Raw genomic sequence first — 53,313 nt, 5'->3', positions numbered from 1 at the left:
CTATGAAGAATTTTTGGCTTTACTGCTGGAAAGAGAAATGGACACGAGACAAGAAACCGCAAGGTATAATCGCATTCGACGAGCCGAATTTCCATACAAAAAATACATCGAAGACTTGTCTGTTAAAGAGTTGCCAGAGGATGCACAGAAGAACTACAAGCGCTTCAAATCGCTTGATTTCATCAAGGAAGGGAGAAATGTTATTTTAGCAGGCAATCCAGGGACTGGGAAGACGCACATGAGTATCGGTTTGGGAATCAAGGCGTGCTTGGAAGGATATAAGGTTTGGTTTACAACCGTCCCGTTACTCATTAATCGGATCAAAGAATGCCGTTCAGAGCAGACCCTGCGGACGTTTCAAAACCGTTTTGAAAAATATGACCTCGTCATTGCGGATGAAATGGGATATATCTCTTTTGATAAAGAAGGGGCTGAACTTTTATTTACCCACCTATCCTTAAGAGCAGGACAGAAATCCACCATTATTACAACGAATCTTTCTTTTGAACGTTGGGGGGAGATTTTTCAAGACCCTGTGATGACAGCAGCAATGATTGATCGTTTAACTCATCAGGCGTATATCGTAAATATGAATGGAAACTCGTATCGCATGAAAGAAACAAAACAGTGGCTCCAAGATCAGCAGTCTGTGTAAGAAGAACGGGAATCTCATCAGTATCCCCTCATCTTAAATAAATATTCCCTTAAATGGAAATTTTAGGTGGGGGAGTTTTAAATGACTATGTGGGGGAATTTTCAGTTGACAATTACAACCATTAAACGGATCATGGACTCACCCAAACGGTGGAATCCATTCCCGGTATCGGTCCGGTCTTCGCTGCCGGTATCATTGCCGAGATCGGTCAAATTGAACGATTTGACGATGAAACGAAAGTGGCGAAATACGCTGGCCTCTATTGGCGGACCCATCAATCCGGCCGGTTTACGGCAGAGGATACTTCTCTGACGCGTCAAGGTAACCAGTACTTACGGTATTACTTAGTTGAAGCCGCCAACACTGTACGTAGGAAAGCACCGGAATACCAGGCATATTACGTGAAAAAATTCGGAGAAGTACCAAAACATCAACACAAACGAGCTCTCGTTCTAACTGTAAGAAAACTAGTGCGTCTGGTGGATGCGCTACTACGCAATCACCAACTATTTTCGCTAGAGAGGGGCGTGAATATATGACGTGAAGCCGTCATAGCATAACCTCTCGCGACTTCCAGTAATTCACAAATTATTACTGGTCTAGTTTATTGCGCTCTTTTTTCGCAAAAATGACCTTTGAATTTAAAGATAGCGTTTACATTTATATTTTTTATTTCCTCCTTTCCAAGTTGTTATTTTTATCATATATTTCTTTCCAAAAAAACACAATACTTTTTTATCTTTCGTCAAAAAAACATTATTTAAATTATAGGAAAAATAAACTTTTCGCGGTATAATCACCATGTGTAGATTTTTATTAATTAATTATAATGTTTTTTATTATCTTTCGTGCATTAAAAATAATTTTAAAGGCGGAGTTTCTTATGGCTTCTGTTTATACTTCTCGTTTTACTTTTCATCCAATCACTGTATCAATAGGCGGTGATCTGCGAACGGTAAACTTTTATCTTATCTCTTTAAACGATCAATTAATCTTGTTTGATGCAGGCTGGAAAGGGCCTATGTAATGGAATGCACTGCAACAAACTCTTAAAGAAAATGGGTACACTACTTCTGATATTTCCTCTATTATCCTAAGTCATCATCATAAGGATCATTGCGGCCTTGTAAACCAGTTGACAGAAGAACAAAATATTCCTGTTTATGCCCATAAGAAATCTTTGCCTCGTTTAAAAGGAATTAAATCTTTGTTGGAGAAACGAGCTGATTTTTTTAAAAGGTTATATCAAGAGTTTGGTTGCGGTGAAAAAGGAGAAGCTTACTCTGAATATCTCACTCGCTCCATTGAACAAAACCATGAGTCTATCATAAATGTTAATGTAAAACCTATAGAAGAAGCTAACCTCCCTATGGTCGAAGTTCTTCATTTACAAGGTCATGCTCCAGATCAAATTGGATTATGGGAAGAGGATAACGGTGTTCTTTTTGGTGCTGATGCATTAATTGACCACATTTCTAGTAACGCATTTGTTGAGCCGGATGATAACGGAGAGCGTATTCCCTCTCTTTCACAAAATATCGAGACTCTTCATTAAATTAAATCTCTTCCTATTAATCTCGTTTATTCCGGGCATGGATCAGTAATAGAGGATCCACATGAATTAATCAAATTACGGCTACTCAGAATAGAAGTGAAAGGAGAAAAAATTATGACTCTCATTGATCAAGGGGCCAGAACAGGTGGAGAAATAGCAGAACAGTATTATGGTCGTATATACGATCAACAATTTTTTCTTGTAATGTCAGAAATTATTGGACAACTTGACTATTTAGAAGTATGGAAAAATAATGAAAATAAAGAAAAATGGGGTATGGCTATTTAGCCGTATACCACATTAAAAGTTTACTTGTATCATAATAAAATCTCCTGGTGGAGCTGAGTTAATATCTATGCATTTATCACTAAACCAATTAACCATCGATAAAGTTTCATCAATATCTCTGGGCTCTTACCATTATTTATTTGATCATTAGTTCATTAGGTGAAAGAAATTGTCGTTATGAATTTAAAAAAGGTACTGAATGGAAGTGTTTTTGTTTAGAATGGATAACTTTGGATTATTTTTTCAGGCAATAATGTCACATGCTAAAAAGTATAAAAATAATATACACTGGATTAATTGTAAAATGTGGGCACTAGATAGAAAAATATAGAAATATACTCTCTAAAATCGGTTTATTACAAAATATAATATTTTTAAAAAAGATTAACAGAATAATATAATCTCATCGTTTTCTTTTGAAGTTATTCATCAGTTTACTATGAAACTATTTTATGTTATATTACTAAACCAGGATTTCAAATCGTATTGATTACGATTATATATAAACCTAAAAATTTATGAAAGGAGGAGAAGGTATTGGCACGAAAAGCGAAAGTAGCAAAAGAACAAAAACGGCAGGAATTAGTGGAGAAATACGCTGATCTTCGCAAAGAATTGAAAGATTCAGGAGATTATGAAGCTCTTCGAAAGCTTCCCCGCGATTCATCTCCGACCCGCCGTAATAACCGCTGCGGAATGACAGGCAGACCGCGCGGATATATGCGGAAATTTAATCTTTCTCGTATAGCTTTTCGTGAACTTGCGCATAAAGGACAAGTACCAGGAGTTAAAAAATCCAGCTGGTAAACACTAAAAAGAGGCATGGTGAGCTATGATTGCCGCCATGTCTCTTTTTTAGAAACTGATTGGAGACGGGGTTACACTTATAAATCTGTGAATATCCTCAGTTTTCCTATATAGCGCAGTATTATTCGGGAGGAGCGTTTACTTCTGACGGTCATTTGTATTAAGTTTAGTAAAGAATAGTTAGAAGGGAGCATCGAGCTAATGACTATTTTTGTAAATGATGCTTTAAAGGGAAAGCATGCTTTAGTAACAGGTGCGACAGGCGGGATAGGATATGAAACAGCAATACTGCTTGCCTCCATGGGAGCTGCTGTTACAATAACCGGACGAAGAGAAGAAAAGCTAAAAGAGTTAGAAAATGATATATTAAAATCTTCTCCCCAGTCCAAGGTACTTTCGTTTGCAGCGGATATTGGCCAGGAAAGCGACAGAAAGGCACTTGTTCAGGTATCACAGGAGGCTAATGGTTTTATCTCTTTACTTGTCAACTCAGCCGGAGTGATTGGCGGCGCCACTGTGGAAAACCTTACTCAATCGGAAATGGAACGGATTATGCATGTGAATTATACGTCTACTGTTTTACTAAGTCAGTTGGTTTATGAAACCATGCGGGAAAAGAAAGAAGGAGCTATTGTTAACGTTTCTTCTTTATCCGGTTTGCGCGGAACACACGGAAATACAGCTTATGCTGCTTCAAAGTTTGCATTAATCGGCTTCACTCACTCCATGGCAGTAGAAGCTGTTTCTTATGGGGTTCGAGTGAATGCTGTATGCCCTGGCTATGTAGAGACAGAGATGGGACAAGCAGCTATTAAAAATAAAGCAAAACGTGAGGGACGCTCGTTTGAAGAACAGCTGGTAGCAGCAAAAAACAGTATTCCCTCCGGCCGCTTAACAGACCCTAAAGAAGTAGCCCACACGATTGCTTATTTATTAACAGATGCGGCGTCAAACATAATCGGAGAATCCGTAAAAATATCTGGTGGCAATGTATTAAGATAAAATAGGCTTTGATAAGCATGAGAGAATATCTTAAAATTTCAAGAAGCACGCTGCTATCTATCTTCTATAGTAGAAAGTTGGCTGCTTCCTGTTTTATAAAACAAGAATCAAATACAAGAGAAGCTTAATATTTAACGGTCTATTACATGCTGAATTCTAGTAACTATTTTTCTCGTTTCTTTTCTCTTGGACTCCAACAAGTACATGTAATCAGCTGATTTGAGTGACCTGCCTCATTCCTTTCTTCATTTTTTACATCTTCCCTACTATTAATATTTATGTAGAAAATTCTATTATTTTTAAATTCTTTTGTCCATAAAATTTATGACAAAAGTCCTCAAAAGTTTATAGAAAGTATTATTGAATTATTTTTGAATTATTTATGTCTTTTTTGTGAATGATTTGTTACAATAAATGTAACAACTATTGAAACCGTTTACTTTTAAAGAGGTGTTTAATATGGATATTTTGCTAATTTTCATGATATTCGCTACAGTCTGTCCATTATTTTTTGCCCGCCGCCGCATGTGGGGACTTGCTATTTTACAGGGTACTCTGGTGCTTGGTATGTGGGATTACTTTCTAAGTCACTTCACTTCGATCACTGTTCTTAACGCTCCTACTTCCATTATTGCTTTTTACGGAAGTTTAATGTTAGCAGATGTTGCTCTTATTATGCTCTTGATTAATTTCTTTAAAGAACTGGACACAAAAAAATTACCGTCCTTCCGATCTGAGCTCCGTTCTCAAATGAAATAAGAAAAATCCCCGTGAAGCATTATTGTTAGCCTTCACGGGGATTTTTTTAATGATCCATATGCTCGTGTTGTTCTGTTTCAGCATTATTGTCACTATTACCGCCGCCATCATGATCATGGGTATAACCAAATGACATCGTCCAAATAGACCCTGCCACAATAACTGCAGCAATAAAGAAACCATGAAGCATATTGCCTGTCTGTATACCACCACTGTCACTTTCTGTCATGTGCATGAACATAAAGAGCTGGATACCTGCCTGAATAACAGCTAAAACCATAATAAAAGTGATAATCCATGGGGTTGGAAGGTCAGAACTAACAGCTGCCCATGCAGCTGCCACCGTTAAAATTATTGAAGCTGCAAATCCAATAATATGCTGTTTAGGGAAGCGTTTGGTAAGTTCACTCATTTATACCACCCTCCCAATCAGATAAACGCTTGTAAAAATGAAGATCCAAATTACATCAAGAAAGTGCCAGTATAACCCGACAACAAAGACTTTTCTAGTAGTTACCGGCGTCAGGCCGCGCTGCCGCAGCTGAATTAAAATGAGAACGGCCCAGCCGATACCTAATAGTACGTGTAAACCGTGTGTTCCGGTTAGTACAAAAAAGGCAGACCAAAAGGCGCTTGATGGAAGCGATGCGCCTTCATGCGCATAATGGACAAATTCATATATTTCAAATCCAAGAAACCCAAGCCCAAGCGCCAGTGTAATACCAAGCCAAACAAACAACCCTTTTAATGACCCGCGCCTCATATGATGAATAGCTATGCCGCATGTGAAACTGCTTGTTAAAAGTAAAAAGGTCATAATAAGAACCATCGGCAGCTCGAAAAGGTCTGCCGGAACAGGAGCATCAGCTGTCCGTCCAAATAATACAGCATAGGTGGCAAAAAGAGTGGAGAACAAAACTACTTCTGCTCCAAGAAAGATCCAAAACCCTAAAATACTCATGCGCCCTTCCTGCGTCCGATATTCAAGAGGTCCGGTGTTTAAATCCGTGTGTGCGCTCATTGTTCTCCCTCCCTTGCCTTCTCTTCTGTTCTTTTAATGTCTTCCACCGAAACGTAAAAACCATCATCATAATCAAATGATCGGATAACCATACAAACAAGTACTCCAATTAAACCTGGAATAGCCATCCACATCCATTCCCAAATCAAACCAAAGCTTGCAACAAACATAAACGCCATCATGATAAACGGCATGCCCGAATCGCTTGGCATATGAATAGGCTCCACTTTTTCTTTTTCATAAGTGGTTCCGCCTTTTTCTTTTATTCTCCAAAAAGCTTCCGGCCCTTCTATTTTAGGTACGGTCGCAAAGTTATAAAACGGAACTGGTGTCGTAGTTGCCCACTCAAGCGCTCTGCCGTCCCACGTATCTCCGTGAGTTTCTCGTTTACTGTAGCGGAAGCTGTAATAAATATTATAAACGAATACGGCAAAACCAATGGCCATAAGAACTGCGCCAATAGAGGCTGTTACGTTTAATGGCATCCATTCTGGTTCAATGGTATACGTACGTCTTGGCATTCCCGCGAATCCGAGGAAGTACATTGGGAAGAAACATACATTAAACCCTATAACAAAGAACCAAAAGCTTATTTTACCGAGTTTTTCATTCATTTTGTGGCCGAACATTTTTGGGTACCAGAAAGTCAGCCCGGCAAAACATCCAAACACTGTTCCTGCAATTAATACGTAGTGGAAATGAGCAACTAAAAAGTACGTATTATGGTATTGATAGTCTGCTGCAGCCATAGCTAGCATCACACCTGTTACCCCGCCAATGACAAAGCAAGGGATAAACGCAAGCGACCAAAGCATCGGCGTATCAAATCGAATACGGCCTTTATACATCGTACCGAGCCAGTTAAATATCTTAACACCCGTCGGCACTGCGATAAGCATTGTAGTGATGGAGAAAAATGAGTTAACTCCACCTCCTGCACCCATCGTAAAGAAATGGTGGACCCAAACGAGAAAGCTGAGACCTGCGATAACGACCATGGAATATACCATCGCCTTGTAACCAAATAACTGTTTGCGGGCAAATGTAGAAATTACCTCAGAAAATATACCAAATGCCGGAAGAATCACGATATACACTTCCGGATGGCCCCATAGCCAAAAGAGGTTAGCCCACATCATCGGCATTCCTTCGCCTGTTAAAGTAAAGAAATGAGACCCAAATATACGGTCAATCGTCATTAGTGCCAGCGCTACAGTTAAGATAGGAAACGCAAACACGATAATAAAAGAAGTGATAAATGTAGACCAGGTAAAAATAGGGAGTCTCATCATGGTCATTCCTGGTGCTCGCATTTTTAAAATCGTCACCATAAAATTAATTCCTGTTGCTAACGTTCCTATCCCTGCAACCTGCAGCCCTATTAAATAATAGTTCTGAGCTGGTCCAGGGTTAAGGGCTGCTCCTGCCATAGGCGTATAGCTGGTCCAACCTGCATCGGGAGAACCTCCGATGACAAAAGAGATATTAAATATCATTGCCCCGAAAGCAAAAGACCAGAAACTAAGGGCGTTTAAAAATGGAAAAGCCACATCTCTTGCTCCAATTTGCAAAGGAACAATGTAGTTCATCAGCCCAATTAAAAACGGCATCGCCATAAAAATAATCATTATGGTACCGTGGGTCGTAAAAATTTCGTTATAGTGCTGAGAATCCAGAAACTCCATTCCCGGAAGTGTCAGCTGTGTTCTCATTAAAAGAGCGTCTACCCCGCCCCGGAAAAACATCGCTAAAGCAGCGATGATATACATAATCCCAATTTTTTTATGATCAACGGTTGTTATCCATTCACGCCAAAGCCATCCCCATTTTTTAAAATAGGTTAAAACAAATACGATCGCAATAGATACTAGAACAATAGAAACCATGGCACCGTATATTAATGGCTGGCCCGTTACAAAGAAATCCTCTAACAGAAAGTCTATAAATTCCACGTTATTTCACCCACTTTCTGAATGCCAAGTTATTCATCCTCGACACCTCTTCCGCCTTTTAGATGCAGCGGCTCTTCAAATGCATCTTTATGTCGTTCTATTAAATAGTCGCGTCCTTCGTTTGTTCCATGGTCCACGTAATCCAGATGAGTTGAAGAGAATTCCATTTCTTCTAATAGCCCAGGAGAAAGAAGAGAATCATATTCTTCCTGAGTTAATTCCGGTGCTTCATTCTGCACCTCTTCTACCCAGCTTTCAAAGTCTTCCTCACTTTCAGCGTGAACCTCAAACTTCTGCTCCGCAAAACCTGAACCATTATAATTAGAGTTTCTACCTTGATATGTTCCTTCTTCATCCGCTTGAAGGTATAAGGTATTTTCCATTCCTGCCATGTTATATTTCTGTCCCCCGAGAGCAGGTATCCAAATAGAAGCCATAGAATCAGCAGAAGACAGACGGAATTCTATCGCTCTGTCAGTAGGAATATGCAGATAGTTCACCGTTTCAATACCTTCTTCCGGATAACTGAAGAACCATTTCCAATCAGCTGCTGTTGCGTGTACAACAAGCGGGTCTTTATCACTTGAACTCTCAGGTGGTTCTTCCAATTCATAAATTGTAATTACAGTAGGAATTGATAATGCTGTCACAATAATTAAAGGAATCACTGTCCACACAATTTCAAGTTTTGTATTTCCATGATGATCAGGATCATAATCCTTTTCATCACGGTCAGGACGCTCTCTATACTTAATGATCATATAGGTGAATGCAATAAAAACTACCGCTACTATTACCAACATGAGAATGATGGAAAAAACAATTAGTTCTTTCTGGCTTTCCCCTACCGGTCCTTTTGGATCTAATACTGTTAATTCAGCGCAGCCGCTTACTAATAACAAGAGAGCAAAAGCAAGCAGCTTTGCCCAGCGCTTTACTCGTGAATATATGTTTTTCACCCTATGCCACACTCCTTCCCAGGTGATTTTTATCACACTTGAGTCTTTACGAATATCGTAGCAAATTCATTTGGTAAGCAGGCTTTATGCAGCCATTTTTCATATAACTCTCACGGAAATGTTTCAAAATGCACACAAATTAGTCATAAAACATTCAAAGATGACATTTTCATAATTTCTTGGCCATAAACGCACCCTCAACGATAATGCTTGGTGAATTTTTCCTGGTTCTATTTTTGACGGAACAAAAGCGCAAGCGCCCTTATCAGCTTCGACAGGTAAATGTTCTTCAGTCACTAAAGGCGCTCTTTGCCTTTAATGACTGGAGGTTATTTAACCCCGAGAGGCTGGGCGCTGAAGCTAGACGCGGATCAAACAATATGGAGATAGTTATCCACAATTCGAAAAATATAATTTCCTAAACACTAAGAAAAACCACAAAGCATCTTTTGCTTCATGGCTTCTCATATAACTATTATGGTCCGGGAGGAGGTGCGGCATTTTTATTTCGCTTTCTTTTAAGTATCATTCTAACTCCCATTACTGCCGCAATAAGTTCTTTATTACTTAATCGCTCTGATTTAATTTATAGGCGGGAGCTTCCATAAATCCGCTTATTTTTTCAAAATAAGCTATTTTATTACCGCCTCTTTCATCTGTGATGGTAAACTCTCCTCCTGAGAAAAAGCTTCCGATTCGACAAGATAACTGCCTCGTCCAATCGCTTCATACTTAAATCGTTTGGCAAACAAAGAAAAAAGGCTGCGCAATTCTCCTACCCTTTCGCCTTCCATGTCTTTTAACACCCATCTACGTGAAAAAAGGGAAATGCAGCATGTAAATGGATATTTCCTTTTGTACCCATCACATCCACACTTGAAGTATACGCACTTTTCAAATCAAGCTGGCCTATTTTGTTTTGCTCTCTGTTAAAAATGTCAGTGAGGCCAGCTGAGAAAAATTATCTGAGAAATATATTTCAGCAGCTGTTTCCATGTTTGAACCTCCTCTTTTTCACTCAATTAATAATACGAAGAAAGAAACAGGGAGGTTTTAATTTACTGGCAACTTTACCTACACTGCTTTTCGTTCAGAAAGTTTCTCTTTTCTGATTTTCATCGTTGTCTTTGAGCGTGAAACGGTAAAAATGGTAAGGCCAATCCACACAATAATAAAAGAGATCAGCTGTTGGAAGCTAAATGGTTCGTGAAAGCGAAACACCCCTAAAATGAGCATAATAGTCGGGGCAAAGTATTGAAGAAAGCCAATTAAAGAAAACGAAATACGTTTAGCACCTGCTGCAAACAATAATAACGGAATTGCCGTTGCTGCTCCTGCACCTATCAACAACAAAGCCGTTTCCACGCTGCCATAAAAAATAGGTGTCTTCGCATCTCTTATTAAAAAAAGAAACAGTAAAGCAAACGGCGTCATAAGCGCTGTCTCAATGGTTAAACCAGCCCATGCTCCAACCACTGCCGTTTTTTTAATCAAACCATATATTCCAAAGGATAAAGCAAGAGCAAGCGCTGCCCATGGAATGTAGCCATAATGAAATGTTAATAAAACAACACCTGCTGCAGCGAGTATAAATGCTAGTCCTTCTGCTCTTGATAATTTTTCTTTTAAAAAGAGAGTGGCAAGCAATATATTAATAAGAGGATTAATATAATAACCTAAACTAACTTCGATCACACGGTCACTGTTAACCGCAAAGATAAAAATAAACCAATTTAAACTGATAAATATAGCTGCTAATGTTATTGCTATACCTGACTTTTTTGAAGAAAAGGTTTCCCGTATTTCTTTCCATACTCCTTTTAAGCGGCCCATCAAAAATAAGACAATGACCATAAAACCGACCGACCATATAATTCTGTGGGCGAGCACCTCTTCTGACGGCACATGACCAACCAGCTTCCAATATAATGGAAGGAAGCCCCAGAATAAGTAGGCAAGACTAGCTGCAGTGACTCCCCACGCCTGTTCTTTCTCCTCCATCTCTCTCCCTCTATTCTTTCTATATTTTAATTTCGAGTGCCTATATTTTACTCCACGAAGAAAACAATTTCCAGGAAGTTGTCAGCAGAAAGGGCAAAAAAACCTCCCTAATAAAGGGAGGAAAAATGATTATGATTCTACTCTTGGTTTAGCCGGATCACAATCTGGTTTCTGCGTATGTGCAGATTCAGCAACTTTCATTAAATAGTAGCATTCTTCTCTTGCCATATGGTCGGCCATGAGAGGAGTCAGCGTGCCAAGCATTTCTTTTGTCAATCCCATTTCTTCTAACTCTTGTAAAAAGCAGCGGAAAATATGAAGCTCTAAACTGACTTCATGATTCATGCGCTGCAGGGCCGGAAAGTTGTCTACGTTTGAACGCAAATACCCCGCCATTTCCACTGCTTTTAAGTAAAAATGATCAAAATCTTTTTCAAACATCATCGACCGCTCTTTCAATGCTGTTTCTACTTTATCCAAAGAGTCTGCAATTGCCCCCGCATGACCAGCCGCATCTATAAGCCAGACAAGGTGATAATGAAGCGGATGGCAAATTGGTGGTACTTCTTTTTTCATTAAAAATTCGAGAATACGCAAATACTCTTCTACTTCATTTACCATATGATTAATAAATGTAGGGGTCAGCTCAATTTTAATTTTTCCTGTCAGCTGGGTACGAATAATTTGCAGCTTTAAAAAACGAATATCTTTGGCAGCCTGTTGTGCATAAGCGGTTAATTCTTCTAAAGAATAACTGTTCGAACTAGCCCTTGCTCGTTCAAGCAGCTGGTCAAATAAATCAGCATATCCTTGTGCTGCAGCAATGTAATCTCTCTCGGATGGTGCAAGTGTATCATGAATGAACCGGGCATGATCTCCAAGAATCTGAAGCCAAAATAAGTGCTCTTCGCGTGCAGCCCTTTCCCAATTATTTTTCAATGAAGGCCCTCCTTCATAATAATGATCCTTTTTAAAATATGAATTAAAGGCCTGTACAAAGAACAATAAAAAATTTTTGATAAGGGCCCTGCAACTTTTAAGGTGCTCCTCTTCAGACTGCCATGATGATATCAACCATAAAAAAAGATAACCTAGATCTGATGAAAGATTAGGCTATTCTTATAATACGAAGGGGCTGTCTAAAATCAATGAGACAGCCCCTCTTCTTTATCTTTCCTGCAAACGTTTAATACGTTCTTCTAGTGGCGGATGCGATGAAAACAGCATAGCCATGGAAGATTTATTATTTATCTTTAACGTTTGCATGGAGGTTTGACTATTATCAACTTTATTCACATGTGCTTGAAGGGCCCGCAAAGCATGCGTCATCTTATCTTTACCAGCTAAATCTGCTCCTCCGCGGTCAGCGTGATATTCTCTATATCTGGAGAATCCCATAACTGCTATGCTTCCAAGAATAGAAAATAAAATTTGAAATACAATAATAGCGCCAAAGTGTACAAACACTCGCATCGCATCATTTTGCACAAAGCGGGAAACGATAGCTGCAGCAATACGTGCAAAGAAAACGACAAATGTATTTACTACGCCTTGCAAAAGCGTCATGGTAACCATGTCACCATTCGAAACGTGAGCAACTTCATGAGCGAGCACCCCTTCCACGGCATCATCATCCATCGAATTCAACAAGCCGGTGGAAACTGCTACTAATGAACGCTTTTTAGAAGGTCCGGTCGCAAAAGCATTTACTTCTCGTGAATTGTAAATGCCTACTTCCGGCATGTGCATAAGCCCTGCACTTCTTGAGAGACGATGAACTTTTTCAACCAGCTCACGCTCTGCCCCTGTGCTGTTACCAGGATCAATAACACGAACGCCCATCATCTTTTTAGCCATGAATCTTGATAATGCTAGCGAAATAAAGGAACCTGAGAAACCAATCACTGCACTAATTATAAAGAGAGCAAGATAATTTATGCCGCCGCCAGCTGTGTACGTAGAAATATCTACTCCAGCCATACGCAAGACCGTAAACACAATCGTAATTGTAGTAATAACGAGAATGTTGGTTAAGATAAATAGTAAAATTCTTCTGCCCAATCAGATTTCCTCCATTCTTGTTTGTATTTTATCACTACGTTTATACGAATAATTAAAGACAACGTTTCATTAATTTATTATAACATTTCTTGTTTGTTTTTACATTTAGTAAAACTCCGCTTAATGGAAACCACCCAAAGAAGCATCTATAAGAATTCCCGCCAGGGCAAAAACTATTTTATCGTTTATACCGTCCTTGCAAAAGGAATAGGTAAATAACACCAAATATGCTGTTTTAATTTCTTAGAAGGAGGAACACTTTCATGGCTTTAAATGTCTCCCAAAAGCTGATAAATGAACACTTGGTTTCAGGTAAATTAACCCCTGGAGAAGAAATCGGTCTTTCTATCGATCAAACGTTAACACAAGATGCCACAGGTACAATGGTGATGCTTGAGCTAGAAGCAATGGAAATTGAACGAGCTAAAACAGAGGCTTCTGCTCAGTATGTAGATCACAACGTTATACAAGAAGACAGCAAAAACCCTGACGATCACCTATTTTTAGAAAGTGCCGCTAAACGGTTCGGTCTTCATTTCAGCAGACCAGGCAACGGTGTCAGTCACCCCGTCCATATGCAGAGACTTGCCAAACCAGGACGAACACTACTCGGTTCTGACAGTCATACCTGTGCAAACGGATGTATGGGAATGCTTGCTATGGGTGCTGGCGGTATTGATGTAGCAATGGCAATTGCTGGTGAACCTTTTTACGTAAAAATGCCGCAAATCTGGGGAATAAAGCTCACTGGAAAACTACCAGACTGGGTAAGTGCAAAAGATATCATCTTAGAGCTTCTTCGACGTCATGACGTTAAAGGCGGAGTAGGGAAAATCATGGAATATTACGGCCCAGGTCTTAAAGAACTAGGCGCAATGGATCGTCACGTTATTGCTAATATGGGTGCGGAACTTGGGGCAACTGCAAGTATATTTCCTTCAGATAAAGAAATCAAACGCTTCCTTAAAAGCCAGGGGCGTGAAGAAGACTGGTTCGAATTAACAGCCGACAAAGGAGCATCTTATGATATCGATGAAGAGGTTAATCTGTCTGAACTAATTCCGTTAATTGCAAAACCCTCCAGTCCAGGAAATGTAGTTCCGATTGACGAAGTAGCCGGGGAAGAAATTTACCAGTCCTATGTTGGATCTTCTGCTAATCCAGGTTATCGGGATTTCGCTGTGGCAGCTGAGATTGTAAAAGGACAGCAAATTGCAAGCGGTGTATCTTTTGATATCAACCCTACATCGAGACAAATGCTAACGGACTTAGTGGAAAACGGACATATTGCCAGCTTGTTATCTTCTGGTGCCAGACTTCACCAGGCAGGCTGTAACGGCTGCATAGGAATGGGGCAGGCACCGGCCACCGGCAGAAACAGTTTGCGTACGACGCCTCGTAACTTTCCTGGGCGTTCCGGGACTAGAGAAGACAGTGTATTTCTTTGCAGTCCCGAGGTAGCTGCAGCTTCTGCTTTAAAAGGAAAAATTACTGATCCCCGCACCCTTGATATGAAATATCCAAATGTAAAAGACCCAGATAAACCAACAGTTGATTTTCGTCTTTTAGAAGAGCCTCTGCCCCTGGGAGAAGAAAAAAAAACCGAATTGCATAAGGGGCCTAATATTGCCTCTCTACCTGATATGGAACCACTTCCTGATGAAATAGAAGTGCCAGTTCTTTTGAAAGTAGGAGACAACTTCTCTACAGACGAAATATTAGCTGGAGGAGCCCGGGTTCTTCCGTACCGAAGTAATTTACCTGAGATCAGTAAATTCGCTTTCGAGATCTTAGATGAAGATTATTACAACCGCTCCCTTAGTTTGAAAGAAAAATCCGGTCACGCTATTATAGGCGGATCCAACTACGGGCAAGGGTCGAGTCGCGAACACGCCGCACTTGCGCCTCGTTATTTAGGTCTTCGCGTTGTCTTTGTAAAAGATTTTGCACGGATCCATTGGCAAAACCTTGTAAACTTCGGTATTCTTCCGCTGACGTTTGCTAACGAAGACGATTACAACCAGATTGAGCCAGGCGACATGATTGTAATGAAAAACTTAAGAGAAAGTATCAAAAAAGGAAACGAACTTACTGCTTCTCTTAAAGATAAAAATAAAGAAATCAAGGTGCTTCATGCATTATCTGACCGTCAAGTGGACATCATGTTAACAGGCGGCCTTATTAACTGGGTCAAAGACAAACAGGTAAAAAATGCATAGATTAGTACTCCCTTAAAGGAGAGAACAGCAATGGACTTACACCAAAATGTATGTAAAGCATGTGATGGCACAGGTCTTTTGATGGATGATGAGCAATGGAAGTATTCTTGCAGTGTTTGCGGAGGCGATGGCGTGCTGCAAGTAGGGGAGAATCCTGAACCGGATACGACTTTTGAAGTAGATGAAAACAACAGGACGTTAGAATAAGCACACCGCAGCTGGTTATATATCGCAGCCAGCTGCGGTGTTTTCAATGAAGGATTCATCATTTTTTACATGATATGAACAGGTTTTCCAATAGCTTTTTCTCCTGCTTCCATGATAGTCTCTCCAAAAGTAGGATGAGCGTGTACAGTCAGGGATACATCTTCTGCTGTCAATCCAGCTTGAATACTAACGGTAAGTTCATTAATCAATTCAGATGCACTTGGACCGGCTGTTTCTGCTCCGAGAATCGTCCCGTCTTCGTTATTAATAATTAATCGAACCAGCCCGTCTTCTTCTCTAGTTGTCATGGCTCTTCCGTTTGCTGTAAACGGAAATGAAATGGCTTCAACATCAAACCCTTTTTCTTCTGCTTGGCATTCTGTAAGGCCAACAGAAGCTAATTGCGGCTCTGAAAATACAATGGCCGGAATATGATAATCCGTAAAGTCATTTCTTTCTCCGTTAATGGCTTCTGCTGCAATTTTTCCTTGTAAAGAGGCTTTATGTGCTAAAGCTAGCCCTTCGGTTAAATCCCCAATAGCATAAATATGTTTTTTATTTGTTTGACATTGCTCGTTTACAGGAATAAATCCTTTATCATCACATGTTATTCCTGCATTCTGCAATTCCAGCATATCGCTGTTTGGTTTCCTTCCTACCGTTACCAGTAAGTAGTCACCATCTAATAAATGCTTTGTTTCATTGGCAGAAACTGTGACCTGTACTCCTTCATGGTTTTCTACTGCTTCTTCGACTGCAGTATTTGTCATTACCGTTACATCCGGGCGCTCGTTCAAGTTATTATATACAATATCAGCTATATCTTCAGAGAAACCGGGCAGGATCCTTTTTGCAGCTTCAATAATTGTTACTTCTACTCCAAAGTTAGAAAGCATCGTACCAAGTTCAATCCCAATATACCCTCCCCCAACAATATTGATCTTTTGCGGCATTTCCTCCAAATTGAGAACTTCATCCGAACATATAATTTTGTCCCCTTTTTCTATACCAGGAATTTCGACCGGACGTGACCCTGCTGCAATAATACATGACTGAAAATTCACCTTGAATTCATTTTGTTCGTTTTTAATAAGAACGGTATTTTCATTTATAAAAGACACTTTTCCTTTAGCTATGGTTACATTATTTGCTTTTAAGAGGCCGCTCACTCCGTCTGTAAGTTTTTTAACAATACTGTTTTTCCAGGACTGTAATTCTCTAACATTCAATGCTGGTTTGGTAAAATGAATTCCCATTTTGTTAGATGTTTTCGGTATTTTGTATTTATGACCAGCTTCTATTAAAGCTTTTGATGGTATACACCCTGCATTTAAACAAACACCACCTAATTCACTTTTATCTGCAATCATCACTTTTTTGCCAAGCTGGGCAGCTCTAATAGCTGCCACATATCCGCCTGGTCCCGCCCCTATAACTAATGTTTCCACGTTTGATACATTCTCTGTTCCCACGGTTTCCCTCCTATTCTCTACGCCCTGACTATAGTAAAAGCTGATATGGCTTTTCTAATAATGAAGCGATATCATTTAAGAAACGGCTCGCCGGTTCTCCATCCACAGCCCGGTGATCAAATGTTAGACTAAGCGGTAAATACTGCCGAGGTACGGCTGTTCCGTTTTCGAACACTGCCGTTTCCTGCGACGAGCCAATCCCAAGAATACCTGTTTCAGGAGGGTTTAAAATAGGAGTGAAAAATTCAACCCCGGCAGCTCCCAGATTGGTTATAGTAAAGGTGGAACCTTTCATTTCATCTGTTGTTAACTCACCTTGTCTAGCTTTACTGCTTAACGATTGGATTTTATTATTTAATTCCAAGACCGTTTTATTATTGACTCCTTTAAGAACTGGAACAACCAGTCCATCATCTAATGAGGCGGCTATTCCTATATGAATAGAGTGATATGAAGTGATGGTATTGTCTTCAAACGTGGAATTCATATAAGAATGCGTTTTTAAAGCCTCTGTCACTGCCTTTGTAATAAAAGCAGTTAACGTTAGCTTTATTTCATGGCCGGTTTCTTCTAACTCATTGCGTATTTGTTTGTGCAAACGAAGAAGTTCAGTTATATCCGCTTTCTTCATTATAGTAAGTTGAGCACTTTGTTGAAGGCTGTTATGCATACGTTCCGCAATCACTTTCCGCATACCTTTTACCGTCTGTGCCAACGATTCTTCTTTTATAGAAGGGACATCGTTATTCGTCGATTTTTTTTCCTTTATAAAAGCTTGTTCCGCCTGTTTTTCAACATCTTGTTTTGTGATTCTTCCATTTGGACCCGTGCCAGTCAGATTTTCTAACGGAATTCCTTTCGCTTTTGCTAGTTTTTTGGCTGCCGGTGATATTTTAATGGACTTTTTCACGGCTTGAGCAGCAGGTGGCTCTGGAACAGCTGTGGATGCTGCGACCTGTGAAGCTGTGTTATTTCCAGTATCTTGAACATTTGCATCTGATGTCGGTCTTTCACTTTCTACTGATTCTCCTTTTTCCCCGATATAACCTACTGGACTTCCTACTTTTACTACATCATCTTCTTTTGCGGTAACTTCGATTAAATAGCCTTCTGCTGGAGCTTCAACCTCATTCGTTATTTTGTCAGAGCTGATCGTTACAATCGGTTCTCCTTTTTTTACTGGGTCGTCTTTACTTTTTAACCATTCCACTACGGTTCCTTCTTCCATACTCATTCCGAACTTAGGCATCACTATTTGTTCTGCCATACAGTCTCACCCCTTTTTTATATATGTAGAGGACTTGTCTTTTTCTAAGAAAAGCGAAAGCGCCCTGGTCAGCCTCGACAAGTAAATGTTCTCCAGGCAATAAAGGCGCTCTTTGCCTTTAATGACTGGAGGTTATTTAACCCCGAGAGGCTGGGCGCTGAAGCTAGACATCAAAGCACAAAATTTATATACATTATAAAATAAGACAGGTCCTCTCTCTGTTTTTACATAGCTACGATGGAGTCATCATCTATTAACTCAGAAACCACTTCTATTACTCTTTCCGGTGTTGGTAAATATTCATCTTCTAGAACCGGAGAAAACGGAACAGGACAGTGAGGAGCAGTGATCATCTTAATGGGGGCATCAAGATAATCAAACCCTTTGTCAGCTACCATGGCAGATATGTCAGTGGCAGCATTGCACCTAGGATTTGCTTCATCTATAACAATAAGCCTGCTCGTCTTCATCACTGACTGCAAAATAGTTTCTTCGTCAAGCGGTGACAAACTGCGCGGATCTACAACCTCTGTCTCTATTCCTTTTTTGGCTAACTGATCAGCAGCTTGCAGTGCCGTATGAACCTGTTTTCCTATTGCTACTAGTGTGATATCCTCTCCCTGCCGTTTAATGTCAGCTTTTCCAATTGGAATAGAATAGTAATCTTCCTCTACTTCTCCTTTCGTGTTGTATAACGTTTTATCTTCAAAAAATACGACTAAATCATCGTCTTCAATAGCAGCGATCAGCATTCCTTTTGCATCAGCAGGAGTAGACGGTACTACTACTTTCACTCCTGGAATAGCAGTAAACATACCATACAAGCTTTGCGAATGCTGTGCTGCTGCTCTAAAGCCTGCTCCGTGCATCGTTCTTATTGTTAATGGAATTTTAGCTTTACCGCCAAACATGTAACGAAGTTTTGCGCCCTGATTCATGACTTCATCCAAGCAGCTTCCTATAAAATCGTTAAACATAAGTTCTGCTATTGGACGCATCCCCGTTGCAGCAGTACTTACAGCCGCTCCTACGTATCCTGCTTCTGCTATTGGGGTATCAAGCACCCGTTCTTTTCCAAACTCTTTAATCAGCCCCTTCGTAACACCCATTACACCGCCCCAGGCGTCTTCGTTCTGTAAATGATCAACTTCAGCTCCGCCAGCGACATCTTCACCTAATATAATGACATCCTCATTCTTTCGCATAGCCTGTTTCAACGCTTCATTTAACGCATCAGAAAATGTAATAACTCTCCCCATTTTTACCCCTCCTTATTCTTTATAAGAAACGTAAACATCTGTAGTCAGCTCTTTTACTTCTGGCATTGGGCTTTCCTCTGCAAAGGAAACCGCATCTTTTATTTCTTCTTGTACATTTTCATCAACCGTATGAAGATCATCTTCACTTGCCAAGCCATTCTTCAGCACATACTGACGAAAACGTATAATCGCATCCAATTCCGTTAAGTGCTCCTCTTTTTCTTTTTCCGTTTTATATGTTTGTGCATCGCCTTCAAAATGACCATAATTTCTGTAAGTTTTACATTCAATGAGAGATGGTCCTTTGCCAGCGCGTGCTCTTGAAATTGCTCTTTCTGCTGCTTCATATACTGCCACCGTATCTTTTCCGTCGACTGTTTCTCCTGGGATGCCGTAAGAAACTGCACGATCAGCAATATTTTCACAGCTCGAACCATATTCAAATGGAGTGGCTTCTGCATATCCATTGTTTTCAGCTACAAAAACAACCGGCAAATCCCAAATAGCAGCCATGTTAATTCCCTCGTGGAATGTACCATGATTATTTGCACCGTCCCCAAAAAAGCAGACGGCTACAGCTCCCGTTTTCTTTAATTTCGCTGTTAATGCTGCTCCAGTGGCAAGCGGGAATCCTCCTCCAACAATTCCATTTGCACCAAGCATTCCTTTTTCTACATCGGCAATGTGCATAGATCCGCCTTTTCCCCGGCACAAACCAGTAGCTTTTCCATACAATTCTGCCATCATTCCTTTTAAATCACAGCCTTTTGCAATACAATGGCCATGTCCTCGATGGGTGCTTGTTATGCTGTCTTTATCATCAAGATGTGCACATACGCCAACTGCCACCGCTTCTTCTCCAGCGTATAAATGTACAAAACCTGGAAGTACCCCTTTACTGAATGTTTCGTGCACCTGATCTTCAAATCTGCGAATTTCGGCCATCTTTTGATACATCCATTTTGCTTTTTCTGATGTTAGGTTCGTTTGCTGAACTTCAAAGACACCCATATATAAACCCTCCTTCAATTTTCTACACTTATATATTTGCAAAAACCATGCCAAAAAAAACGATTACATTAAAGCGTTTTAAAGGTCAATTTCTATTCTTTGTCTACATGGAACTGAGACAAAATAAGACTTTGTCTCAATTTTTCTCATTTTGTCTCAAATACACTAGAGTTTATATTTTTTAATTTTTCGATAGAAGGTACTTCTTGGAATATTTAATAATTTTGCAGCTTGGGCGGCTTTCCCGCCAGTTTGCTGCAACACTTTTTTTATTGTATTTTTTTCTATTTCTTCTCGATACGTGAAAGATTGGTCTACCTCTATGTTTTTCTCTAGGAGGGAAGCAGAAGTAAGGAGCGACTGAAGTTCAGCTACAGACGGTAAGCAGTCCGTATATATCGTTTGTATTCTTTCCAGCACATTGAATAATTCACGGATATTCCCAGGCCATGAGTAGCTCTTCATAATTTCCAACAGCTCATTTGGCCATTCTTTTGGACCGTTTGTTTTTTCGCAAAAATATTGAATGAAAAAAGGTATGTCACTGGACCTCTTTCGTAATGAAGGAAGTTCAATCGGGAATACAAATAAACGATAAAACAAATCTTCTCTCACGCTGCCTTCTTTAACTAACTTTCGGAGGTCTTTGTTGGTTGCAGTAATCAAACGAAAATTTACGGAGATACTCTTGTCTCCTCCTACCGGTACCACTTGTTTTTCTTGTAGAGTACGTAAAAGAGCTATTTGCATAGATGAGGGAATTTCCCCGATTTCATCTAAAAACAGGGTTCCGCCTTCCGCTTGTTTAATTTTTCCTTCTTTACCGTTTCTGCGTGCGCCGGTAAACGCCCCGTCTGTATATCCAAACAATTCACTTTCTAATAGATTTTCAGGTATTGCACCGCAGTTGACCTCTATAAAAGGACCTTCTTTGCGTGGACTATTTTGATGAATCGCATGAGCTAACATTTCTTTTCCTGTCCCTGTTTCTCCGTGTAGATGCACAGCCACATCGGTTGGCGAGGCTTTTCTCGCTTCTTCTAGTACATTTTGGAATACGAGGCTTTTACCTTTTACTCCTGGATATTCAAAAGGAGCACGAAAAGTTGTGATAGCAGGTTTTTTATTTGATTGGGTGGATTTTTCTTTTACATGAAGGAGATATCCAATAACGTCTTGTGTGTTTTTTGACAACACTGATTTTTTTGTAATACTGAAAATGTTTAGAGAGGCAAGATTTTCTAGAGTCATTCCGTGCTGCACAGAAAAATTTTTTAGAGCTGAGTGGATATAAATGATCTTATTTTTACGGTTGCATAGTATGAAAGGAACTGAGACGGCAGAGGTTTCCAGTGCGTAAGATAATAATTCTACTTCTTCGTCTTTTATCTGCTTTTGCCATTTGTGTTCGATCGCGTACGCCGCAGCGACTACTGTTCCCAGAATATGGTTATATGTTTCTTTTCTGAATGGACTGGAAATATCTATTACTCCAAGAAGCTCGCCTTCCTCATCATAGATTGGGGAAGCAGAACAGCTCCAATTTTGAGAAGCAACGGAGTAATGTTCCACTCCAGTAACCGTAATAGGTTCTGAGGTTCTAATGGCTGTGCCAATTGCGTTGGTTCCTACTTCTTCTTCTGTCCATTTTATTCCTTCGGTAAAGTTTATGTCCTTTGCGGTCCGATAGGCAGAAGAATTTCCCATCATACGAAGCACATAACCATCTCGATCGGCAAGTAATAAAACGACATTTAATTGTTCATACATTTTAGCAAGATTTTTTAGAAAGGGCATTGCTACTTGAATCAAGCGCGAATTCTTCTGTTTTCTATCTTCTAACTCTTTTCCATCTAATAGCAGCACTCCTTTTCCGTCATAAGGATCGACTCCGGATTGACGACAATGATACCAGGATTCTGCAATTCTTTTTTCCATCCTGGAAGTATCAAGCGTGCCTTCTAGAACAAAGCGCTTCCACGTCTCCCGTTTCAGCTGCTCCATTGCCACCTCGCTCACCTCTTTCTAAAAATTTAAAAATTAATCTGCTGGTTATTTGAAAATTATAAACTATTACTTTTCTTTAACATTTTTCACTTGATACTTCTGATACTTCGTTACAAACATTAAAAACACCTGCGGTTCGTTTAAATTTATCAATTTCCCTTTGTTCAAAAACATAGAAAGGCCAAGGAGGGAGCATAAAACCCGGAGAAGGAGAAAGAAATGCAAAACGGTAAAGGCAGGGATTTGACGACAGAAGCTGGAGAAAGCGAGTCGGAATGGTAATCAAAGATGGCGTTTGAAGACCGAAGTCGGAGGAAGATAGACAATGCCGTGATAAAGTAAGGATATTGAACTCCCAGTTCCTTGCACGACAAAGGTTTATATCTATTTCAGCTGCACCTTCCTTAAAAAAATTTAAATGGAAATTCCTATATAGAAAATACAAAATCATGCAAAACAGCCGGTCGTTATTCATTTTCACGACCGGCTTTTCGCTATCCACGGGCTTGAGACGGTTCCTCTTGCATTCTTTTACATTGTTTGATATAAAGGAAATCAAAGTATCCATAAAGGGATCATTCATTAGCGTGGGTTTTCTTGTCTTTATGGATGCTGTTAATTTAATTTATGATGGATGCGGTTTAGATATCTCACTTAGAGCGTTTCCAGCTGCTTGGTCTGCACCTTTCGAAACGGCCAGATCACCAATGGAAACAACACCTTTAACTTTTTGATCTTCGGTAATGACTAACCGCTGAATTTGATGGTCCTGCATGAGCCTGGAGGCTTCGTCCACAGACATGTCGGGGTAACCAGTTATTACTTTTTCCTGCATAATATTCTCGGCTTTAAGCTTATTTGGCTGGACTTCTTTTGCAAGTCCATCTATGACAATGTCCCGATCTGTTATGCAGCCAACTAAATGATCGTCGTTGACAATTGGAAGAAATCCAATTTCATTTTCTTTCATCTTTTTAGCCAACGTATAGAGATCATCAGAGGGGTTGCAGTATTCCGCAAAGTTTGTCATGTGCTCTTTAATAGTTTGCATAAAAACCTCTCCTTTCTTTATGAGGCTTTTCATACAGGTTGAATACTATTTTCTCCGTTGTCTGCTGCGAGCTTCGCCGCCTTTTTGGCCTATATCTTCATAAAATTCTTCGCCGTGTTCTTCTGAAGTAGTCTCTCCACCTTTTTGACCGATGTCTTGATAGAATTCTTTGTCATGCTCACTAGATGTGGTTTCTCCGCCTTTTTGACCGATGTCTTGATAGAACTCTCTATCATGCTGCTTAGCTGTTGTTTCTCCGCCTTTACGACCTGCTTCTTCAAAACTCATTTTACGATTATCTCTTTTTGCTATTTTTGCCATCTCCTTTCAAAATTGTGATTGTTTTTATGATGTTACATTTTTATAAATTAACAGATTCACGCAAAACGAAACGTTGAATTTTATAATTTATCCCAAATCAAGACTTATGCCCTAAAATTGGAAATTGACGGTATGTTCTTGTTATATTTCTGTAATCGTTTGATGACAGTGGTCCTAGCATTTTTAGTGGTTTTGCAGCCAGCAAGCAAGGAAGACTAAAGCCTGCAGAACAAAAGTGCAAGCGCCCTGATCAGCCTCGACAGGTAAATGTTCTCCTTCACTAAAGTCTCTCTTTGCCTTTAATGACTAGAGGTTATTTAACCCCGAGAGGCTGGGCGCTGAAGCTAGACGCGGATCAAATATGAAGATAGTTATCCACAACTTGTAAAAACATAATTTCCTAAACAATTAAAAAACTTGGCAGTCTGCCAAGTTTTAGCGTACCGATTATGCATTTGTCCGAAACTCCTATGTGGCTTTTTTCTTCGGAGATGTTTGTCTTTTTTTGTTGGCCGGCGCTTTCTTTGTCTTTTTACCAGTTGTTTTCTTATTTTTGTCAACAGAAGCCTGCAGAGCTTCCATTAAATCTGTAACATTGTCTCTTCTTGGTTCATCCTTTGCTGTAACTACTTCTTCTCCTTTTTCTTTTGCTTCTATGAGGTCCAGCAGTTTTTGACGGTATTCATCCTCATATTTCTCCGGTTCAAATGAAGCCGTCAACTGATCAATAAGCAATGTTGCCGTCTCCAACTCTTTTTCGGCAACATTTTCAGCCTCCGGAACATTTGGAACATCGGCCGCATCTCTTATTTCATCAGGGTAATGGAGCGTTTCCATAAGAAGCGTGTTGTTATATACGCGTAATAAAGCTAATTGTTCTTTGGAACGTATCATAATTTTAGCTACCCCGACTTTTTTCGAATCTTCAAGAGCTTTTCTTAAAAGGGAATATGCTTTTGATCCTCCTTCATTTGGTCCAAGATAATAGCTGCGGTTAAAATAAATCGGGTCAATTTCATCTATATTAATAAAATCCAGTATTTCTACGGCTTTTTCATGTGTTTCTTTTCGAAGGGAGTCGATTTCTTCCTGACTTATAACGACAAATCCTCCATTTGTTGTCTCATACCCTTTCACCAGGTCTTCTTTTTCTACTTTTTCTTCACAGACAGGGCAAACTTTTTCATATCGTATCGGGGTCTTACATTTCTCATGAAGCGTTCGAAATGAAACGTCTTTGTCTTCTGTTGCTGCATGCATTTTAATAGGAATACTTACGAGGCCAAATTGTATGCTTCCTTTCCACATCGTATGCATGTCCATTCCCTCCTTTTATCTATAGGTGCTTTTCTTTATATTGTGCATGAGGGAAGCGCTTCTCATTCATACTAAATGTCATACTGAACGAAGAAGGGAAAGAATGGTTTAATGGCATGGATGAAACCTTCACGCACAAATAAAATACCAATAGGGAAGAATTGGCACTATGAAATCAAATATGATGGTTACCGTGCCCGTTTATCTTGGAATGGAAAAGAGCTTTCACTGATCAGTAAAAATGGTCATTCGTTAGAACACAGATTTCCTGAGGTAGTGGATACTGCTAAACATTTTTTTCCAACAGATATCACTATAGAACTCGATGGGGAGCTTACAGTTCTAGAAAATCCAGGCAGAGCTGATTTTTATTCCCTGCAAAGCCGCCATCGTATGCGAGCAGAGTATGCCATTCAAAAAGAAGCTGAAAGACGGCCAGTTTGTTTTCTGGCGTTTGACTGCTTGAGCATAAACGGAGAAAAACTTTTAGAGAGAGAATGGATCGAACGGAAAAACAAATTAAAAGAGTGGATGGGCACCGTTGAACTCCCTTTAACGCCTGATCCTCATAATATAAGACGGGTACAACTCATTCCATCTTTTCAAGAATTTTCTATGATTGAAGAAGAAGTTCAAACCTGCCTAAGTGAAGGAGTGGTAGCTAAAAATATTACTTCTGTCTATGAAAAGGGGCGGACGAATCAATGGCTGAAATTTAAGACTCCTTTTATCGTGACCTGTTTTATTACGGCATATGACCCTGCTAATGATTATTTTCAATTGAGTGTTTATAATGAGGAAGAGATACTGCCAATAGGGAAATGTGCACATGGTTTTTCAAGGGATGAAAAAGAAGCAGTTATAGCAACAATTAAACAAAATGGCGAGTGGGATGCAGGAAACAAAAAGTATCATATCGATCCTTCTATTGTAGTCGAAACAACATACACTACAAGAAAAGACAAAGAATTACGCGAACCTCGTTTCTCTCAGCTTCTTTTACAAACACCCGTTTCTAAGTGCACCAAAAACCGCCTTTATCTTTCTGACCTGCGTTTTCCGCAAACAGTCAATATTACCCACCCCGATAAACCGCTATGGCCTGAAAAAGGCGTGAAAAAGAAACATTTCCTTCACTACGTACGATATGCAGCTCCTTATATTCTTCCTTTTTTAAAAGATCGTCCTTTAACAGTCATTCGTTATCCTCATGGAATGTTGGAAGAAGGATTTTTTCAAAAGGATTGCCCGGATTATGCTCCTGAATTTGTGGAGACCACAGATCTTGACGATAACCATTTTATTTTATGTAATAAGGTAGAGACTCTTTTATGGTTGGCTAATCAGCTTGCTTTAGAATGGCATGTACCATTTCAGCGGTATCATACAACATACGTTGATGAGATTGTTTTTGACCTCGATCCGCCGGACCCGAATTATTTTCATCTTGCTATCGAAGGTGCTTTGTTATTGAAAGAGCTGTGCGATAAATTTCAGTTGTTTTCATTTGTAAAATTTTCAGGGAACAAAGGTCTGCAGGTTTATATTCCATTGCCTGAAAATGCATATACATGGAGCGATACCAATCAAATAACAACAGCATTTGGAGCTTTTTTAACCAAAAAACATCCGAAGCTTTTTACCCAAGAGCGGTTAAAAAAGAAACGCGGCAGAAAACTTTATATAGACGTGCCTCAGCATAGAGAGGGCAAAACAATCATTGCTCCATATTCGTTAAGAGGAAAAGCAGATCCCTTAATAGCATGTCCGCTTTACTGGGAAGAAGTGTCATCTTCTCTCGACCGTAAACGTTTTACGATGGATTACGTACTAGAAAGATTAATAATAAATGGCTGCCCATTCAAAAAAATGGAAGAAGTCAAGAGAGATCAGCCGTTGGATTATCTGCTCAGTATCCTTGAAGATAAAAACTAGAGGAGTAACTTATGTTATCGGAACAACTTATTCAACAATGCCAAAAACGAATAGAGCCTTATCCTTGTGAAGGATTTGTTTACGGAAAAGGCCCGCAAAATCCTTCTGTCATGTTTGTAGGGGAAGCTCCCGGGGAGACAGAAATAAATAATGGCATTCCTTTTAGCGGAAGAGCCGGACAGTATTTTAATCAATATATCGAATATCTCGGTTTATCACGAAATGATATTTACATTACAAGTGCAGTTCGCAGCCGCCCATATAAATGGGGAACGCCCCGTGGAAAGGAACCTCGTAAATATAACCGTACCCCTAACCAAAAAGAAATTGCAGCCCATGCTCCGATTCTTGATGCCGAAATTGAACTGACCAGGCCTTCCATTATTGTTCCGATGGGACGCATTGCTTATTGGCGTCTGTTAGGGAAATCCCCTCGAATGGAAAAAGTCACTGGAATTCCTGTAGAGACCTCCATCCGTTATTTGGATGATTGGGAAAGCAATGCGTACCGATTTTCCTCAAAAACCTACACCATTCTACCCATTTATCATCCGGCAGCTGTGTTATATAGACGCAGTTTAGAAACCGACATATATAAGCATTTAGATGAGCTAAAAAAAATTATAAATCGACTTACTTCGAAATGAAGGGAGTCGATTTTTTTGGGTTCAGTGCTTTTCGCTGATACATTTTGAAATTTGGATCGAATTTACAAATTTTTTGCCGGTTTCGACAATTTTTTCGCTTATAACAAGCCCGTTTCCGCTGATAAATAAAAGGTGCCCTTCATTTACGGGCACCTTTTTTTCATTTATTCCTATCTGAACTTGTGTTCTCGTTCTCAGAATCTTCTACTTCATTATCTTCCTCTGTCGTTTTTATTTCTTCATTGGGTTCCCTGGTTGCTGCTACTCCATGGTCATATGTTTCCTCTGAACCAAAATTATTGACGTTTCCCCGAGAAACATAGCTTTCTAACATAGCCTTCAAATCCATACCTGTTGTTTCCTTTAAAGACTCTTGAATGCCTAGCATCGTTGAAGTGACATTATTGGCTACTTTTGACGATCCACCTTGAGAATGACTTCCACCCATATCGATGACTTTCATATCTTTAATTTGAGAAATCGGTGCAGAAACTTTCTCTGCATAATCAGGCAGCACATTTAACAGCATTTCCACTATCGCAGCTTCTCCGTATTGCTCCATTGCTTTTGCCATACGCTCTTTTGATTCAGCTTCCGCGATACCACGCTGGCGTATCACTTCTGCTTCAGATTCCCCTTTTATACGCTCTTTGTCTGCTTCGGCTTGTGCTTTTTTCGTTGTTTCGTAAGCTTCGGCATTAGCGATAGAACGGCGCCGTTTATTTTCCTCTTCTTCTAGCTCTACGGCTCGTTGTCTTTCTATGTATTGGACTTTGAGTTCTTCTTCTTTCACCTGCTGAGCTAATCTTTGTTTTTCTAACTCTCCGGCTTGATCTGCATTTGCTTCCGCCCGGTTTGTTTCTTTTTGGAATTCAGCTTCTTTAATATCTTTTTCTTTTTTGGATGCGGCAATAGCTGTTAAGCGGCGGTTTTCTTCATCTTGTGCTTCCTGATCATTTTTTGCCTGGTAAATACGTGTTTCTTTCTTTGCATCCGATTCTGCCATATTCGCCTTTTTCTGTACATTGGCAATGTGAGGGCGCCCCAATGCATCAATATAGCCGTTCTCTTTATCAACATCTTCAACATCATTTAAGGCAAAAGACGTGATTTCAAAACCCATCCCTTTCAAATCCGCTTCGGCAATTTTCTTTACTTGTGTATTGACTTCTTTAAAGTCATTGTAGATCTTTTCAATAGGAAGAGATGCAATAATGGAACGCAGATGACCATTTAACACATCATTCAATTCCGATTCTCGCTCATTTTGTTTTTTCCCTAAAAATTTCTCCGCAAAGTTTGCCATGATCTCGAGCTCGCTGCCTATACTGATGACAGCCGTACTATTCACACGTACAGGAATACCTTCTTTCGTATATGCCTTCTCTGAGTCAACTTGCAGCTGGAAAGATGTTAAATCAATCGGCGTTGCCGTTTGGAACATACGCAGACGATATCCGCCGCCGCGAATGATTTTCACCGAACGCCCATTTTGATCTTCAAACACATTTTTCTCTTTTTCGGGATCTCCTAAATTTGGACCGGTGACAATAAGTGCTTCATTAGAACTCGCTGTTTTGTAACGGATACGAAAAATAAAAAATGTCACCATTCCCGCTACGAGGGCCAAGAAAATAAGAATAAATAAAATAATCATAAATAAACCTTCAACCATCTCTACTCCTCCTTAATCATATTTACAAAATAATAATTAGCGTTTGCTCTACTATCTAACGATTGGAAAGAGATGACGTTTCAATTATATTTTAATTTGATTACAATTTTTAATTAAAAATCACATAAATTGCAAAAGCAAGGTACCCCAGAACAATGATAGCAGAAGGGAAAACATAGGTGAGCGTATTTTTTGTACGATCTCTCTTTAATATCAGCAAAACAGAGGTTGTCAGAACAAAACCGGCTGCTGCTTTTAAAATGTGCTGATCATCTGCATCAGCCCATATACTACCCGGCCGGTAAAAAATATCACTAAGAGGAATACTAAATACATTAAATAAGTTACTTCCTAAAATCGTACCTATAGCCAGGTTAATATTTACTGCTTTCAAAGCAATGAATACACTTACTGCGTCTGGAAAAGATGTAGTCAAAGCTATAAGAAAACTTCCAACTACTGTTGCACTTATTCCAGTGTTTTCAGACATGGCGTCACCAGACAACGTCAAAGTGATCCCAGCACCCAAAATCACGATTGCAAATACAGCAAAGCGAATACCTGCTTTTTTTGCAGACATTCCGCTCTTTTTTTCATAAACCTTAGAAGTTTGTTCTTTCTGTTGTAAATCTTTATGGTGGATTTTTGACACCAGCCCAAGCCCTCCAAAATAAACGATAATAATAACAATACTGGCCAAACTTAAATTTCCAAATTCCATCTCTACGTTTATCGTAAGAGATACAGCTGCTGCTATTTACACAAAGAATGAGAGCAATAATTCCTGTGTACACATGATTATCAGAGACCCCTAGAAACAGTCTTTTTTTACGAAAATAAAGATCGAGTAAAAACAAAACGAATATATTAAATAGAATGCTTCCGATTCCATTACCAACGGCAATATCTGCGTTTCCAATAACTGCAGCTGAAAGAGTAGATGTTAACTCGGGAAGAGAGGTGGCTACAGCAAGCAAAATGGTCCCTGCCAGCATACCGCCGAGCTTGGTTTGTTTACTTATTATATCGGCATAAGTTATAACTGTATTGCTGCAAAAAAAGAGACTATTGCCGCAGCGATAAATAATAAAATAGACATTCATGAAGCTCCTTCCTGCTGAGACTTGCCTCTTCCTAGTACCCTTCTTACTTTTGGAAATAACCTTAAAATAACAAAAGCGCAAGCCCCTGATCAGCCGCGACAGGTTCTGGACCTTCCTCAGGAGGTCATCCTGATGACCGGAGGAGGAAGAGAAGAAACCCCGAGCGGCTGGAGCTAGACTCGGCTAATCCAATAAGGTGAGTTACCATACATCAATAGCTTTATAATTTCCTAAAGCACGAAAAAACCACCTAAGAGAATGATCTCCTTAAGTGGCAGAAATTTTATTATTTGGAACAGGAAGTGTTTTTCCTATTAAAAATTTACTCCAGGGATACAGCTTTTGAAATAAAAATGGAACCTGCACTCTATTACAAAATGAATAACAGCGACCGCAAACAGGTGAGTGCTCTTCCAAAATACTTCATTTATAATTTTTGACTGTTTCAAAGTTAGCAACCCCTTGAATTGATGAGGCAGATGTTATATAAGCTAACTTCTATCCTAGATGACATAGGACTACTAAGGATTACTACTATGAAAAGAGTTAAAAAGACCTACAGGCATAAAGGTGAATCACACTCTTTATGCCTGCCTTTAAGTCTTACTATTAGTGGTTCTGCTGATCATTTACTTCATCTTTGATTTCTTCGCGCATGCCTTCTATCGCTCTTTCACGACGTTGGTTTTTCTCTTCAATTTGCTGTTTTTCTTCTTGACTCAGCTCTTCAGAGTGCGCTTTTTCAAAATCTCTCGCCTCATTCATATTTTGCAGCGTGTGCCCAATATTGTTTTCAATTCTTTCTGCGTTGTTAGAACGATCATCTGGTTTAGCCAAATTCATTCCTCCTTTTTCGTTTGGTTTAGTATGCCTCAGAAAAAGGAAGGGTATGAGAAGAAAAGTGTGAAAAAATTTGTTTTCACTTATTCGAAAATTATAAACCTTTTTGTTAAAATAACTTTTGTGCAAAAATTTTTATAACCTCAGTAAGTATAAGCAACAGAGGACCTTACATTTTGATTCCCCTCTTCATATTCATTTCAAACTAAACTTTTTAAGGAGTGATTTTTTGGAAACTTGGCTGACTATGGATACGTGGCTCGGTGATATTGTTGATGTAAGTAATGAAATTTTATGGACGTACCTTCTTGTTGGATTATTATTGTTTTTAGGTGTATTTTTTACAGTTAAAACACGCTTTGTGCAGTTTAGAATGATAAAAGAAATGATTGTTCTTTTATTTCAAGGAACCGACCGAACCGATTTTAAAAAGAAAAAAGGAACTACTCCATTTCAAGCGTTCACAATTAGTACTGCGGCTCGAGTTGGGACCGGAAACTTAGCAGGGGTTGCATTAGCTATAACAGCTGGAGGACCCGGAGCCATTTTCTGGATGTGGATGATTGCCTTGGTCGGAGCAGCTACTGGTTTTGTAGAAAGTACGCTTGCCCAAATGTATAAGGTGAAAGATAAAGACGGATTCCGGGGCGGGCCTGCTTACTATATGGAAAAAGCCCTTGGCATGCGCTGGATGGGTATTCTATTCGCAATCCTTATTACATTATGCTTTGGTTTAATATTTAACGGTGTACAATCCAATACAATTTCCCAGGCCTTTACTGGCGCTTATGATATCCAGCCGTTTTGGATTGGTATAACTATTGCCATTTTGATAGGTATTATCGTTTTTGGAGGCATACGGCGCATTGCCGTTGTTTCAGAATTTGTCGTTCCGTTTTTTGCTATAATTTATATCCTTGTCTCCTTAGTGGTTATGTTAATAAATATTGGAGCTTTACCTGAAGTTATTTCTCTTATTATTAGTAATGCATTTGGGTTACAAGAGATTGCCGGCGGCGGTTTAGGAGCTGCAATTATGAACGGGGTGCAGCGCGGTCTATTTTCTAATGAAGCCGGTATGGGTAGTGCTCCTAACGCTGCTGCTACCGCTCATGTTAGTCACCCGGTTAAGCAAGGGCTGGTTCAAACCCTCGGAGTATTTACAGACACACTAATTATTTGCAGTTCCACCGCATTTATTATTATTTTAGCCGGTGGACATACATCGGGTGAATCAGATGGAATACAATTGACACAGCTTGCCTTAAATACTCATCTAGGAGGCTGGGCTCAAATTTTCGTTACAATCGCTATATTCTTTTTTGCATTTAGTTCACTGCTTGGAAATTATTATTACGGTGAAGCCAATATTGAATTCATTTCTGAAAATCCCGCTTATATTCAAGCGTTCCGGGTTGCTTTTTTAATCATGGTTATCGTTGGTGCGATGAGTGAATTAGAAATCATATGGGCACTGGCTGATGTATTCATGGGCTCTATGGCTTTAGTTAACCTTATTGCAGTCGCTCTACTTACTAAAATAGCCGTATCTGCTCTAGATGATTATCAACAGCAAAGACGCTTAGGAAAGGATCCTGTTTTCTATAAAGACAGCATCCCAGGTTTAAATAACATCGAAGCTTGGGACAAAAAGCCGAAGCGTTCAGAGAAGGAATAAAAATGTAAACGTAAAAAGAAGGGAAACCTTTTACGGCTTCCCTTCTCTTTTATGGTTTTAACACAACTTTTATATTGCCGTCTTCTTTTTTATCAAAGATCCTGTAAGCTTCCCCTGCTTCTGAAAGCGGCATTTTATGCGTTATAATATCTGTAGGATCAAATTCTTATTTCTCCACCATTTCATAGAGTTTTGGCATAAGGTGAATAACTGGAGCCTGTCCCATTTTCAAAGAAACATTTACGAGTGAAAAAGTTACCTATTGGAAAATTGTTAGCTTCGGTACCATAAACTCCCGTAAGCTGTACGGTTCCAAACTTACTTACAGCTTAAGAAGCAGTCACAATTGGACTTATCGTCCCAAATTGATTGTCTCCCTCCGAACCGAATTTTTTATTTGGAGGTACTATTCCATCCATGCCAACGCAGTCGATTACTACATCAGCCCCTCCTTTAGTGTTCTCATACAATAGAGCTCCCATCTCTTCGTGCTCCTTAAAGTTGTACGTTTCTACTTGGTTCGTTCGTTTAGCATGTTCTAGTCTATGAGGAACCTGGTCTACAGCAATTACTCTGTCTGCTCCTTTCATCCAAGCAAACTTTTGCGTCATTAACCCAATCGGTCCACAATCCAGTACAACTACCGTATCACCTTGCTTCACTCCGCTGTGTTCCACACTCCAATAAGAGGTCTTTTCCTTTAAAAGTGACAGCTTGCATAGTTATTCACCCTTTCAAAGTCATTTATGGACAAAATTTTTATTTACTAAACTAACTTATGACAAAATTTTTAGACTGATCAGAATCCCAGCAGCATATTCAAATTTTCGACAAAAATAGTGTTATTTTTTTCGCAATTTATTTTATTCGTGCAAAATGTCTAGTCTATAAAACTCTCACATGATATCCTAAGCACAGGAGAAATGATTGGCGGATTTTGCCTTATTTATGAACGAGAGGAGGATTTTGTCGTTTTGAGGAAAAAAATTTCATATCCAATCCTGGTAGCAGCTGCTTCCATTTCGTTTTTATCCGCAGCTAACTTAAGTCAGGCAGAGGCCTTTAATGACGTTGGAGAAGATTACTGGGCCAAAAACGAAATTTCATTTCTAGAGGAAAAAGGGATAGTAGATGGCCGCGAATCAGGTGATTTTGGTCCTGAAGAAGAGGTAGCCCGAGCTCAAGCAGCTAAAATGATGTCCAATGCTTTGAGTTCTGACAGTATACATACTCCTTCTTCCCCAACCTTCTCAGATGTAAACACAGAGTTTTGGGCATTTAAACATATTGAACGTGCTGCAGAATTAGAAGCATTCACCGGAAAAAAGGACGGCCGATTTGATCCAAATGGAAACATTGAACGAGCTCAAGTGGCAGCTATTGTCGGACGAGCTTTTTTCGGTGAGGAAGCAGAGAACAATGACGCAGAAGTAAACTTTGAAGATATTTCCGATGATTTTTGGGCTAAGGGCTACATAGCAACTTTAGCTGAACACGGGATAATTGAAGACGAAGATCATTTTAGACCAAATGAAAATGCCACAAGAGCAGAAGTATCGGCCTATTTGGCAAGAGCCATGGAGGAAGACTTAAATGACCAGGAAAAAGAAGAGCCAGTAGCTCAGCCTTCAGAAGAGGATTTAAAAGAAGATAACATCGTTTACGAAGGAGAAGTAAATGCAGACACCCCCTTGAACGCAAGAAGCGGTCCCGGGATGAGCTATGATACTGTTACAACATTTGAAAAAGGTACCACTATTGATATATATGAAGCTGATGGTGAATGGCTCAAAACAGAACATAACGGTGAATGGTTGTATGTCTATCATAGTTACATAGACAAAGCTAATGACGTTAAATCAGAAGAACCAGAGGACCCACAAGAGCCGGAAGAGTCAGAGGATTCTTCTTCCGTATCTGACAATCAAATTATTACAGAAGCAAAAGCAACTGTATCTGACTTGAATGTTAGAACGGATGCTAATCCAGATAGTGATAGAATTGGAAGTCTGGATGAAGGGGATATCGTTGATGTTTACGAACATGCTAGTGAAGACTGGGCTTTAGTAGATTATAACGGCGAGAAAGGATATGTACACCGTTATTACCTGCAAGAAAAAGAGCCGGGTGAAAGTGCTCTTACTGACAAAACCATTGTTATTGATGCGGGACATGGAGCTCATGACAGCGGCGCTTCAGCCAATGGACTTGTGGAAAAAGAAGTTGTCTTAGATGTAGCACTTGAAGTCGAAGAAAGACTGGAAGATTCTGATGTGAATGTGGTAATGACTCGCAGCGATGATACATTTCTAGAATTGAATGAAAGAGTAAATGTTGCTGAAGAAGCCGATGCCGACTCATTCGTTAGCATTCATGCAAATGCAGCCAGTCCAGCTGCTGAAGGGGCAGAAACCTTTTATAATAACGATAAAAAAGCTGTTGAAAGTCAGGCATTAGCAGAGTCTATTCAAAAAGAGCTTGTGGCTCGAACTGGTATGAGTGACAGACGAGTTGCAGAAGCAGGTTTCTACGTTATTAAAAATACGACCATGCCAAGCACTTTAATCGAATTAGGCTTCCTTACAAACACCCAGGATGCTGAACGTATGAAACAACCAAATTATGAAGAAAAAGCAGCGGATGCTGTCTATGATGGGATAGTCGAGTACTATGATTGGTAAAATAATGTATAAAGAAAGCATGGATCTTTTTGTAAAAGTCCATGCTTTTTCATTTGATGATTTATCACTCTTCGGAGGAAAGTAAATTCAAAACTCGTTTCCTATTATGGCCCATATTCCTACCTAATTAAAAGTTAGAAAATATGTTAGTAATAATGCAAGAATAAGTGTCATTAATATGCTTGTGAATATAATAGCAATATTAGAAGAGTAGTATTCTCCAGTGTTGATTGTTTTTCTATTTTTTAAATAAATATATGTAGAGATTGAAATAATGACTACCCCGATAACAAAAGCAATAACACTGATTAATATTGCCATAAATTCATCATAGTAATTGCTTAAAGGGGTGGAGAAATGAAGGCTGGTCGCAAAAAATCCTACCCCCATGATGGCAATAGAAGTGCGAATCCAAGCTAAATAAGTTCTTTCATTAGCAAGATGCTGCTGTATGTATAAAGAATCTACCGTTTGTTTTTCATTTTCTTCCATCTCGGTCACTCCATTTCCTTTACTGCTCATCCTCGAGCTATCAAAGACACCTACAATGTAACTATTAAAATTTTGGAGGGAATGTTTAATGCGGTGGTGGGATTATGCTCACGAAGGACCGGAATTTACGTGGTTTGACACTGCCCACATTATAATAGGGATTTCATTAGCAGCTATATGCTTTATGATTGTTGCACTCAAGTCCTTCCTGCAAAAAAGCAGCACCCTCCAAAAGGTATCCGCTGGTCCTTGATTTCTATTTTCACCCCTAAACGAAACAAGTTTGCAAATCTGGTAAATCTCCAACAAAGTATGGGATTTCTCCCTGCCCCTGCATTTGAGCAGCGTTACGTGGATCACCTCCATTTTAATGCTTACATTAAAAAAAACAATCTGGTTTAAAATTTCTTTTTTGCCGGGATGGGACTTTAGGAACAATAGCAGCACCTGACTTAGTATATGGCTTTCCTCACTTTCGTTTTTTCCATTTTTTTATTACTCATAGTCTTGTCATTGTCTGCGTAATATACGTGCTTGCTATTGAGAAAAAAACTCTGCGCTTTCCAGCCGTTTTTAGGGTATGGGGCTTGCTGAATCTTTATGCTGCCGTCATTTTGGTCTTTAATTTCTCCGTAAATGGCAATTATATGTATCTTATCGAAAAACCTGCATAAAACAGGCCCTTTGACTGGCTTGGTCCCTGGCCTTACTATATCTTTTCTTTGCAGGTAGTGTCCTTGATGGCTGTCTATCGTATCCTGAAAAACTAATAAATAATAAGTGGTCATCATAATCTGTTACGTACATCAAAAAAGGAGCTGGTTTCCTTGATCAGCTCCTTCTTTTTAAGAAAAAATAATTAAATTTAAACCGGCAATAGCAACTACAGCACTTGCAATTTTTTTAATATTAGCCTGCGATAAACGATCAAACCACTTCATGCCCAAACGAGAACCTGCAATGACACTGACTACCCCAACGATAAAATAAATGAGGAATTCACTTCTAAAATCCCCGCTGAAACCGTGCATAACTACAGTAACTACACTGGTAATGACAAAGGTTGCCTGTAAGTTAGCGGTATATGCATATTTATCTTTACATGCCACCATAAAATAAAATACAAAAAACGGTCCGCCTACTACAAAAACTCCGCCAATAAGCCCACCTAAATATCCTAATGTGATAGGCAGCAGGGGCTTCTCCTTTCTAACAGTACCTTCTGATTGTTTTCGCGTGAGTATGTAAATGACCATCCCGATTAAAACAAAACCTAACACTTTTTTTAATATGTCCATTTCCCCATAGTGATGAAGGATAAAAAATGCACATACACGGCCTATCATTGCAGCGCTTAATAGATAAAGAAGCTTGCTCAAATCAATATGCTTATATACCTTTATAAAAATACTTAAAGAAGTTACTAGTGCCAGAGAGACGACAAGGAGCGTGCTATCTTTTACCGTAAATAAAAAAGGCAGGAAACTCATAGCAAACAGTCCAAACCCAAACCCGCTCGCCCCTTGAAGAAAGCTGCCAAGCAATAATACGGCAAATACAATGAGAACTTCAAAAACCATTTAGCATAGAACCTTTCTTAACTTTTATTTAAAACAATATGATAATTGTACATGAAAAGCCAAAGAAAATCCCGTTAGAAAAACTTGGCTTGTGTCCATGTTCTTAATGATAAAAACCTTTCTTTTAAAACCATATTTATAATAAAAACTTTCTGCCATTATAAAAAGGCGGATAACAACCTAGAACCTATCTCAAGTTCTAATTGTTTTTCCGCCCCCCCCTAATTCATCCCTTAATTAAAAGATATCAACAACGATGGCTACAGCAATCAACAACTGTAATAGCAATTGAATATTTGCTGCCAGCTGCGTGTCAACTTTTTCTATGGTCACCTCTCTGCTGTTTTCTACTAAAATATGCTGGTACGTCAATTGTTTTATTTTAGCAGTTTGAATCAAATCTTGTGTAAATCTATCGGCTTTTTCAGAGTCTCCAATAGTGATAGTAACCAGGATTAAAATAACGGCTTGCAAACCAGCCTGCAGACTTAATGCTGCTTTTGTTTCTGTCATTTCCACTGTCACGTCACAAGAATCTAAAATTTTAATATATTCTTCAGATTGTTGTACCGTTTTGTTGCTTTGTTCTCCAGACTGAGTTCTTCTCCTTCTTCTAGATGAATTACAATCAGCATGGTTTACCGAAGGATCAAGAGCATCCCAGCGTCTTTCGGGGCTTCTTTTTGCCATATCTTTGGTCCCTCCCTTCTTTAATACCCTATGCAAGAAAACCTATACAGATTAGACAGACTGCTTAGTAGATTCGTTTAATTTTATTTTTCGTTTGTTTCCTTTTTTTCGGTATGCGTTGTCGTATACTGCTTCTCTAGAAAGTTTTCAACGTTTTCTTCTATCTCCTTTATTACTTCTCTTAACTGTTCTTTTTCTTCTTCTGACAAATCAATGGATTTATAGTCTATACCATGTTTTTTCAGCAGTCTCCGGACTAACATCTGTGTTAATTTAGGGTTTTGTTGCATCATTCTCACCCTCCTTTTTTTCATTTCTATAAATTATATGGAAATGGAAGGAACCTAGTGTGGTGATACAACTATAATTTACTAGGCGGAATAGAAAATTGGTACAAACGCGTATTAGCTATAAACGCCGATGTCATTTATTTCTGCTTTTACATGAGGTACTATGTCTATATTTGGGTAAATCTCCTGCCAATCCAATCTGTTCCATTGGTCATAAGAAAGACTATTTCTAACTTTTTTTCCTATTCCGAGGCTGTCCACTTGTTTTGCTTGTAACTTTTGAATAATGTCTTCAGCCCGTTTTTCCACCGATTTGCCTAATTGCTTTTCGAGTGTTCGTAAATCTTGGTTTTTTGTAATATCAAGCGGACCGTTATACTCTAATAAAGCACCTTTTATATTTATTTCTACGTCTATTTTTATATTTTCAGGGCTAGCAGCTTTTTTCACTTTTACATTTCTTTTATTTCGAATCGAGTCAAACAGCAGCTGTACTTTTCCCCCGTTTACCTTTTCATCCAATTTTAAATGTACCGCCCCTGCACTAAAACTCCCATGAAGAAAGAAAAATATTCTAGCGTCTACTGGATTTATTTTATCTACATATTTGTCGTCATCAAATAAAGCAATCCCATCTAAGACTATTTTATCGCCTCCGATCTTGATTACAGGCGCTATAGGATCAATTCCCTCTTCAAATAAGTCCCTTGTAATTTGATGCAGTCTTGTTTCTGCAGTCATTTGTAATTTAGATTCTTTTTCAAGGAGAGCATCTAAATAAACACTGACCTGGGGGTGCTGGGTATATGGTTTACTTAATAATTCATATGCTTGACCATTTACAACACTTACTTTTACCCTTGTTCCGAAAATAGGATCACGGTTCATTGTTTTAATTTGTTCAGCTATTCCTTTCATTGCAGCTTCTTTCCCAAAAAGAACGTTTCGCAACTGACCGTTTTCAATTTCTCGGTTAGACTGACGTGATAAACTTAACGTGGCCTCTTTATCACTGTCCGAAACAGTAGTTAAAAATTCACGCTCATTTTCCGCGTCTGGTTCAATTTGAGGAACAATCGCAGAGACTAAAAATTTATCTTCTTTCTCTGTCTTATCCATTCCAAGAGCTTGTACAAAGCCGACGTCCTCCACAATATGCTGGTCATTGCATCCTATTAAAACAACCGTAATTAGAAAAACAAAAAGCTTTTTCACGACGCCACCTTCCTTTTTAATCGCAGCAATAAAAGAAGCAGTAAGGGAAGTAAAAAAGCTGCTGCCATTTCTGCCTTTCCTACCCATGAAATAGCCTGCTCCATTTCCTGTCTGGTGTTAAAAGGAAAAGTTATAAGAACAGATAAACAAATTATGCTTAAATGCAAGAAAGAAAGCTTTTTTATTTTTACTATTTGCTGTGCCGCTTCACTGCTCATCCAATAAAAGAATGTTATTGTTACAAGCGCTTTTACTAAAAACAAACTGTACACTAAATTTTCCACTCTAATTAAAAACGGAAATTCAATATAACTAAAGAAATGCAAAGTAGGATATAATACGTGTTTTAATTGCTCAAAACTATAAAAGCCAAAACATAACACAACAGTATAAATATACACGAAAGTAGTAAAACCGTTCCCTATATAAAACGATTTGAATAAATGAGAATGCTTTGTAATATAAGGAATTAATAGAAGACAAACTTCATACCCAAGAAACCCGCTGTAAATGTCTATCATTCCCATCCAATCTTGAGGGGTATCGGCTTCTCTAAATAAAAAAGGAGTCAGACGCTCTAGAGAAAATTCATGCCATACGAATACAGTCAGCAAAATAGTAATTCCCGCTAAAATAAAAAAAACAGAAGACACCCTCACTATTTTGTAAACAGGATGCAGTAATAAAAGAAATGGAAGCAATAAAAACATGCTTAGTAAGTAATATGAAGGTGTAGTAGGAAAAGAAATGATTTGAATGACAAAGATATATTGTTTCGCGACTATCACTGCAACAAGCGCCCATATAACAGCTAATGCTGCATATAAAGGGTATTTGAAGAATGCCGGCACCGCCCTATTGATGATTTCAAATACAGGTTTTCCATCTCCCTTTCTATAAACAATCTGAAAAAGAAATATATTGAACATAGCCACTCCGCTGTACAGGAATAGAATGATCCAGCCATTTGTGCCGTATACTTCCGAAATGGCGCGCGGAAGACTGAAAAGCACAACAGATGACTGCAGCATATATGTGAGAAATATTAGATGAATAGGGTGCAGTTTTTCTGTTTCATAGCTCTTCATACGTACCTTCTTCCTGACGTTTTATTGTTTCTTTTGTTTCGCGACAGTGCTTGTGTAGTTCTTTCGCTGTATTTCCAATACGGCAGTCTTAGCATAGCACTCGCTAAGTCTTTAGGATGCAGAGGCACAAGAGGATTAAAATATGGTGTAGAAATGTTGCTTAACGTACTCAAATGAATAAGCAATAACGTAACACCAATAACAAGACCGAAATTACCAAGTATTCCAGCTAATACGATTAATCCAAACCTTGCAACTCTCAAAGCGGCACTTAGCATATAACTAGGCATAACAAAGGAAGCAATTGCTGAGATAGCCACAGCAATAATTAATGTATTACTCACTAACCCAGCCTGTACTGCAGCCTGCCCTATCACGATACCTCCAACTATACCAATCGTTTGCCCGATTTTTGTCGGCAGCCTTGCTCCTGCTTCTCTTAATAATTCAATCGTCACTTCCATCATTAAAGCTTCAATTAAGGGAGAAAAAGGCACTCTGTTACGAGACTCTGCTAAAGAAATCAATAAGCTCTGTGGTATCATTTCGTAATGAAAAGTTGTAACAGCCACATAAAAAGCAGTAAACGTCAGAGTAATTAAAAAAGCGAGCAGTCTCATAAGTCTCGTAGCAGAGCCTACCAGCCACCGCTGGCTTAAGTCGTCAGGAGAGTGAAAAAAGTCGAAAAAATTGGTTGGAGAAATAAAAGATACCGGACTGTTTTCTACCATCCCTGCTATTTTCCCTTGACTTAAATTCGATATTACTATGTCCGGTCGTTCCGTCGTTAAAAATTGCGGAAAAAAAGAGTATGGATGGTCATCAATAAGCTGTACAAACATAGGAGAATCGATAACAATATCTATTTCAACCTCTTTAATTTTTTCTATGAGATTTTGCAGTAGATCTTCATCAACTAATCCGTCAATATACATAAGAACTACTTCACTGCGTGATATTTCTCCAACCATAAACTTCCTGACTTTTAATTTAGGACTTTTCAGCCTTCTCCGTATAAGAGACAGGTTTATATAGAGTGATTCTATAAATGCGTCATGATTACCTACAATGGTGGTCTCTGTTTCAGATGGTCTGATAGACCTTACTTCAGGACCGTACATATTGATAACCCAGGCTTCTGTTTGTTGATAAAAAACAGCAACAAACCCTTCCATTATTTTTTCAACAAGATCTTCACTATTGTCTATTTTTTCAAATTGAGCGTTTTGTAAGTATGGATGAACTTCTTCTATAGGCAAAAACTCTAAAGGAGACAAGATTTCCCGTTCTAAAGATTCTTCATCAATCAAATGTTCAAAATATAAAAAGTGAAGATGTTTATTTATTAAACTGTAGCTTTTTAGATCTGCACAATTCTCTAAAGTTTCTATTGCTGCTTCAAACAAGGAGATGGTTGGCATTTGTTCATAGGGATTATTGTCTGATTTTTTAGAAGAGCGGTTTATTCGATTTATTCTTCTCACAGGAAAGACCTCCCCGCTATCTGCCAATAGTTTGCTGTAGAAGAATGAATTTATACGTATGAAATCAAAAAAGCATATCCGGTTTAAATTTAAAAGGTTTCTTTTTTTTCTTGAATATGTGACAAAATATTACAAAACAAAAAATGTGTTTTCATAAAAGATAGGAGTGGGAAAATGAATCATGTAACAGCTTTAGTCATTAAAACTGCACTAATATTATTTGTCCTTCTCGTAGTTTTATCTTTAGCAAATGGGTATCCGGCGTGGAATACAATAGGTTTGTCATTAATCGTTGTAGGGGCTGCTTATATCGTGGGAGATATGTTTATTCTAAAGGCCACCAATAATTGGTTTTCTACCCTTGCCGACATTGGGTTATGTACACTGGTCATTTGGTTGATCGGTCCCTCGTTTTAAATGAACTGGTCCCATTCTTTTTAGCTTTTATATATCTGCTCTCCTTATTGGAGCAGGAGAATGGTTCTTCCATAAGTACGTAGCAAGTACCATATTGGAAAAAAACACAAAAGCATATTCTTAAAAAAAGCTTTTCTTTAACAACAAAAAGACCCAAATTAGGGGTCTTTTTACATAGTTATAAGAAAGGTTCAAATGAAAAGAGCAGCAGACCAATCAGAAAAAATACAAGAGATCCTCCTAATGAAAGAAGAATATAATACACTAACGGTTTATATTTATGCTGTTCGAGTAATTGAATGGTTTCCATGCTGAATGTGGAAAAAGTGGTAAAGGCTCCAAAAAACCCGATTCCAATTAATGCAAATGAAGGTTCTTCGTAAGTACCGAGTGGAATTTCGCCATATGTCAGCCCAAAAAACAAGCCAAGTCCTAAAGCTCCACTTATATTTACAGTTAACATACCAATCGGAAATGTAAAATGAGACTGAAACTTCACCATAAATTTTCCTAATAAGTAACGGCAAATAGCACCAGCAGCTCCCCCAATAGTTAAATACATGGCAATCATTGCTGTGTCCCCACTCGTTTTTGCAGTATCTTTTTTTTGCCAGTCTTATGACCAAGAGAAAACCCAACAAACGCTAACAAAATACCGCCTGTTACCGTCGTTACCACATATAATAGAGACTGCCAGAGATTTTGATCTAGATAGAGCCACACCGTATCAGATACAAAGGTGGAGAAGGTTGTAAAACCGCCGCATAGCCCGATTTCCAGCCCTGCCTTTACCCATTCTTTTGGCTTCATAGCCACAAAATAACCCGACAACAATCCTAACAAAAGACTCCCTGCTAAATTTTCTATAAAAGTGCCGATTGGGTATCCAACGGAGAGAGTTTGCAGGTTTAAGAAGTAACGCAAATATGTACCTATAGCTGCTCCGGCGCCGATAGCTATAATATTTTTCATCTGTCTCACCTTCGTTTCTATTTCAAGCTCCTATTATAATAATCCTCCATTTCACTTTTAGGAACCATACTGCCGCCCGTTGCCCAAACAATATACACAGCATTATCTATAGGAAATCCATGGTCATCTAAACTTTTAAAAGGACCAGGCATTCCTGCCAGAGCAGAAGGTTCAAGAAATATCTTTTCAGAATCAGCTAAATGCCTCAACATTAGAAAAAGATAATTATCGCTTACGGTATAAATGCCGCTTAAAAAAGGAGCCAGCATTTGCCCCACAAAAGCTGACGGTCTACCTACAGCAAGACCATCTGCTGCTGTCTTGTTATCTATACCAAAATCTTGCACAGAAAGCTTATCATGTTTTTTTGTCATCATTCCGATTAACATAGACGGAGAATGCGTTGGTTCAGCAAAAAAACAATGAACATTATCTTGAAACAAAAGCTTTAATCCGAAAGCAACTCCCCCTGGACCCCCTCCGACTCCGCATGGCAAATATACAAACAAAGGGCGATCTTCGTTAATAACGATATTCTTTTCGTCCAATTGAGTTTTTAGTCGCCTGGCCGCAACAGCATACCCTAAAAATAAATCTAATGAATTTTCATCATCTACGAAATAACTTGATGGGTCTTTCTCTGCTTCTTTTCGACCTTCTGCTACCGCCAAACCATAATCATCAGCGTGCTCAATGACAACGGCTCCTTTCTCCCTTAGTAAATCCTTTTTCCATTGTCTCGCATCCGCTGACATATGAACGGTAACACGAAAGCCAAGTGCAGTACCGATAATGCCGATGCTAAGTCCTAAGTTTCCCGTTGAACCCACAATTATGGAATGGTTCTTAAATAATTCTTTAAATTCAAGATTAGCAAACGCTCGATAATTATCATTTTTGGTGATGAAACCGTTTTTTAAAGCAAGGGTTTCTGCATGCTTTAGGACTTCATGAAAGCCACCCCGTGCTTTAATTGACCCGGCAGCTGCTAATTCGTGATCGCATTTTAACAGCAGCTCTCCTGAAAGGCTCTTCTTATACAAGCCTTCCAGCTGCTTTTTCATTTTTGGTACAGCTCGAAGGGGAGATTCGATAATCCCTTTAGTATCCTCCGTCTCAAGAAACACCTCTCTTATGTAAGGAGCGAAACGCTGGAATCTATCTTCAGCTTCATTGATATCTTTTAATGAAATGGATAACGTTTTTTTCCCTTTATCAAACGATTGTTTCCGTTCATTTTTCCAAAACACTTCTTCTGTTTCTATGAGATTTTCTAAAAGTGGATAAGCGTTCAGCCAACCTTCGAGTGTTTTACCTGCTATCACATTCTTCATTATCCTGCCTCCTCACATATGGTTATTCTACTGCCGTCTTAATGAATATCATCTCCAAGTTATCGTTTTCTTTATCGTAGCACTCTAATAATAAAGATGCAGTTAAACATTCCAAAATAAAAACAGCCTGTACTCTACAAGCTGTTTTTACCTTCCTTCCTACGAAACAATTTTAGAAAGAGCTTTTTCATATACTTCCTTATCGCTTTCACTAAAGAGTACAAAACGAATGGTTTCAAGGTATTTCAGATATTTAGTTTGATGTACTACTTCCTCTATAGCAGTACCTGCTGCTTTTTCTACTGGATAAGAAATAGAAGGAAACGCAATACTTTTAATTTTATTCTCTTCTGCCAGCTTTATCGCATTTTCATAGCATTGCCGCAGTAAAGAATCTTCAGGTTTGTCTACCCCATACACTGGTCCAAGACAATGAATAACATAGTCATTAGGCAGATTATATGCTTCAGTTATAACAGCCTGTCCTGGTTGAATAGGTGCCATAGGCCTGCCGGCTTCTGCTAACTCAGGACCTGCTGCCCGGTGCAGAGCACCAGCAACACCGCCTCCTGTCTTCAGCTCCGCGTTTGCTGCATTCACAACTGCTGCCACGTCACCCTGGCTTGCTATATCTCCTGTCAGCAGCTCTATCAGTATCCCATTTACTTGCTGTTTCACCCTTTATCCCCCCTAAAATCTTTATACTTATCATAAACCCTGAAATGTTTTATTTAAAACCCTGACATTCCGCTCCATTCTTGAAACCGATATAAAATGTAAGAAAAACGGGAGTCATCCGCATACGTTTCAAAGCTTTCTGTATAGGTGTAGTCCTCATTTTTCCATAAAGTATTAAAGTATTCTGCCGCGTCTTTCATAACCTTTGTGCTTGATTCACCAGTTATTTTCACATTTGTTTCTAAGTTTAAATCGTGAAGATTTCTTTTTGTATAGTTTGCAGATCCGCCTATTAAAGTACTAAATTCGCCGTGTTCAAAAAGAACCATTTTTGTATGATACTGTTCTCCATTGGTGCGATACCAGCGCACATTAACTTTTCCATTTGTTTTAGCAACAAGTTCGTGCGCCACAGTTCGATTAGGTATACCATTTTTTTCTCGGCCGAATGCGTCCTTATTTGCATCTAAAAGCAAATTCACTTTTGCTCCATTTTCGGATGCTTCCATTAAGGCACTAATAACATCACGATCAGATAGATAAAAAGCCCCCATTATGATGGCTTCACCTTTTTTTGTGTCTTTTATTTCTTGCAATAAATGCTTCTTTATTTTTCCCTCTGTTAATAACTGTACTTTATAATTGTCTTTATCTACAGAACCCTGGGCGTCGTCGGCCTGGAGAGAATGAAATAGCTCTTTTTCAGCTCCAGACATTACCGCCACTGTTTTTTCGGTTTCAATCATATCCTGAAGTATATCCCCTTCCAATACAAAACCGACGTTTGAATGATAGGCGCTTGCGTCATGAGGATTAGCAGACATAACCATGCCTTTCTTTTCGGTCACCACCGTTTTTCGGTGATTGGCTTTAAAGTTAAGTAATTCCAAATAAGAGCGCAGCGTGACGTCAGGAGCATCAGGGCTAAAAGCATTCGGAAGCCAACCGTTTCCTTCCGTTCCAAACCATTGGAAGAATGTCCTGTAGACGCCTGAATACACGGGGTTGGAATCTCTTAATGGCTTTAAATTAGAGAAAAAAACATGGATATCATTTTCTTTTAATTCATTCAAAAGATCAGTTGAGTATGAACCGTAAAACGTATTAATGCGGTCCATCATCACAATCATTGTCATGTCCGGGCGGGACTGCTTTTTTTGAATAAGTGTATTCGTCACTTCCTGCGACAATGACGGGAACTCCATGGTACGATCGTAATCGTCATTAAATAAAAACATATCCACTATTACGAATTCTTCTGCTTCGTCTATTATGTTATGAAACTTGTCAAAAATGACTTGATCACGATTTAAACCATCTTCTCCTTCATAGGTTAAATCATATAAAAATTCTATTTTTTCTGCAGCATGAGGTTCCCCTTCATAAGAAACCCCGTCTGGAAGAGGTTTGAACGCCCCATAAATAGAAACAGCCGATACAATAAGGAAAACGAAGCTGACCAAACCAAGAAAAATTTGAACTCGACGGTATTTGAGACTTCTTTTAACTATAGTTTGCATAGAAAGTCCGCCTTGTTTATGTCATTCCTTTACCTATTATATTGTTGTTTTAATGCAAAATCACTATTTGTACAGCAGAATTTTTTCGATTTTCAGATCTAACTTTTCTAACCACTTTTTCTGATTTATGAACTGCATTCTCGAATTTATGTTTTCTCCGGTTTTACTTTAATTTCCAGGGGTTTTGACGCTCTTTAGGGGAGATATGGGTATATTCCGATTTTTGAGGTACAGGCCTGATATTGGAGTGGTGATACTCTCGACAATAAATTGCTCTTGATGAGAGAACTTCCTATAAAGCGGAGGACAAAGTGATTTTTAAGTCAATGTTGATTTTTCATTCCACGTCATCAAGGTCCAGCCAGGAAAGCATTTCCCGTACTACGGTATTAATTTTCTCATCCACCATTTCATCTCCAAACTTCTTCTTTGCTTTTTCGATATTTTCCATCACATCATCGCCAAAACGAATCAATGGGTCATCATCTTCTAACTCATTAAACAGTTCAATCATGGCATTGTTACCTTCCTGAATTTTATCAATAGCTTCGCTGTATTTATTATAATCATTCTCGTTTGCTTTCATATGTATCACCCATTATAGTCTTCCCTTTTTCAAGAAGATACAGACGTTAAATAATAAAGAACAGAAGGAAATCCTGCTCTACAATGATCTCATTTATTAAAACTATGCTGATTTTTTAAGTATTTTCATTTCTTAGCCTTTGCAGATAGCCATAAGTAGCTTTAAGTACTGTCTCCTCACTTTCCAAACCAGCTCCCAGGGCTCCTGCCAAGGTTGCTAACGAACATGCCAGCCATGCTAAACGAATATAATGGAGCAGATTTACCGGTGATTCAATGTTTGCCTGCAGTAAACTTACAGGAACGAAAATGACTACTACTAAAAGAAAGAGGATGAAAAGCAATACATAGTAAAACAGCGTTAGTACAGTAGTTGTGTTGTATAATCGCACTAAGTACGGTGAATCTGTCTGAGAAGGTTTTTCCCATAATGAGTGTGCAACAATAATCCACATAACCATAGCGCCCATTGCTGTAACCATTAATGCTAAAAAACGCGGCAAACCAAAATAACTACTTAATACCCAAAGAGTCGGAAATATTAATCCATAGGCACCTGTAGCAAAAGCAACAGCTACCACTCGCTTAAATGAAGGAAAAATAGTCCAAGGTCGATTGGCAAGAACCATTCCAGATAATAACCGAAAATGACCTCTTACATTTAAGGTAGCAAAAAAAAATCGTACATCAATATTTCCATTTTTATCAGAGAAGGTGATTCTCCGAATAGGAGAAAGCCGTTCGGAGAAGCGTAAGCCCATTAGCTGTCTTGCTCCTTGTCCACGAAGGTTTTCTCCTTTTTTCTTTTTTTGTCTGACCTTAAATTCTTGACGATCCCTGTCTGACTCTGAGCTTCCATTATGCATTTCATTTACCAGCTGTAGAACAGCTTCCCGAATCCTCCGAAGAATTGGCAGAGCTCCTAACGAGGGCATAGATATAAATGCAACTTGATTGCCAACGCTGGTCTGCTACCACCAGATGTTTTCCCGTAAACACAGATAGGTCAGTTATACAAAGAGCATAATTCCAGCCTTGCTGATGTTTACATTGTTTTGTTTCCTCAATAATCTTAGCTGACTCCCCTGCTACATCGATAAATGGATCCGTAACTATCTCCACTGCCCATTCCATTCGATCATCTACATAATTTTCCAGAAGAGAAGGAAGTTCTTCCGCCAAACGGTATGCTATGTCTTCAGGTCATTCAGGAGCAGGTACCAGACCTAACGTTAAACGGTGTTTTTTCTTCATAAGTTCCTCCCTCCTGAAGAAACATGGGTTCCCTAAATTAGTTTTGTGTGGAATGCCTAATCTCGAACACTTTCATGGGAGCTTATTAGATCCATTGCCACTTAATCATTGTACCCAAAACAATAGTTAATAACGCTTATTTTATAAATAAAAGATAAAAATCAAAGAACTTCCCTTTTAAGAGTTACATAATCCTAGACAGTATTGAAACCAGTGTTTTAAAAAATATTGATGTGTTTAATATAGATAAAAAATTCAACTCGTTTGAGTTAATTGTTTGATATTTGGAGAAAGTAATTTTATGATTGAACTTGTTTACTTCGGAAAGAAAGGATGAAGGTATTTGCCATTTAATAAATTATTTTCAAATATTACATTAGGAAATAAAACATTAAAAAACCGTCTCGTTGTCGCACCTATGACTCGTGTCAGCGCGGAAGAAGATGGAAGAGCAACTGACCGAATGAAGCATTACTATGAACGGTATGCTGAAGGAGGCTTCAGTGCTGTCATCTCGGAAGGTTTATATTTAGACGAAAGTTACAGCCAGGGATACTATAACCAACCGGGGCTTGCGAATAAAACACATGTACAAACATGGAAACCTGTAGTAAATGCTGTTCATCAACATGGTGCTATGTTTATCGCACAACTTATGCATGCTGGCGGGCAAGGCCAAGGAAACATTTATACAAAAGAAACTATTGCTCCGTCAGCGGTATCACCAAAAGGGGAACAGTTAGGTTTTTATGGAGGGTCGGGCCCATTTCCAACTCCAAAAGAAATGACCCAGCAAAATATTTTAGATGTGAAGAAAGCATTTCAAAATGCAGCAATTCACGCTAAAGAAGCTGGCTTTGACGGTGTAGAAATACATGGGGCAAATGGGTATCTCCTTGATCAGTTTCTAACCGACTATCTCAACAAAAGAGAGGACCAATATGGCGGAAGCTTAGAGAATCGACTTCGTCTCATTCTAGAAGTTATTGAAAGTGTTCGTAAAGCAGTAGGTGAAGATTTTGTGGTAGGAATTCGAATTTCACAAATTAAAGTTTCTGATCCTGATCACAAATGGGAAGAAGGTGAAACATCTGCCGAAAATATTTTTTCCCAACTTGATCAAACTTCAATCAACTATATTCACGTAACCCATGGTGATGCGACAGCTCCTGCATTTGGGGAAGGGACCATGACATTAGCTAAAGCTGCAAAAAAATATAGTAAACTTCCTATTATCGCGAATGGAAAGCTTGGAGATCCAGAAACAGCTGAAAACGTTATTGAAGAAGGAGAATCGGACCTTGTTTCACTTGGTACCAGTGCGTTAGCTAACCCTGACTTTCCAAATCGTATTAAACAAAACGAAGAACTTAAACCTTTTGATTTTGAGAAAATCTTGCTGCCACAAGCTTACATTAAAGACTCTGAGCTAAATACACATATTATTAAATAATTTTTTAAAACCAGCCCTTCTAAGAGCTGGTTTTCTTTTAATTACAATATAACCTATGCACCTTTCCTTCTGAATAATATTGCCTAAATAATTTTAAACTAAATATCTTCTTTTTTACTAAAACAGGGATCACCTTCTTGTATCGCTTTACTTTAGGTCATTGTTGAAAATTATTTCTTTTCTAGGCACCAGCCGTGAATACATAGACAAATGACACATATAGTGAGATGGAATTTTTAAAATCAAGCAGAGGTGATCTTTAATGAATCACAATTTTCCTTATCACACAAATCAGAATCCTTATCATATGGACCAAAACCCTTATCACATGAATCAGAATCCTTATCATATGGATCAAAACCCTTATCACATGAATCAGAATCCTTATCATATGGATCAAAACCCTTATCACATGAATCAGAATCCCTATCATATGGATCAAAACCCTTATCACATGAATCAGAATCCTTATCATATGGATCAAAACCCTTATCATAATCCTCACCAATTAAAACAAATGGTTTTGAAAACCGTTGAGCCCATTGTTCAATATGGTTTAAAAGAAGCTAAATATACTTCCTATGCTCACGCTTTACGAGAAGTAGCTGCAATTACGTATCTTATGGGTATGGGATATGGTCCTATAGCAGCCCGGCAAATGGTTGAATCATGGGAAATAAACGAAACATTTTACCCACGTAACGAAGGTAGTTAATCCCAATTTTGTTTCACATCATGGGTCAATAGAGCGTTATTTGTACCAGTTCATCAGCTAACAAAGCCATTGACCAGGTGAGAAGGAAGCACCTGTGAATGATGATAGAAATTATGCATATGTCTTCAGTGGTTTCAAGTAATATTCTTTAGTGGCGTGTCAGCTTTATATTTTCACAGTATAAATGGCAGAAATTCTCTTAGTGGTTCCTTGCCCCCTCACCCTCAATGATTTGAAAAAATATTTTCTTCAGCAACCGAAGTATATACTTTATCGATTAAAATAGTTTACGTTTAATGATCTGGACCATTAGGGAATGCAAAATAAACGTTTCCTTTCTAAAGCATGCGTGCAGCATCCGTAACTATGTATCTAGGTTTCTTCCCTAACCTAATTTTAAAATAACTGTTCCAGTCTTTATGAAATTTTTGTTTAATTTCGTAAAATAGTTTCTGGAACAGTTTGTTCTCTTTTTTTCATTCGTGCAATTTCTTTTCATTTGCCCCAAGCATAAAGATGAATGTCCTAGTCTTTTTCTAGATTCCCTCCAATCTATGATTCAGCTGAAACTTGTCACCATGTATTAATACGAGATAATCTTTGCGCATATCATAAATACGCGTTGCCAATGCCTCGGCAACAAGGAGTTGAACAATACACAGTTCTGAAGAGATGAGATCCGGCATGTGGTTTAAGAAGTCTGTTCATTTGCCAGTCAGTTGCAACGGGGTGTGACTATTAAACTAAAGTGGTTCTTACACAGTTTTGGTGATAATATATGGGAATAGCTCTTTAAAAAAGGGGGATGATCCCGTGAGTAGCCTTTTAACTTGTGTTGAGCTGGATGCAAGGCTTCAAGTGTTGTCGCAGACCGAGAAATCACAGAGAAATCGAAGTGGTAACCGGTTAAATGCTACCGGTTAAATGCTCAAAAAAAGATTCAGCGCACAAACATCCTATTAAAATCTCCTTTTTTAAAACCATCGTTTATTATTCTGTTTTTATTATTGTATTCCCTTTTTATAGTTAAGATAAGTATTACTTGAGAAAAATAATAAGGAGACTGAAAGAATAATGGTTATGAATAGAGAGGAAAATCCAAGAAAACTGGGATGCCATTATTGCAATAAACAAAGGTGAAGATGAAACCCAAAATCATCATGGTTGCAGAATGTAGACGGAACTTATTGAAAATGGCGCCCTAGACAGGATTCGAACCTGTGACCTACAGCTTAGGAGGCTGTTGCTCTTCCTCTGAGCTACTAGGGCTAGATCATAACAATAACTAATTTATCAGTGGTTTGAGAGATTGTCAAACAATGGACAAATATAGTATGCGTCAAGTTTTTCTCGACATGGTTATAACACCACTATTTTTAGCACTCTATTTTTGTACGCTTTAAAACCAGCTACCGCGCTTCGCTTGGTGGCCTCCACTTTTTCGGAACCTTCTTTCGAAGCTTCCGAAAAAATGGAGGTATCATTGAAAGCTTTTCATTAACTTTCCCATGGCGGTGGAATGGGCGGTGTACAGAGCCACAGATCCTTCTTTTACCCCAATGGAAGGATGCGTAGGCTGGCGCAAATGCTCTGTCATGCGCACGATCTTTCTGAGTTCTCGCTGCTGCCTTGTACTTCTAGGTTGATGCTTAAGATAAGCTTCCCGAAGCGTTTGATTGCATATCCCTTGCTTGATTTTTACCATGGATTCACCGCCCTTAGCACTCCAATGCATGCCTCTTTTTTTCATTCGAAAGGAGACATGACGCTGATTGGATTCCATGGCTCCCAGGCTC

At 38.9% G+C, this 53,313-nt stretch carries 53 protein-coding genes, 1 tRNA gene and 5 pseudogenes; 20 read left to right on the top strand and 39 right to left on the bottom strand.

Annotation, left to right across the window (positions count from 1 at the left end):
• The 8 genes and pseudogenes from istB to ACE1TI_RS16125 form a co-directional block, all read left to right on the top strand.
• Positions 1–655: IS21-like element helper ATPase IstB (gene istB, locus ACE1TI_RS16160; RefSeq protein WP_375008586.1), on the top strand; the 655-nt coding region annotated here is incomplete at its 5' end.
• Between the two features lie 137 nt (positions 656–792).
• Positions 793–1,194, top strand: a pseudogene (locus ACE1TI_RS16155) (transposase); the annotation flags it as partial.
• 344 nt (positions 1,195–1,538) lie between these two features.
• Positions 1,539–1,682 (top strand): hypothetical protein, encoded by a 144-nt coding sequence (locus tag ACE1TI_RS16150; protein ID WP_375008585.1) that lies wholly within the window; start codon positions 1,539–1,541, stop codon positions 1,680–1,682.
• Positions 1,683–1,691: 9 nt separating this feature from the next.
• Entirely contained in the window at positions 1,692–2,210 is a 519-nt protein-coding gene (locus tag ACE1TI_RS16145) for an MBL fold metallo-hydrolase (RefSeq protein ID WP_375008591.1), read from the top strand.
• Between the two features lie 114 nt (positions 2,211–2,324).
• A complete protein-coding gene (locus tag ACE1TI_RS16140; RefSeq protein WP_375008584.1) occupies positions 2,325–2,498 on the top strand; it encodes a hypothetical protein in 174 nt (57 codons plus the stop codon).
• A gap of 537 nt (positions 2,499–3,035) precedes the next feature.
• On the top strand, positions 3,036–3,305 hold the full coding sequence (gene rpsN, locus ACE1TI_RS16135) for a 30S ribosomal protein S14 (RefSeq protein WP_375008583.1): 270 nt from the start codon (positions 3,036–3,038) through the stop codon (positions 3,303–3,305).
• 201 nt (positions 3,306–3,506) lie between these two features.
• Positions 3,507–4,307: an SDR family NAD(P)-dependent oxidoreductase gene (locus ACE1TI_RS16130; RefSeq protein WP_375008582.1), complete on the top strand. Its 801-nt coding sequence runs from the start codon at positions 3,507–3,509 to the stop codon at positions 4,305–4,307.
• A 459-nt stretch (positions 4,308–4,766) separates the two neighbouring features.
• The gene (locus tag ACE1TI_RS16125; protein ID WP_375008581.1) at positions 4,767–5,066 is read left to right on the top strand and encodes a hypothetical protein; all 300 of its coding nucleotides are present in this window, start codon (positions 4,767–4,769) and stop codon (positions 5,064–5,066) included.
• A gap of 46 nt (positions 5,067–5,112) precedes the next feature.
• Here ACE1TI_RS16125 and qoxD read toward each other — a convergent pair whose 3' ends face one another.
• The 9 genes from qoxD to htpX form a co-directional block, all read right to left on the bottom strand.
• Entirely contained in the window at positions 5,113–5,478 is a 366-nt protein-coding gene (qoxD, locus tag ACE1TI_RS16120; RefSeq protein ID WP_375008580.1) for a cytochrome aa3 quinol oxidase subunit IV, read from the bottom strand.
• Entirely contained in the window at positions 5,479–6,087 is a 609-nt protein-coding gene (qoxC, locus tag ACE1TI_RS16115; protein ID WP_375008579.1) for a cytochrome aa3 quinol oxidase subunit III, read from the bottom strand.
• A complete protein-coding gene (gene qoxB / locus ACE1TI_RS16110; protein WP_375008590.1) occupies positions 6,084–7,973 on the bottom strand; it encodes a cytochrome aa3 quinol oxidase subunit I in 1,890 nt (629 codons plus the stop codon). Before qoxB ends, qoxC begins: the two co-directional genes overlap by 4 nt.
• A gap of 95 nt (positions 7,974–8,068) precedes the next feature.
• Positions 8,069–8,998 carry a cytochrome aa3 quinol oxidase subunit II gene (gene qoxA, locus ACE1TI_RS16105; RefSeq protein WP_375008578.1) on the bottom strand — a complete coding sequence of 310 codons (930 nt, stop codon included), beginning with the start codon at positions 8,996–8,998 and terminating at the stop codon, positions 8,069–8,071.
• Positions 8,999–9,121: 123 nt separating this feature from the next.
• Positions 9,122–9,295: a hypothetical protein gene (locus ACE1TI_RS16100; protein ID WP_375008577.1), complete on the bottom strand. Its 174-nt coding sequence runs from the start codon at positions 9,293–9,295 to the stop codon at positions 9,122–9,124.
• A gap of 335 nt (positions 9,296–9,630) precedes the next feature.
• Positions 9,631–9,792, bottom strand: a complete 162-nt coding sequence (locus tag ACE1TI_RS16095) for a hypothetical protein (RefSeq protein WP_375008576.1) — start codon at positions 9,790–9,792, stop codon at positions 9,631–9,633.
• A 280-nt stretch (positions 9,793–10,072) separates the two neighbouring features.
• Positions 10,073–10,999, bottom strand: a complete 927-nt coding sequence (rarD, locus tag ACE1TI_RS16090; RefSeq protein WP_375008575.1) for an EamA family transporter RarD — start codon at positions 10,997–10,999, stop codon at positions 10,073–10,075.
• 129 nt (positions 11,000–11,128) lie between these two features.
• The gene (locus ACE1TI_RS16085; RefSeq protein WP_375008574.1) at positions 11,129–11,938 is read right to left on the bottom strand and encodes a DUF2935 domain-containing protein; all 810 of its coding nucleotides are present in this window, start codon (positions 11,936–11,938) and stop codon (positions 11,129–11,131) included.
• Positions 11,939–12,166: 228 nt separating this feature from the next.
• Positions 12,167–13,060, bottom strand: a complete 894-nt coding sequence (gene htpX, locus ACE1TI_RS16080) for a protease HtpX (protein WP_375008573.1) — start codon at positions 13,058–13,060, stop codon at positions 12,167–12,169.
• Between the two features lie 263 nt (positions 13,061–13,323).
• Here htpX and ACE1TI_RS16075 point away from each other — a divergent pair, with 263 nt between their 5' ends.
• On the top strand, positions 13,324–15,279 hold the full coding sequence (locus ACE1TI_RS16075; protein ID WP_375008572.1) for an aconitate hydratase: 1,956 nt from the start codon (positions 13,324–13,326) through the stop codon (positions 15,277–15,279).
• A 30-nt stretch (positions 15,280–15,309) separates the two neighbouring features.
• On the top strand, positions 15,310–15,486 hold the full coding sequence (locus ACE1TI_RS16070; RefSeq protein ID WP_375008571.1) for a hypothetical protein: 177 nt from the start codon (positions 15,310–15,312) through the stop codon (positions 15,484–15,486).
• A 65-nt stretch (positions 15,487–15,551) separates the two neighbouring features.
• On the opposite strand, the gene lpdA is transcribed toward ACE1TI_RS16070, so the two are convergent.
• The 8 genes and pseudogenes from lpdA to ku form a co-directional block, all read right to left on the bottom strand.
• Positions 15,552–16,958 (bottom strand): dihydrolipoyl dehydrogenase, encoded by a 1,407-nt coding sequence (gene lpdA / locus ACE1TI_RS16065; RefSeq protein ID WP_375008570.1) that lies wholly within the window; start codon positions 16,956–16,958, stop codon positions 15,552–15,554.
• A gap of 28 nt (positions 16,959–16,986) precedes the next feature.
• Entirely contained in the window at positions 16,987–18,225 is a 1,239-nt protein-coding gene (locus ACE1TI_RS16060; protein WP_375008569.1) for a dihydrolipoamide acetyltransferase family protein, read from the bottom strand.
• A gap of 224 nt (positions 18,226–18,449) precedes the next feature.
• Positions 18,450–19,484 (bottom strand): alpha-ketoacid dehydrogenase subunit beta, encoded by a 1,035-nt coding sequence (locus tag ACE1TI_RS16055; RefSeq protein WP_375008568.1) that lies wholly within the window; start codon positions 19,482–19,484, stop codon positions 18,450–18,452.
• Between the two features lie 12 nt (positions 19,485–19,496).
• Positions 19,497–20,495 carry a thiamine pyrophosphate-dependent dehydrogenase E1 component subunit alpha gene (locus ACE1TI_RS16050; RefSeq protein WP_375008567.1) on the bottom strand — a complete coding sequence of 333 codons (999 nt, stop codon included), beginning with the start codon at positions 20,493–20,495 and terminating at the stop codon, positions 19,497–19,499.
• Between the two features lie 165 nt (positions 20,496–20,660).
• Positions 20,661–22,499 carry a sigma-54-dependent Fis family transcriptional regulator gene (locus ACE1TI_RS16045; protein ID WP_375008589.1) on the bottom strand — a complete coding sequence of 613 codons (1,839 nt, stop codon included), beginning with the start codon at positions 22,497–22,499 and terminating at the stop codon, positions 20,661–20,663.
• Positions 22,500–23,127: 628 nt separating this feature from the next.
• Positions 23,128–23,553, bottom strand: coding sequence for a CBS domain-containing protein (locus ACE1TI_RS16040; RefSeq protein WP_375008566.1), 426 nt, complete (start codon positions 23,551–23,553; stop codon positions 23,128–23,130).
• A 48-nt stretch (positions 23,554–23,601) separates the two neighbouring features.
• Positions 23,602–23,874, bottom strand: a pseudogene (locus ACE1TI_RS16035) (glucose starvation-inducible protein B); the annotation flags it as partial.
• A 468-nt stretch (positions 23,875–24,342) separates the two neighbouring features.
• The gene (gene ku, locus ACE1TI_RS16030; protein ID WP_375008565.1) at positions 24,343–25,191 is read right to left on the bottom strand and encodes a non-homologous end joining protein Ku; all 849 of its coding nucleotides are present in this window, start codon (positions 25,189–25,191) and stop codon (positions 24,343–24,345) included.
• Between the two features lie 111 nt (positions 25,192–25,302).
• Between ku and ligD the strand changes: the two genes are divergently transcribed.
• Together ligD and ACE1TI_RS16020 are read left to right on the top strand one after the other, a co-directional pair.
• Positions 25,303–27,126 carry a DNA ligase D gene (gene ligD / locus ACE1TI_RS16025; RefSeq protein WP_375008564.1) on the top strand — a complete coding sequence of 608 codons (1,824 nt, stop codon included), beginning with the start codon at positions 25,303–25,305 and terminating at the stop codon, positions 27,124–27,126.
• Between the two features lie 11 nt (positions 27,127–27,137).
• The gene (locus tag ACE1TI_RS16020) at positions 27,138–27,773 is read left to right on the top strand and encodes a uracil-DNA glycosylase (protein ID WP_375008563.1); all 636 of its coding nucleotides are present in this window, start codon (positions 27,138–27,140) and stop codon (positions 27,771–27,773) included.
• Positions 27,774–27,933: 160 nt separating this feature from the next.
• Here the strand turns inward: ACE1TI_RS16020 and ACE1TI_RS16015 are convergent, their stop codons facing one another.
• The 4 genes from ACE1TI_RS16015 to tlp form a co-directional block, all read right to left on the bottom strand.
• Entirely contained in the window at positions 27,934–29,448 is a 1,515-nt protein-coding gene (locus ACE1TI_RS16015) for a flotillin family protein (RefSeq protein WP_375008562.1), read from the bottom strand.
• A gap of 109 nt (positions 29,449–29,557) precedes the next feature.
• Positions 29,558–30,100 carry a sodium:calcium antiporter gene (locus ACE1TI_RS16010; RefSeq protein ID WP_375008561.1) on the bottom strand — a complete coding sequence of 181 codons (543 nt, stop codon included), beginning with the start codon at positions 30,098–30,100 and terminating at the stop codon, positions 29,558–29,560.
• A complete protein-coding gene (locus ACE1TI_RS16005) occupies positions 30,081–30,551 on the bottom strand; it encodes a hypothetical protein (RefSeq protein WP_375008560.1) in 471 nt (156 codons plus the stop codon). Before ACE1TI_RS16005 ends, ACE1TI_RS16010 begins: the two co-directional genes overlap by 20 nt.
• A gap of 609 nt (positions 30,552–31,160) precedes the next feature.
• Positions 31,161–31,394: a small acid-soluble spore protein Tlp gene (gene tlp, locus ACE1TI_RS16000; protein WP_375008559.1), complete on the bottom strand. Its 234-nt coding sequence runs from the start codon at positions 31,392–31,394 to the stop codon at positions 31,161–31,163.
• Positions 31,395–31,638: 244 nt separating this feature from the next.
• Between tlp and ACE1TI_RS15995 the strand changes: the two genes are divergently transcribed.
• Positions 31,639–33,069, top strand: a complete 1,431-nt coding sequence (locus ACE1TI_RS15995; RefSeq protein WP_375008588.1) for an alanine/glycine:cation symporter family protein — start codon at positions 31,639–31,641, stop codon at positions 33,067–33,069.
• A gap of 49 nt (positions 33,070–33,118) precedes the next feature.
• Here the strand turns inward: ACE1TI_RS15995 and ACE1TI_RS15990 are convergent.
• Positions 33,119–33,761, bottom strand: a pseudogene (locus ACE1TI_RS15990) (zinc-binding dehydrogenase); the annotation flags it as partial.
• Positions 33,762–34,043: 282 nt separating this feature from the next.
• Between ACE1TI_RS15990 and ACE1TI_RS15985 the strand changes: the two are divergent.
• Positions 34,044–35,750, top strand: coding sequence for an N-acetylmuramoyl-L-alanine amidase (locus ACE1TI_RS15985; RefSeq protein WP_375008558.1), 1,707 nt, complete (start codon positions 34,044–34,046; stop codon positions 35,748–35,750).
• Between the two features lie 123 nt (positions 35,751–35,873).
• Here the strand turns inward: ACE1TI_RS15985 and ACE1TI_RS15980 are convergent, their stop codons facing one another.
• A complete protein-coding gene (locus tag ACE1TI_RS15980) occupies positions 35,874–36,272 on the bottom strand; it encodes a YidH family protein (RefSeq protein WP_375008557.1) in 399 nt (132 codons plus the stop codon).
• Between the two features lie 58 nt (positions 36,273–36,330).
• Between ACE1TI_RS15980 and ACE1TI_RS15975 the strand changes: the two genes are divergently transcribed.
• Entirely contained in the window at positions 36,331–36,495 is a 165-nt protein-coding gene (locus ACE1TI_RS15975) for a hypothetical protein (RefSeq protein WP_375008556.1), read from the top strand.
• 172 nt (positions 36,496–36,667) lie between these two features.
• Positions 36,668–36,916: pseudogene (locus ACE1TI_RS21925) on the top strand (TMEM164 family acyltransferase); the annotation flags it as partial.
• Between the two features lie 171 nt (positions 36,917–37,087).
• Here the strand turns inward: ACE1TI_RS21925 and ACE1TI_RS15970 are convergent.
• The 6 genes from ACE1TI_RS15970 to ACE1TI_RS15945 all read right to left on the bottom strand — a co-directional run bounded on the left by ACE1TI_RS15970 (position 37,088) and on the right by ACE1TI_RS15945 (position 42,589).
• Positions 37,088–37,822, bottom strand: a complete 735-nt coding sequence (locus ACE1TI_RS15970; RefSeq protein ID WP_375008555.1) for a sulfite exporter TauE/SafE family protein — start codon at positions 37,820–37,822, stop codon at positions 37,088–37,090.
• Positions 37,823–38,059: 237 nt separating this feature from the next.
• A complete protein-coding gene (locus tag ACE1TI_RS15965; RefSeq protein WP_375008554.1) occupies positions 38,060–38,512 on the bottom strand; it encodes a spore coat protein in 453 nt (150 codons plus the stop codon).
• 83 nt (positions 38,513–38,595) lie between these two features.
• The gene (locus tag ACE1TI_RS15960) at positions 38,596–38,805 is read right to left on the bottom strand and encodes a thioredoxin domain-containing protein (RefSeq protein ID WP_375008553.1); all 210 of its coding nucleotides are present in this window, start codon (positions 38,803–38,805) and stop codon (positions 38,596–38,598) included.
• 111 nt (positions 38,806–38,916) lie between these two features.
• Entirely contained in the window at positions 38,917–40,104 is a 1,188-nt protein-coding gene (locus ACE1TI_RS15955; protein ID WP_375008552.1) for a Ger(x)C family spore germination protein, read from the bottom strand.
• On the bottom strand, positions 40,014–41,105 hold the full coding sequence (locus ACE1TI_RS15950; protein ID WP_375008551.1) for a GerAB/ArcD/ProY family transporter: 1,092 nt from the start codon (positions 41,103–41,105) through the stop codon (positions 40,014–40,016). Before ACE1TI_RS15950 ends, ACE1TI_RS15955 begins: the two co-directional genes overlap by 91 nt.
• Positions 41,102–42,589: a spore germination protein gene (locus ACE1TI_RS15945; protein WP_375008550.1), complete on the bottom strand. Its 1,488-nt coding sequence runs from the start codon at positions 42,587–42,589 to the stop codon at positions 41,102–41,104. The genes ACE1TI_RS15950 and ACE1TI_RS15945 overlap by 4 nt, the downstream gene beginning before the upstream one ends.
• A gap of 174 nt (positions 42,590–42,763) precedes the next feature.
• Between ACE1TI_RS15945 and ACE1TI_RS15940 the strand changes: the two genes are divergently transcribed.
• The gene (locus ACE1TI_RS15940; RefSeq protein ID WP_375008549.1) at positions 42,764–43,006 is read left to right on the top strand and encodes a DUF2512 family protein; all 243 of its coding nucleotides are present in this window, start codon (positions 42,764–42,766) and stop codon (positions 43,004–43,006) included.
• 13 nt (positions 43,007–43,019) lie between these two features.
• Positions 43,020–43,130 (top strand): hypothetical protein, encoded by a 111-nt coding sequence (locus ACE1TI_RS15935; RefSeq protein ID WP_375008587.1) that lies wholly within the window; start codon positions 43,020–43,022, stop codon positions 43,128–43,130.
• Between the two features lie 54 nt (positions 43,131–43,184).
• On the opposite strand, the gene crcB is transcribed toward ACE1TI_RS15935, so the two are convergent.
• The 8 genes from crcB to ACE1TI_RS15895 form a co-directional block, all read right to left on the bottom strand.
• Complete coding sequence (crcB, locus tag ACE1TI_RS15930) at positions 43,185–43,577, bottom strand: fluoride efflux transporter CrcB (RefSeq protein WP_375008548.1); 393 nt, start codon at positions 43,575–43,577, stop codon at positions 43,185–43,187.
• Positions 43,574–43,978 (bottom strand): fluoride efflux transporter FluC, encoded by a 405-nt coding sequence (locus ACE1TI_RS15925; RefSeq protein ID WP_375008547.1) that lies wholly within the window; start codon positions 43,976–43,978, stop codon positions 43,574–43,576. The genes crcB and ACE1TI_RS15925 overlap by 4 nt, the downstream gene beginning before the upstream one ends.
• A 17-nt stretch (positions 43,979–43,995) precedes the next feature.
• Positions 43,996–45,312 (bottom strand): D-serine ammonia-lyase, encoded by a 1,317-nt coding sequence (locus ACE1TI_RS15920; protein ID WP_375008546.1) that lies wholly within the window; start codon positions 45,310–45,312, stop codon positions 43,996–43,998.
• 159 nt (positions 45,313–45,471) lie between these two features.
• Positions 45,472–45,990 (bottom strand): macro domain-containing protein, encoded by a 519-nt coding sequence (locus ACE1TI_RS15915; RefSeq protein ID WP_375008545.1) that lies wholly within the window; start codon positions 45,988–45,990, stop codon positions 45,472–45,474.
• Between the two features lie 53 nt (positions 45,991–46,043).
• Positions 46,044–47,510 carry a phospholipase D family protein gene (locus ACE1TI_RS15910; protein WP_375008544.1) on the bottom strand — a complete coding sequence of 489 codons (1,467 nt, stop codon included), beginning with the start codon at positions 47,508–47,510 and terminating at the stop codon, positions 46,044–46,046.
• Between the two features lie 337 nt (positions 47,511–47,847).
• Positions 47,848–48,096 carry an atypical membrane-integrating protein (Mistic protein) gene (locus tag ACE1TI_RS15905; RefSeq protein ID WP_375008543.1) on the bottom strand — a complete coding sequence of 83 codons (249 nt, stop codon included), beginning with the start codon at positions 48,094–48,096 and terminating at the stop codon, positions 47,848–47,850.
• Between the two features lie 115 nt (positions 48,097–48,211).
• Positions 48,212–48,961, bottom strand: a complete 750-nt coding sequence (locus ACE1TI_RS15900) for a hypothetical protein (RefSeq protein WP_375008542.1) — start codon at positions 48,959–48,961, stop codon at positions 48,212–48,214.
• A gap of 1 nt (position 48,962) precedes the next feature.
• On the bottom strand, positions 48,963–49,277 hold the full coding sequence (locus ACE1TI_RS15895) for a hypothetical protein (protein WP_375008541.1): 315 nt from the start codon (positions 49,275–49,277) through the stop codon (positions 48,963–48,965).
• Positions 49,278–49,692: 415 nt separating this feature from the next.
• On the opposite strand from ACE1TI_RS15895, the gene ACE1TI_RS15890 reads away from it, so the two are divergent.
• Positions 49,693–50,802: an oxidoreductase gene (locus ACE1TI_RS15890; protein ID WP_375008540.1), complete on the top strand. Its 1,110-nt coding sequence runs from the start codon at positions 49,693–49,695 to the stop codon at positions 50,800–50,802.
• 262 nt (positions 50,803–51,064) lie between these two features.
• On the top strand, positions 51,065–51,517 hold the full coding sequence (locus ACE1TI_RS15885) for a hypothetical protein (protein ID WP_375008539.1): 453 nt from the start codon (positions 51,065–51,067) through the stop codon (positions 51,515–51,517).
• Between the two features lie 1,194 nt (positions 51,518–52,711).
• Here the strand turns inward: ACE1TI_RS15885 and ACE1TI_RS15875 are convergent.
• A tRNA-Arg gene (locus ACE1TI_RS15875) sits at positions 52,712–52,786 on the bottom strand.
• 211 nt (positions 52,787–52,997) lie between these two features.
• Positions 52,998–53,313: pseudogene (locus ACE1TI_RS15870) on the bottom strand (ISLre2 family transposase); the annotation flags it as partial.

This window comes from Alteribacillus sp. JSM 102045, assembly GCF_041949975.1.
In the GTDB taxonomy this organism is placed as follows: Bacteria; Bacillota; Bacilli; order Bacillales; family Marinococcaceae; genus Alteribacillus.
This window is presented reverse-complemented; position numbering and strand designations above follow the sequence as displayed.

Bases quoted from the DNA above. Each gene is read 5' to 3' on its own strand.
- ACE1TI_RS16150 (WP_375008585.1), top strand. From the start codon at position 1,539: ATGGCTTCTGTTTATACTTCTCGTTTTACTTTTCATCCAATCACTGTA.
- ACE1TI_RS16140 (WP_375008584.1), top strand. From the start codon at position 2,325: ATGACTCTCATTGATCAAGGGGCCAGAACAGGTGGAGAAATAGCAGAA.
- ACE1TI_RS16130 (WP_375008582.1), top strand. From the start codon at position 3,507: ATGACTATTTTTGTAAATGATGCTTTAAAGGGAAAGCATGCTTTAGTA.
- ACE1TI_RS16125 (WP_375008581.1), top strand. From the start codon at position 4,767: ATGGATATTTTGCTAATTTTCATGATATTCGCTACAGTCTGTCCATTA.
- qoxD (WP_375008580.1), bottom strand. From the start codon at position 5,478: ATGAGTGAACTTACCAAACGCTTCCCTAAACAGCATATTATTGGATTT.
- qoxC (WP_375008579.1), bottom strand. From the start codon at position 6,087: ATGAGCGCACACACGGATTTAAACACCGGACCTCTTGAATATCGGACG.
- qoxB (WP_375008590.1), bottom strand. From the start codon at position 7,973: ATGGTTTCTATTGTTCTAGTATCTATTGCGATCGTATTTGTTTTAACC.
- ACE1TI_RS16095 (WP_375008576.1), bottom strand. From the start codon at position 9,792: ATGGAAGGCGAAAGGGTAGGAGAATTGCGCAGCCTTTTTTCTTTGTTT.
- rarD (WP_375008575.1), bottom strand. From the start codon at position 10,999: ATGGAGGAGAAAGAACAGGCGTGGGGAGTCACTGCAGCTAGTCTTGCC.
- ACE1TI_RS16075 (WP_375008572.1), top strand. From the start codon at position 13,324: ATGGCTTTAAATGTCTCCCAAAAGCTGATAAATGAACACTTGGTTTCA.
- ACE1TI_RS16070 (WP_375008571.1), top strand. From the start codon at position 15,310: ATGGACTTACACCAAAATGTATGTAAAGCATGTGATGGCACAGGTCTT.
- ACE1TI_RS16060 (WP_375008569.1), bottom strand. From the start codon at position 18,225: ATGGCAGAACAAATAGTGATGCCTAAGTTCGGAATGAGTATGGAAGAA.
- ACE1TI_RS16055 (WP_375008568.1), bottom strand. From the start codon at position 19,484: ATGGGGAGAGTTATTACATTTTCTGATGCGTTAAATGAAGCGTTGAAA.
- ACE1TI_RS16050 (WP_375008567.1), bottom strand. From the start codon at position 20,495: ATGGGTGTCTTTGAAGTTCAGCAAACGAACCTAACATCAGAAAAAGCA.
- ACE1TI_RS16045 (WP_375008589.1), bottom strand. From the start codon at position 22,499: ATGGAGCAGCTGAAACGGGAGACGTGGAAGCGCTTTGTTCTAGAAGGC.
- ACE1TI_RS16040 (WP_375008566.1), bottom strand. From the start codon at position 23,553: ATGCAAACTATTAAAGAGCACATGACAAACTTTGCGGAATACTGCAAC.
- ku (WP_375008565.1), bottom strand. From the start codon at position 25,191: ATGCATACGATGTGGAAAGGAAGCATACAATTTGGCCTCGTAAGTATT.
- ligD (WP_375008564.1), top strand. From the start codon at position 25,303: ATGGCATGGATGAAACCTTCACGCACAAATAAAATACCAATAGGGAAG.
- ACE1TI_RS16020 (WP_375008563.1), top strand. From the start codon at position 27,138: ATGTTATCGGAACAACTTATTCAACAATGCCAAAAACGAATAGAGCCT.
- ACE1TI_RS16015 (WP_375008562.1), bottom strand. From the start codon at position 29,448: ATGGTTGAAGGTTTATTTATGATTATTTTATTTATTCTTATTTTCTTG.
- ACE1TI_RS16005 (WP_375008560.1), bottom strand. From the start codon at position 30,551: ATGAATGTCTATTTTATTATTTATCGCTGCGGCAATAGTCTCTTTTTT.
- tlp (WP_375008559.1), bottom strand. From the start codon at position 31,394: ATGAATTTGGCTAAACCAGATGATCGTTCTAACAACGCAGAAAGAATT.
- ACE1TI_RS15995 (WP_375008588.1), top strand. From the start codon at position 31,639: ATGGATACGTGGCTCGGTGATATTGTTGATGTAAGTAATGAAATTTTA.
- ACE1TI_RS15980 (WP_375008557.1), bottom strand. From the start codon at position 36,272: ATGAGCAGTAAAGGAAATGGAGTGACCGAGATGGAAGAAAATGAAAAA.
- ACE1TI_RS15975 (WP_375008556.1), top strand. From the start codon at position 36,331: ATGCGGTGGTGGGATTATGCTCACGAAGGACCGGAATTTACGTGGTTT.
- ACE1TI_RS15970 (WP_375008555.1), bottom strand. From the start codon at position 37,822: ATGGTTTTTGAAGTTCTCATTGTATTTGCCGTATTATTGCTTGGCAGC.
- ACE1TI_RS15965 (WP_375008554.1), bottom strand. From the start codon at position 38,512: ATGGCAAAAAGAAGCCCCGAAAGACGCTGGGATGCTCTTGATCCTTCG.
- ACE1TI_RS15960 (WP_375008553.1), bottom strand. From the start codon at position 38,805: ATGATGCAACAAAACCCTAAATTAACACAGATGTTAGTCCGGAGACTG.
- ACE1TI_RS15955 (WP_375008552.1), bottom strand. From the start codon at position 40,104: ATGGGTAGGAAAGGCAGAAATGGCAGCAGCTTTTTTACTTCCCTTACT.
- ACE1TI_RS15950 (WP_375008551.1), bottom strand. From the start codon at position 41,105: ATGAAGAGCTATGAAACAGAAAAACTGCACCCTATTCATCTAATATTT.
- ACE1TI_RS15940 (WP_375008549.1), top strand. From the start codon at position 42,764: ATGAATCATGTAACAGCTTTAGTCATTAAAACTGCACTAATATTATTT.
- crcB (WP_375008548.1), bottom strand. From the start codon at position 43,577: ATGATTGCCATGTATTTAACTATTGGGGGAGCTGCTGGTGCTATTTGC.
- ACE1TI_RS15925 (WP_375008547.1), bottom strand. From the start codon at position 43,978: ATGAAAAATATTATAGCTATCGGCGCCGGAGCAGCTATAGGTACATAT.
- ACE1TI_RS15920 (WP_375008546.1), bottom strand. From the start codon at position 45,312: ATGAAGAATGTGATAGCAGGTAAAACACTCGAAGGTTGGCTGAACGCT.
- ACE1TI_RS15910 (WP_375008544.1), bottom strand. From the start codon at position 47,510: ATGCAAACTATAGTTAAAAGAAGTCTCAAATACCGTCGAGTTCAAATT.
- ACE1TI_RS15905 (WP_375008543.1), bottom strand. From the start codon at position 48,096: ATGAAAGCAAACGAGAATGATTATAATAAATACAGCGAAGCTATTGAT.
- ACE1TI_RS15900 (WP_375008542.1), bottom strand. From the start codon at position 48,961: ATGCATAATGGAAGCTCAGAGTCAGACAGGGATCGTCAAGAATTTAAG.
- ACE1TI_RS15885 (WP_375008539.1), top strand. From the start codon at position 51,065: ATGAATCACAATTTTCCTTATCACACAAATCAGAATCCTTATCATATG.